This window comes from Pseudomonas sp. FP2335, assembly GCF_030687535.1.
In the GTDB taxonomy this organism is placed as follows: Bacteria; Pseudomonadota; Gammaproteobacteria; order Pseudomonadales; family Pseudomonadaceae; genus Aquipseudomonas.
Genome location: NZ_CP117437.1, coordinates 3,807,762 through 3,865,432, shown reverse-complemented (window position 1 = coordinate 3,865,432; position 57,671 = coordinate 3,807,762). Strand labels below are relative to the sequence as shown.

The 57,671-nt window shown below is 60.7% G+C and carries 45 protein-coding genes and 4 tRNA genes (1 of these 49 only partly in view); 29 read left to right on the top strand and 20 right to left on the bottom strand.

What is annotated here, in order from left to right; all coding sequences use genetic code 11:
• Positions 1–104: 104 nt before the first annotated feature.
• The 10 genes from PSH81_RS17195 (at position 105) to PSH81_RS17150 (ending at position 15,044) form a co-directional block, all read left to right on the top strand.
• A complete protein-coding gene (locus PSH81_RS17195; RefSeq protein ID WP_226457756.1) occupies positions 105–1,625 on the top strand; it encodes an aldehyde dehydrogenase family protein in 1,521 nt (506 codons plus the stop codon).
• A 241-nt stretch (positions 1,626–1,866) separates the two neighbouring features.
• Positions 1,867–1,938, top strand: coding sequence for a pyrroloquinoline quinone precursor peptide PqqA (gene pqqA, locus PSH81_RS17190; protein ID WP_020289857.1), 72 nt, complete (start codon positions 1,867–1,869; stop codon positions 1,936–1,938).
• 140 nt (positions 1,939–2,078) lie between these two features.
• Positions 2,079–6,374, top strand: a complete 4,296-nt coding sequence (locus tag PSH81_RS17185) for an RHS repeat-associated core domain-containing protein (protein ID WP_305391155.1) — start codon at positions 2,079–2,081, stop codon at positions 6,372–6,374.
• Positions 6,374–7,030 (top strand): hypothetical protein, encoded by a 657-nt coding sequence (locus tag PSH81_RS17180; RefSeq protein ID WP_305391154.1) that lies wholly within the window; start codon positions 6,374–6,376, stop codon positions 7,028–7,030. Before PSH81_RS17185 ends, PSH81_RS17180 begins: the two co-directional genes overlap by 1 nt.
• Before the next feature lie 357 nt (positions 7,031–7,387).
• Positions 7,388–7,795 carry a hypothetical protein gene (locus PSH81_RS17175; protein ID WP_305391153.1) on the top strand — a complete coding sequence of 136 codons (408 nt, stop codon included), beginning with the start codon at positions 7,388–7,390 and terminating at the stop codon, positions 7,793–7,795.
• A gap of 129 nt (positions 7,796–7,924) precedes the next feature.
• Positions 7,925–9,088: an alcohol dehydrogenase-like regulatory protein ErcA gene (gene ercA, locus PSH81_RS17170; RefSeq protein ID WP_124528356.1), complete on the top strand. Its 1,164-nt coding sequence runs from the start codon at positions 7,925–7,927 to the stop codon at positions 9,086–9,088.
• Positions 9,072–10,442: a hybrid sensor histidine kinase/response regulator gene (locus tag PSH81_RS17165; RefSeq protein ID WP_305391152.1), complete on the top strand. Its 1,371-nt coding sequence runs from the start codon at positions 9,072–9,074 to the stop codon at positions 10,440–10,442. The genes ercA and PSH81_RS17165 overlap by 17 nt, the downstream gene beginning before the upstream one ends.
• A gap of 104 nt (positions 10,443–10,546) precedes the next feature.
• Positions 10,547–12,025 carry a DASS family sodium-coupled anion symporter gene (locus PSH81_RS17160; RefSeq protein WP_226457760.1) on the top strand — a complete coding sequence of 493 codons (1,479 nt, stop codon included), beginning with the start codon at positions 10,547–10,549 and terminating at the stop codon, positions 12,023–12,025.
• A gap of 233 nt (positions 12,026–12,258) precedes the next feature.
• Entirely contained in the window at positions 12,259–13,902 is a 1,644-nt protein-coding gene (locus tag PSH81_RS17155; protein ID WP_305391151.1) for an MFS transporter, read from the top strand.
• Positions 13,899–15,044: an HlyD family secretion protein gene (locus tag PSH81_RS17150; protein ID WP_192296671.1), complete on the top strand. Its 1,146-nt coding sequence runs from the start codon at positions 13,899–13,901 to the stop codon at positions 15,042–15,044. The genes PSH81_RS17155 and PSH81_RS17150 overlap by 4 nt, the downstream gene beginning before the upstream one ends.
• A 73-nt stretch (positions 15,045–15,117) precedes the next feature.
• On the opposite strand, the gene PSH81_RS17145 is transcribed toward PSH81_RS17150, so the two are convergent.
• From PSH81_RS17145 to copC, 6 genes are all read right to left on the bottom strand, one after another.
• Positions 15,118–16,011, bottom strand: coding sequence for an aldose 1-epimerase (locus tag PSH81_RS17145; protein ID WP_305391150.1), 894 nt, complete (start codon positions 16,009–16,011; stop codon positions 15,118–15,120).
• A gap of 13 nt (positions 16,012–16,024) precedes the next feature.
• On the bottom strand, positions 16,025–16,900 hold the full coding sequence (locus PSH81_RS17140) for an SMP-30/gluconolactonase/LRE family protein (protein ID WP_305391149.1): 876 nt from the start codon (positions 16,898–16,900) through the stop codon (positions 16,025–16,027).
• 3 nt (positions 16,901–16,903) lie between these two features.
• Positions 16,904–17,722, bottom strand: a complete 819-nt coding sequence (locus PSH81_RS17135; protein WP_305391148.1) for an NAD(P)-dependent oxidoreductase — start codon at positions 17,720–17,722, stop codon at positions 16,904–16,906.
• 248 nt (positions 17,723–17,970) lie between these two features.
• The gene (locus tag PSH81_RS17130) at positions 17,971–19,233 is read right to left on the bottom strand and encodes an OprD family porin (RefSeq protein ID WP_226457764.1); all 1,263 of its coding nucleotides are present in this window, start codon (positions 19,231–19,233) and stop codon (positions 17,971–17,973) included.
• A gap of 283 nt (positions 19,234–19,516) precedes the next feature.
• Positions 19,517–20,374, bottom strand: a complete 858-nt coding sequence (gene copD, locus PSH81_RS17125) for a copper homeostasis membrane protein CopD (RefSeq protein ID WP_305391147.1) — start codon at positions 20,372–20,374, stop codon at positions 19,517–19,519.
• A 3-nt stretch (positions 20,375–20,377) separates the two neighbouring features.
• Complete coding sequence (copC, locus tag PSH81_RS17120; protein WP_192296665.1) at positions 20,378–20,743, bottom strand: copper homeostasis periplasmic binding protein CopC; 366 nt, start codon at positions 20,741–20,743, stop codon at positions 20,378–20,380.
• A 116-nt stretch (positions 20,744–20,859) separates the two neighbouring features.
• On the opposite strand from copC, the gene PSH81_RS17115 reads away from it, so the two are divergent.
• Positions 20,860–21,480 carry a TetR/AcrR family transcriptional regulator gene (locus tag PSH81_RS17115; RefSeq protein ID WP_226457766.1) on the top strand — a complete coding sequence of 207 codons (621 nt, stop codon included), beginning with the start codon at positions 20,860–20,862 and terminating at the stop codon, positions 21,478–21,480.
• A 122-nt stretch (positions 21,481–21,602) separates the two neighbouring features.
• Here the strand turns inward: PSH81_RS17115 and preA are convergent, their stop codons facing one another.
• The 3 genes from preA to hydA form a co-directional block, all read right to left on the bottom strand.
• Positions 21,603–22,877 (bottom strand): NAD-dependent dihydropyrimidine dehydrogenase subunit PreA, encoded by a 1,275-nt coding sequence (gene preA / locus PSH81_RS17110; RefSeq protein ID WP_305391146.1) that lies wholly within the window; start codon positions 22,875–22,877, stop codon positions 21,603–21,605.
• Positions 22,877–24,244, bottom strand: a complete 1,368-nt coding sequence (locus PSH81_RS17105; protein ID WP_305391145.1) for an NAD(P)-dependent oxidoreductase — start codon at positions 24,242–24,244, stop codon at positions 22,877–22,879. Before PSH81_RS17105 ends, preA begins: the two co-directional genes overlap by 1 nt.
• A 168-nt stretch (positions 24,245–24,412) precedes the next feature.
• Positions 24,413–25,852, bottom strand: coding sequence for a dihydropyrimidinase (gene hydA, locus PSH81_RS17100; protein ID WP_305391144.1), 1,440 nt, complete (start codon positions 25,850–25,852; stop codon positions 24,413–24,415).
• 590 nt (positions 25,853–26,442) lie between these two features.
• On the opposite strand from hydA, the gene PSH81_RS17095 reads away from it, so the two are divergent.
• Positions 26,443–27,924, top strand: coding sequence for an NCS1 family nucleobase:cation symporter-1 (locus PSH81_RS17095; RefSeq protein WP_192296661.1), 1,482 nt, complete (start codon positions 26,443–26,445; stop codon positions 27,922–27,924).
• A 60-nt stretch (positions 27,925–27,984) separates the two neighbouring features.
• Positions 27,985–29,268, top strand: a complete 1,284-nt coding sequence (locus PSH81_RS17090) for a Zn-dependent hydrolase (RefSeq protein ID WP_192296660.1) — start codon at positions 27,985–27,987, stop codon at positions 29,266–29,268.
• A 129-nt stretch (positions 29,269–29,397) separates the two neighbouring features.
• Here PSH81_RS17090 and PSH81_RS17085 read toward each other — a convergent pair whose 3' ends face one another.
• Genes PSH81_RS17085 through PSH81_RS17075 form a run of 3 tightly spaced genes read right to left on the bottom strand, consistent with a single transcriptional unit; the run spans position 29,398 to position 35,180 of the window.
• Entirely contained in the window at positions 29,398–30,816 is a 1,419-nt protein-coding gene (locus PSH81_RS17085; RefSeq protein ID WP_305391143.1) for an efflux transporter outer membrane subunit, read from the bottom strand.
• On the bottom strand, positions 30,800–31,969 hold the full coding sequence (locus PSH81_RS17080; RefSeq protein ID WP_226456451.1) for an efflux RND transporter periplasmic adaptor subunit: 1,170 nt from the start codon (positions 31,967–31,969) through the stop codon (positions 30,800–30,802). The genes PSH81_RS17085 and PSH81_RS17080 overlap by 17 nt, the downstream gene beginning before the upstream one ends.
• Complete coding sequence (locus PSH81_RS17075) at positions 31,959–35,180, bottom strand: efflux RND transporter permease subunit (RefSeq protein ID WP_305391142.1); 3,222 nt, start codon at positions 35,178–35,180, stop codon at positions 31,959–31,961. Before PSH81_RS17075 ends, PSH81_RS17080 begins: the two co-directional genes overlap by 11 nt.
• A 196-nt stretch (positions 35,181–35,376) precedes the next feature.
• On the opposite strand from PSH81_RS17075, the gene PSH81_RS17070 reads away from it, so the two are divergent.
• A complete protein-coding gene (locus tag PSH81_RS17070; RefSeq protein WP_226456449.1) occupies positions 35,377–35,787 on the top strand; it encodes a hypothetical protein in 411 nt (136 codons plus the stop codon).
• On the opposite strand, the gene PSH81_RS17065 is transcribed toward PSH81_RS17070, so the two are convergent.
• Positions 35,784–35,933: a hypothetical protein gene (locus PSH81_RS17065; RefSeq protein ID WP_192296655.1), complete on the bottom strand. Its 150-nt coding sequence runs from the start codon at positions 35,931–35,933 to the stop codon at positions 35,784–35,786. The two genes, PSH81_RS17070 and PSH81_RS17065, sit on opposite strands and share 4 nt — an antisense overlap.
• Positions 35,934–36,144: 211 nt before the next feature.
• Between PSH81_RS17065 and PSH81_RS17060 the strand changes: the two genes are divergently transcribed.
• Positions 36,145–36,807 (top strand): cysteine peptidase family C39 domain-containing protein, encoded by a 663-nt coding sequence (locus PSH81_RS17060; RefSeq protein WP_226456448.1) that lies wholly within the window; start codon positions 36,145–36,147, stop codon positions 36,805–36,807.
• Positions 36,808–36,961: 154 nt separating this feature from the next.
• Here the strand turns inward: PSH81_RS17060 and pbpG are convergent, their stop codons facing one another.
• Positions 36,962–37,885 (bottom strand): D-alanyl-D-alanine endopeptidase, encoded by a 924-nt coding sequence (pbpG, locus tag PSH81_RS17055; RefSeq protein WP_226456447.1) that lies wholly within the window; start codon positions 37,883–37,885, stop codon positions 36,962–36,964.
• Between the two features lie 208 nt (positions 37,886–38,093).
• A complete protein-coding gene (gene folD / locus PSH81_RS17050; protein ID WP_192296652.1) occupies positions 38,094–38,948 on the bottom strand; it encodes a bifunctional methylenetetrahydrofolate dehydrogenase/methenyltetrahydrofolate cyclohydrolase FolD in 855 nt (284 codons plus the stop codon).
• A gap of 279 nt (positions 38,949–39,227) precedes the next feature.
• On the opposite strand from folD, the gene PSH81_RS17045 reads away from it, so the two are divergent.
• The 10 genes from PSH81_RS17045 (at position 39,228) to PSH81_RS17000 (ending at position 48,639) form a co-directional block, all read left to right on the top strand.
• A tRNA-Arg gene (locus tag PSH81_RS17045) sits at positions 39,228–39,304 on the top strand.
• 32 nt (positions 39,305–39,336) lie between these two features.
• Positions 39,337–39,412: transfer RNA gene (locus PSH81_RS17040), tRNA-His, on the top strand.
• Between the two features lie 56 nt (positions 39,413–39,468).
• A tRNA-Leu gene (locus PSH81_RS17035) sits at positions 39,469–39,553 on the top strand.
• A 79-nt stretch (positions 39,554–39,632) separates the two neighbouring features.
• Positions 39,633–39,708, top strand: a tRNA-His gene (locus PSH81_RS17030).
• A gap of 399 nt (positions 39,709–40,107) precedes the next feature.
• Positions 40,108–41,418: a trigger factor gene (gene tig, locus PSH81_RS17025; protein ID WP_226456446.1), complete on the top strand. Its 1,311-nt coding sequence runs from the start codon at positions 40,108–40,110 to the stop codon at positions 41,416–41,418.
• A gap of 91 nt (positions 41,419–41,509) precedes the next feature.
• Positions 41,510–42,145 (top strand): ATP-dependent Clp endopeptidase proteolytic subunit ClpP, encoded by a 636-nt coding sequence (gene clpP / locus PSH81_RS17020; protein ID WP_071487154.1) that lies wholly within the window; start codon positions 41,510–41,512, stop codon positions 42,143–42,145.
• A 111-nt stretch (positions 42,146–42,256) separates the two neighbouring features.
• Positions 42,257–43,540, top strand: a complete 1,284-nt coding sequence (clpX, locus tag PSH81_RS17015) for an ATP-dependent Clp protease ATP-binding subunit ClpX (RefSeq protein ID WP_003238279.1) — start codon at positions 42,257–42,259, stop codon at positions 43,538–43,540.
• A gap of 175 nt (positions 43,541–43,715) precedes the next feature.
• Positions 43,716–46,112 (top strand): endopeptidase La, encoded by a 2,397-nt coding sequence (lon, locus tag PSH81_RS17010; RefSeq protein WP_192296650.1) that lies wholly within the window; start codon positions 43,716–43,718, stop codon positions 46,110–46,112.
• Positions 46,113–46,263: 151 nt separating this feature from the next.
• On the top strand, positions 46,264–46,536 hold the full coding sequence (locus PSH81_RS17005; protein ID WP_003174819.1) for an HU family DNA-binding protein: 273 nt from the start codon (positions 46,264–46,266) through the stop codon (positions 46,534–46,536).
• Positions 46,537–46,764: 228 nt separating this feature from the next.
• Positions 46,765–48,639 carry a SurA N-terminal domain-containing protein gene (locus PSH81_RS17000; protein ID WP_226456444.1) on the top strand — a complete coding sequence of 625 codons (1,875 nt, stop codon included), beginning with the start codon at positions 46,765–46,767 and terminating at the stop codon, positions 48,637–48,639.
• 48 nt (positions 48,640–48,687) lie between these two features.
• Here the strand turns inward: PSH81_RS17000 and PSH81_RS16995 are convergent, their stop codons facing one another.
• Positions 48,688–49,845, bottom strand: coding sequence for an MFS transporter (locus PSH81_RS16995; RefSeq protein WP_305391141.1), 1,158 nt, complete (start codon positions 49,843–49,845; stop codon positions 48,688–48,690).
• A gap of 115 nt (positions 49,846–49,960) precedes the next feature.
• On the opposite strand from PSH81_RS16995, the gene PSH81_RS16990 reads away from it, so the two are divergent.
• Positions 49,961–50,860, top strand: a complete 900-nt coding sequence (locus PSH81_RS16990; protein WP_305391140.1) for a LysR family transcriptional regulator — start codon at positions 49,961–49,963, stop codon at positions 50,858–50,860.
• 89 nt (positions 50,861–50,949) lie between these two features.
• The gene (locus PSH81_RS16985) at positions 50,950–51,729 is read left to right on the top strand and encodes a DUF2242 domain-containing protein (RefSeq protein WP_192296646.1); all 780 of its coding nucleotides are present in this window, start codon (positions 50,950–50,952) and stop codon (positions 51,727–51,729) included.
• A 1-nt stretch (position 51,730) separates the two neighbouring features.
• Here PSH81_RS16985 and aceE read toward each other — a convergent pair whose 3' ends face one another.
• On the bottom strand, positions 51,731–54,391 hold the full coding sequence (aceE, locus tag PSH81_RS16980; protein WP_305391139.1) for a pyruvate dehydrogenase (acetyl-transferring), homodimeric type: 2,661 nt from the start codon (positions 54,389–54,391) through the stop codon (positions 51,731–51,733).
• Between the two features lie 145 nt (positions 54,392–54,536).
• Here aceE and PSH81_RS16975 point away from each other — a divergent pair, with 145 nt between their 5' ends.
• Positions 54,537–54,989, top strand: coding sequence for a MarR family winged helix-turn-helix transcriptional regulator (locus PSH81_RS16975; protein ID WP_226456440.1), 453 nt, complete (start codon positions 54,537–54,539; stop codon positions 54,987–54,989).
• An 18-nt stretch (positions 54,990–55,007) separates the two neighbouring features.
• Here the strand turns inward: PSH81_RS16975 and PSH81_RS16970 are convergent, their stop codons facing one another.
• On the bottom strand, positions 55,008–56,012 hold the full coding sequence (locus PSH81_RS16970) for a pyruvate dehydrogenase (protein WP_305391138.1): 1,005 nt from the start codon (positions 56,010–56,012) through the stop codon (positions 55,008–55,010).
• A gap of 129 nt (positions 56,013–56,141) precedes the next feature.
• On the opposite strand from PSH81_RS16970, the gene PSH81_RS16965 reads away from it, so the two are divergent.
• The gene (locus tag PSH81_RS16965) at positions 56,142–56,321 is read left to right on the top strand and encodes a hypothetical protein (protein WP_305391137.1); all 180 of its coding nucleotides are present in this window, start codon (positions 56,142–56,144) and stop codon (positions 56,319–56,321) included.
• Positions 56,322–56,329: 8 nt separating this feature from the next.
• Here PSH81_RS16965 and PSH81_RS16960 read toward each other — a convergent pair whose 3' ends face one another.
• Positions 56,330–57,364, bottom strand: a complete 1,035-nt coding sequence (locus PSH81_RS16960) for an AraC family transcriptional regulator (protein ID WP_192296642.1) — start codon at positions 57,362–57,364, stop codon at positions 56,330–56,332.
• On the bottom strand, positions 57,361–57,671 hold the end of the coding sequence (locus PSH81_RS16955; protein ID WP_305391136.1) for a carbon-nitrogen hydrolase family protein. It continues 820 nt past the right edge of the window; only the last 311 of its 1,131 coding nucleotides appear in the window; its start codon lies off the right edge, out of view; the stop codon is at positions 57,361–57,363. Before PSH81_RS16955 ends, PSH81_RS16960 begins: the two co-directional genes overlap by 4 nt.

Sequence of the window (57,671 nt, the reverse complement as noted above, 5' to 3'; positions counted from 1 at the left end):
CATAGCCCCCCTGCCAACGGCGCATTCGCCCGGTAGCGGGGGCTCTTTACTATCGGCTCATCGCCTGTTGACCAACAGGCCCGGACCCCGACAGAGGCCTCATCATGATCTACGCACAACCCGGCACCCCAGGCGCTATCGTCAGCTTCAAGGCGCGCTACGGCAACTACATCGGCGGTGAATTTGTCGCGCCGATCGATGGCAACTACTTCACCAATACGTCGCCGGTGACCGGCGAAGTCATCGCCGAATTCCCACGCTCCAGCGCCGCCGACATCGACAAGGCCCTCGACGCCGCCCACGCCGCCGCCGACGCCTGGGGCAAGACCTCGGCCCAGGACCGCGCGCTGGTGTTGCTGAAAATCGCCGACCGTATCGAGCAGCACCTTGAAGTACTGGCCGTGGCCGAGACCTGGGACAACGGCAAGGCCGTGCGCGAAACCCTCAACGCCGACGTGCCCCTGGCTGCCGACCACTTCCGTTACTTCGCCGGCTGCATCCGCGCCCAGGAAGGCGGCGCCGCCGAGATCAACGAACACACCGCGGCCTATCACTTCCACGAGCCATTGGGCGTGGTCGGGCAGATCATTCCGTGGAACTTCCCGCTGCTGATGGCGGCCTGGAAACTCGCCCCGGCCCTGGCCGCTGGTAACTGCATCGTGCTCAAGCCGGCCGAGCAGACGCCGCTGTCGATCATGGTGTTTGCCGAGTTGATCAATGACCTGCTGCCACCGGGCGTGCTGAATATCGTCCAGGGCTTTGGCCGCGAAGCCGGCGAAGCGCTGGCCACCAGCAAGCGCATCGCCAAGATCGCCTTTACCGGCTCGACGCCCATCGGCGCGCACATCATGCATGCGGCCGCCGAGAACATCATCCCGTCGACCGTGGAACTGGGCGGCAAGTCGCCGAACATCTTCTTCGAAGACATCATGAACGCCGAGCCACAGTTCATCGAAAAGGCCGCCGAAGGCCTGGTGCTGGCGTTCTTCAACCAGGGCGAAGTGTGCACCTGCCCGTCGCGGGCGCTGGTGCAGGAGTCGATCTACGACGCGTTCATGGCCGAGGTGATGAAAAAGATCGTCAAGATCAAGCGCGGCAACCCGCTGGACACCGAGACCATGGTCGGCGCCCAGGCGTCCGAGCAGCAATACGACAAGATCCTCTCGTACCTGAAAATCGCCCAGGAAGAAGGCGCGGTGCTGCTCACCGGCGGCGCGGCCGAGCGTCTGGAGGGCGACCTGTCCAGCGGCTATTACATCCAGCCGACCCTGCTCAAGGGCCACAACAAGATGCGTGTGTTCCAGGAAGAAATCTTCGGCCCGGTGGTGGGCATCACCACCTTCAAGGACGAAGCCGAAGCCCTGGCGATCGCCAACGACAGCGAATTCGGCCTCGGTGCCGGCCTGTGGACCCGCGACATCAACCGTGCCTACCGCATGGGCCGCGCGATCAAGGCCGGCCGCGTGTGGACCAACTGCTACCACCTGTACCCGGCGCATGCGGCGTTTGGCGGGTACAAGAAGTCGGGTGTGGGGCGTGAGAACCACAAGATGATGCTGGATCACTACCAGCAGACCAAGAATCTGCTGGTGAGCTACGACATCAATCCGTTGGGGTTCTTCTAACCCTCCAGGCTTGAAATGCAGTCCCCTGTGGGAGCTGGCTTGCCTGCGATGGCGGTGTATCAGTTACAAGTTTGTAGCTGACCCACCGCTATCGCAGGCAAGCCAGCTCCCACATTTGGATCCCTGTCTGCCTGAGACCATTGCAGTGCGCGAACTCCTTCGAAAGTAGCATTCGCCTCCCACACCCCCCATGCATTAATGACCCGACCGGAATCTTCCGGCACAACAAGAGGAACGTCCCATGTGGAAAAAACCCGCGTTTACCGACCTGCGTATCGGCTTTGAAGTGACCATGTACTTCGCCAGCCGTTGATCTACCGCCGGCCAGCCTCGTGCTGGCCGGTGCTCAAGCGGTCTTTGGGACCCATCCTACGACCCCCTCGGAAAGTCTCACCTGAGAAATAACGGTACTGCGTGATTTGATCCTGCCTTTTCGGACAGGGACTGTTGCGCATGACGGATACGCTGTGGGCTGCCCGCGAAGGCGACGCGCTGTTGCACAGCTCGATGTTGGCGGATGTGTTGGGCGGCGTGCTGGAAGTTGCGGCGACGGTGGCCGTGACGGCACTGGCCACGGCGGCCGTCGTGGCTGCAACCGGCATCAGCGTGGCGACAGGTGGCCTAGGCTGCGTTGTGCTGGGGGCCGCGGTCGGTGTGGTGGTCGGGCTCGGCATGGGTGCAAGCGGCGCCGATAAAGGCCTTTCGCGATTATGTGAGTCTTTCGCCAACGCACTCTTCCCACCCGTCATCGATGTATTCATCAGCAACGGTTCGCCGGATGTGTTTATCAACGGCAAGCCTGCAGCGCGGGCGGCCGGAAAAATCGCCGCCGCCGTGCCAGAAGCGGGCAGTGAACCGACTTATCTGGATATCGCCGAAGGTTTTTTCTCTCAGCTCTGGCGTCCTACGGTCGCTGCGCCGGTGGCGGGCGCTGTGCCTTGTCCTGCCGATACCGTCGACTGCACTAAACACCCGCCCATGCCGGAGCAGTACCTCGCCGAAGGTTCCAGCAAGGTATTCATCAACGGCCAGCCCGCCGTGCGCAGTGGGGACAGAAGCACCTGCGAAGCCACGGTGGGCAAGGTGCAGATTTCGTCCAACGTGGTCATCGGCGGCGCGCCGGTGGTGGTGCGTGAGATTCGCAGCGGCAAGGCGCCGGGTGTAGGGCTGGCGGTAACGGCGTTGTTGGCATCGCGCGGTGGTGGGGCGAAGTTCTTCAGCACGTTGCCTTGCATGACGGTAGGTGGGTTGGTGTCGTGGGGCACAGGGCAGGTGAGCAACGCGCTTGCGTCAGCAGTGCGCGGCTCGCCCAACCCGGTGCACTGCGCCACGGGGGCGAAGATGCTCGACGGTGACGACGACCTGGATTTTGCATTGCCTGGCCTGTTGCCAATCGAGTGGCAGCGCTATTACAGCAGCCGGGATGAGCGCCGTAACGGTCTGTTCGGTGCGAATTGGAGTGTGGCCTATGAGGTTTTCGTCGAAATGGGCCCGCATCCCAAAGGCGGCGAACGGCTGATCTACACCGACGAGCAGGCTCGGCAGATCGACATGGGCGTGATCCCGCTAGGTGCTGCGGTGTTCAGCGCCGGCGAAGGCTTGAGCGTACGCCGCCATGCCAGCGGCCACCTGCTGATTGAGCGTGTCGACGGGCTGTATCGGCTGTTCGAACCCACACCGGACAACCCTGCGCATTTGCGCTTGGGCCAGTGGGGAGATCGCAATGACAACCGCGTTTTCCTCGACTATGACGATCAGGGCCGCCTGAGCCAGTTGCGCGATACCTTTGGCGTTGTGCGAATCGAGCTGAGCTACAGCCAGCAATGGCCCCGCCGTGTCGAACAGATCGAGCGCCTGTACCCCGATCACCGTCGTGAAACGCTCTCCAGCTATACCTACGATACGCACGGCGATCTTGCAGCCGTGCGCGATGCCGATGGGCATGTTCAGCGCCGCTTCGCCTATGACAGCGGCCAGCGCATGGTCGAACACCAACTGCCCACCGGCCTGCGCTGCTTTTACCAATGGGCCTGTGTGGACGACCGTGAATGGCGAGTGGTACGGCACTGGACCGATGAGGGCGACGATTATCAGTTTGACTACGACCTGCTAGTCGGGCTTACGCGGATTACCGATGGCTTGCAACGGGTCAGCACCCGCAAGTGGAACCCGCAGTACCAGATCACCGAATACACCGACAACCTGGGGCACACCTGGCAGTTCGATTGGAATGACGAGCGCCAGTTGTTGGGGGCTACCGATCCTCTGGGTGGCCAGTGGCGATTCGGCTACGACGAATCCGGCAATCTGTGCAGCACACAAGATCCGCTGGGCCGTATTGAATCGACGGTGTGGCTGGAACACTGGTCGCTGCCATTGGTTGAAACCGATGCAGCCGGCCACAGCTGGCAGTATCGATACGATCAACGCGGCAATTGCGTCAGTGAAACCGACCCGCTGGGGCACGTTGTGCGCTATCACCATGATGGAGTTGGGCAGGTCATCGAAATCACCGACGCCACGGGCAAGCGCAAAATCCAGCGCTGGAATGAAACCGGGCAGTTGATCGAGCAGGTCGATTGTTCGGGCTATGCCACAAGGTTCGAGTACGACCGTCGAGGTCATTTACAAACCTTTATCGATGCAGTTGGTGAGCGGCAGCGCTATCAACACGACAGCCACGGCCGATTGCTGCAAATCGAACGGCCCTACGGTTACATTGAACATTACCTGCGCAACACCAGTGGTCAGTTGAGCGCCTACACCGATGCGGCGGGCCACACTACCCGCTACCAATATGACCGGCGCGGGCAGCTGGTGCGGCGCATTGATGCCCATGGCCGCCAGATCGAATATCGGCACGATGCCTACGGTCGATTGCAAACCCTGACCAACGAAAACGGCGAGCACTATCGCTTCGCCTGGGACCAGGGCGATCGACTCACGCAACAGCAAGACCTCGATGGCAGTGCGCGGCGTTATGCCTATGACGCGCTGGGTAACGTGGTCTCCGTCGAATACGTCCCGCTGGATGATGCATCTCCTACCGTGCATCGCCTGCAACGCGACGCTGTTGGGCGTATGCGGATCAAGGAGACTGACGAGGGCCGAACCGAATACACCTACGACGCGTTGGACCAACTCACCGACGTCACCACCACCGACCGGCAAGGCAATGCTCAAGCACTGGGTTTTGCCTATGACGCGCTTGGCCAACTGACGTGCGAGCAGAGTGCTACCGGCAAGCTGCAACACCACTATGATGAACTCGGCAACTTGAGCCAGACGCAACTGCCCGATGGCCGCTGGCTCAACCGCCTTTACTACGGCAGCGGCCACCTGCACCAGATCAACCTGGACGGCCAGGTCATCAGCGACTTCGAACGCGACCGCCTGCACCGCGAAGTCCTGCGTACCCAAGGCCAGATCACCACCCGCAGCGAATACGACCGTTGCGGTCGGTTGCGTTCGCGAACGCGCCGCCCTACAGGCCAGCCCCGACAGTTGCCACCAGCCCAACAAAAGACTTTCGAATACGACCCGGCTGACAATCTGATCGGTCGTTTGGAAGGCGGTCAACGCCAACTGCTGCACTACGACGCAACCGGCCGGATTATCGCTAGTCAGGACAGCACTCAAGGCCAGCTGGAAACCTTCGGCTACGATGCTGCCGCCAACCTGTTGGACGGGGCACAGTCTAGTGCCGGCTTAGTGAGGCACAACAAGCTACTGACCTACCAGGACAAACGCTACCGCTACGACGGCTTCGGTCGAATGATCGAAAAACGCAGTACTCTGCGTGGCCTGCAACGTTTCACCTACGACGCCGAGCACCGGCTGATCGAAGTGCACAACGCCAGCGGCAATATGGTGCACATGACCTACGACCCACTGGGTCGGCGCATCGCCAAAACCGAGCGGGACAGCAGCGGTCGTCTGCTGGGCGAAACCCGCTTCACCTGGGATGGCCTGCGCCTGTTGCAGGAGCATAAACACCGCCAGACCAGCCTTTACGTCTACGTAGACGAAGGCTACGAGCCGTTGGCGCGAGTCGATGGCATCGGTCCGCAACAGAAGATCCGCTACTACCACAACAACCTCAACGGCTTGCCGGAGCAGTTGACTGAAACCGACGGGCCTAAGGTCTGGAGCGCGATCTATCGGGTGTGGGGCAGCACGCTGGAAGAGGTACGTGAGCCTGACTACATTGAAGAACAGAACCTGCGGTTGCAGGGGCAGTATCTGGATCGGGAGACGGGGCTGCACTTCAATACATTCAGGTTTTATGACCCGGATGTGGGGCGGTTTACGACGCCGGATCCGGTTGGGTTGGCGGGTGGCCTGAATCTCTATCAGTACTCACCAAACCCTTTTGGGTGGATCGATCCCTGGGGTTGGACGTGTTCTTCAGCACAGCGTCAGCAGAACAAAACCAACGGTAAGGCAGCTGAATATCTGGTACATCAAAAACTACTGAATAACCCCAATGTGACCGTTCTTGGTACACAGGTTTATGTCAAAACGCCAGGTGCCGGGCGAGGACGCTACGTTGATATTTTGATAAGAAACAACAAGTCAGGAAAAGTTGTTTCGGTTGAAGTTAAATCCGGCGGTGCAGTAAGGTCGAACGCACAGCTTGCAAAAGATAAAGTGATCTCTGATGGGGAAGGTATATTTGGACGGTCTGGAAAAAGTACAAAAGGTGTCACTGTAAGTGAGGCTAGGGTTCCACTTTGGAGGTTGTTGTAATGACTGATACCGTAAAGGATGTGTTGAAAATACTCACTTCGTTTTTAGCAGGGCCGTTTGCTGAATGTGGGTATGTGCTAAAAAAAGGACGATGTTTTGAAAGGCTAAGCGAAAGTGGTCGGACCTTTCGCTATACGATGAATTTGTCCAAGAATAAGGGGTGGTTTTCTCTTCATCTGACGCTCCAGCTTTCCGATCCGGCTTTGATGGTGGGCGTCAACACTGTTCTTGATAAAGCGCTTAGAGACGAAAGGTTTACATATCCAGAAAGCTGGTCGCGATCCATTATCGAGCAGACTATAAAAATACGCACATCTAACCACGTTGTCGTCGAACTGACCGATTGGCGGGCACTGAAAAGCCCTGGAGAAACGCTTGAGCGCTTCAATGACCGATTTTCAATATGGCTTTATTCATTCGAAAAGCTCGAGGAAAGAGCTGACTGGAAAGAGCAGTTGCTGAGTAGTATTGGGCTAGCGCAGGGATGGTTTGATGAGGTTGATTCAGGTGAATGGATCCGCTCCTCTACTGATTATCCTGCTCTCTATTTGCTGAGTGTTGGAGGGCTAATCCAAGACCTTGAGGAAAAATATAAAGCTGTCTTGAAAATTGCCGAAGATCCGCAAGAAGTGGAGCTGTTTTATCTTAACTTATAGTCAGAGAAAATCTGGTGCAGGCTCAAATCGCCTGTCTGCGAGTTTCATTTTGGTTATGACTTTTACATGTGCCTGATATGAGACATTAAAGCGGACCGGGGGAGCCATACACAATGCACTGGTCAAAACGGGCATCATCACTCAACAGCAGGCCAGAACAGCGAGGCGTTCGGCCGCCTCATTCGCGAAACGAAAAGGTTATTTCTAAAGGACCAAGGGCTATGGGCATCACTCATGGCAGCGCCTACGAAGGGCAACATGCGGATATGGGAAAGTCTAAAAATCGGAAAATATTTCAAGCGTCGAGGAAAGTTGCCACCAGGCAATAAATGCAGGCACTGATATAAGGATTTCATCATGCGAGTCGATACCACATCGGACTCCCCGAGCTGGACAAACGTCTTTGAGATCACTGATGAGCTAAATGGCCTCAGTGAAACTCTCGAAAAGAAATACCCCAACCTTGATTTGGAATTGGCGGTCTGCGTGAGATGCGTACCCAAGAAGCTTGAGCGCAAGAATATTTGCCGCTACTACGGCAAAGACAAAATGCTCGGTCTGGATATCGCCTTGGACGAAGAAGATTTCGTTCCACTGAAAAAAGACAAAACTGCTCAACGAAAATTAATCGGTGCCGCTTTTGTCAGTTTTTTTGCAGAGAGCGTCAAAAAGTACGAGAAAAAAATTCCCGATTTTCAACCGTTTTCAACGCAACTGATTGCAGATGTGCAGCAATGGTGCGCCGAAAATGAATGGACTACCTGAAGTCAGCGATTGGGCAGGAATCCCGCAGTATTTGCCCCATTGGAAATGACCCATTGGTCTGATTGCAATCGCCCCCGGATCGGTTAGTGTGGAGCCCATCCTTCCAAAATAATAAAAACAGGCTTTCCAATGAGCCCAAACCTCAGCCTCCTGCGTAAATTCGTCTCGCCTGAAATCATTTTTGGCGCCGGCTGCCGGCACAACGTCGGCAATTACGCGAAGACCTTCGGCGCGCGCAAGGTGCTGGTGGTCAGCGACCCCGGGGTGATCGCCGCCGGTTGGGTCGCCGACGTCGAAGCCAGCCTGCAAGCCATCGGTATCGATTACTGCCTGTACTCCGCCGTGTCCCCCAACCCCCGCGTTGAAGAAGTGATGACCGGCGCCGAGGTCTACCGTGAAAACCACTGTGACGTGATCGTCGCCATTGGCGGCGGCAGCCCGATGGACTGCGGCAAGGCCATCGGTATCGTGGTCGCCCACGGGCGCAGCATTCTCGAGTTCGAAGGCGTGGACACCATCCGCGTGCCCAGCCCGCCGCTGATCCTGATCCCCACCACCGCCGGCACCTCGGCGGATGTCTCGCAGTTCGTGATCATTTCCAACCAGCAGGAACGCATGAAGTTCTCCATCGTCAGCAAGGCGGTGGTGCCGGATGTGTCGCTGATCGACCCGGAAACCACCGCCAGCATGGACCCGTTCCTGTCCGCCTGCACTGGCATCGACGCGCTGGTGCATGCCATCGAGGCGTTCGTCTCCACCGGCCATGGCCCGCTGACCGATCCCCATGCCCTGGAAGCCATGCGCCTGATCAACGGCAACCTGGTGCAGATGATCGCCAACCCCACCGACATTGCCCTGCGCGAGAAGATCATGCTCGGTAGCATGCAGGCCGGACTGGCGTTCTCCAACGCGATCCTTGGCGCGGTGCATGCCATGTCCCACAGCCTCGGCGGCTTCCTCGACCTGCCCCACGGGCTGTGCAACGCGGTGTTGGTGGAGCATGTGGTGGCGTTCAACTACAGCTCGGCGCCGGAGCGTTTCCAGGTGATTGCCGAGACGTTCGGCATCGACTGCCGGGGCCTCAACCACCGGCAGATCTGCGGGCGGTTGGTGGAGCATCTGATCGCGTTGAAGCACGCGATCGGTTTCCACGAAACCCTCGGCCTGCACGGGGTGCGTGTGGCGGATATTCCGTTTTTGTCCGAGCATGCAATGGATGACCCGTGCATCCTCACCAACCCGCGCGCGTCGAGCCAGCGTGATGTTGAGGTCGTTTATGGCGAAGCACTCTGACGACCCGCAACGCGCGCTGTCTGCGCTGCTGGGGCTGGGCGATCAGTCGGCGCGCAAGAGTCACTACCCGGAGCTGACCGCACGCCTGGATGAGCTGGAGGCCGAGCGCAAGCGCTATATCCGCCTCAACGACGAGTTGGAGCAGCGCGTCGCCGCACGCACCGATGAATTGCTGGAAGCCAACCACAATCTGCAGCAGCAGATCGCCCAGCGCGAACAGATCGAACAGGATCTGCGCGACGCCCGCGACGCCGCCCAGGCCGCCAACCGCAGCAAGGACAAGTACCTCGCCGCCGCCAGCCATGACCTGCTGCAACCACTGAACGCCGCACGGCTTTTGATCGCCACCTTGCGTGAGCGCCAGTTGCCCGATGTCGAGCGGGTACTGGTGGAACGCACGCACCAGGCGCTGGAAGGCGCCGAGGATCTGCTCACCGACCTGCTCGACATCTCGCGACTCGACCAGGCGGCGGTCAAGCCGGATGTGGCCCTGTATCGCCTGGATGAAGTGTTCGCGCCGCTGGTCTCGGAATTCCAGTCGGTGGCCCAGGCGGCCGGGCTGAATTTGCGCGTGCACACCGGGCATTACGCGGTGCGCACCGACCTGCGCTTGTTGACGCGGATTCTGCGTAACTTTCTCAGCAACGCCTGCCGCTACACCGACGACGGCTGCATCCTCCTCGGCGCACGACGCCGGGGCGATTGCCTGCGCCTGGAGGTGTGGGACACCGGGCGCGGGATTGCGGCGGATCGGCTGGAGGCGATTTTCCTTGAGTTCAACCAGCTGGATGTCGGCCGTGCAGCGGATCGCAAGGGGGTGGGGTTGGGCTTGGCGATTGTCGAGCGGATCGCCGAGATCCTTGGCTACCCGATTGCCGTGCGCTCCTGGCCGGGGCGCGGCTCGATGTTCAGCATCGAAGTGCCGCTGAGTGCCGAGATGCCCCTGGCGATCAGCCAACTGCCGGTACAACCGACCACCGGCAATCCGCTGCCGGGGCGGCGCTTGCTGGTGATCGACAACGAAACCAGCATCCTCGAAAGCATGAGCGCGCTGCTCGAACAGTGGGGCTGCGAAGTGCTCACCGCCACCGACCAGGTCGGTGCGATGGCGGTGTTGCAGGGCAGGGCGCCGGAGTTGATCCTCGCCGACTATCACCTCGACCACGGCGTGGTCGGCTGCGAGGTGGTCAAGCAGTTGCGCGAGCATTTCGCCTGCAAGATCCCCGCGGTGATCATCACCGCCGACCGCACCGACCAATGCCGTCGCGCCTTGCGTCGGCTGGATGCGCCGTTGCTGAACAAACCGGTCAAGCCCGGCAAGTTGCGGGCGGTGTTGAGCCAACTGCTCAGTTGAAGCGTAAACCCAAGCCCTTGTGGGAGCGATTGATACCCGTCAACACCGGGTGCGGCAATTTGGGCCATGCTTGCGGCCTGATTTAAAGGCTGACGGAGCCCGCCATGAACGCCCCCGCGACAATCGCTGCACCCTTCAAATTGCCCTTGGGCCTGGTCATCGCCGTACTGGTGATGGCCGGGGTGCTGCTGTTGCCGCTGCCGGCGGACTTGCCGGTGGCCGGGCATCGCATGCTGGCGATCCTCGCGTTTGCCGTGGTGGTGTGGATCACCGAGGCGGTGTCCTACGAGGCCAGCGCGATCATGATCACGTCGCTGATGGCGTTCCTGTTGGGCACTGCGCCGTCGCTGCAAGACCCTGCGCATCTGATCGGCACCAGCCCGGCCATCAGCATGGCGTTGACCGGGTTCTCCAACCCGGCGCTGGCGCTGGTGGCGGGCGCGCTGTTTATCGCGGCGGCCATGACCCACACCGGCCTGGACCGGCGCATTGCGTTGGTGACGCTGAGCCGGGTCGGCACCAGCACCCGGCGCATCCTGCTGGGGGCGATTGCCGTGACCATCCTGCTCAGCCTGGTGGTGCCCAGCGCCACGGCGCGCAGTGCCTGTGTGGTGCCGATCATGATGGGCGTGATCGCTGCATTCGGCGTGGACAAGCGCTCGAACATCGCCGCCGCGATCATGATCGTGGTGGCCCAGGGCACCAGTATCTGGAACGTCGGCATCCAGACTGCTGCGGCGCAGAACCTGCTCACCGTCGGTTTCATGGACAAGATGCTTGGCCAGCGCGTGTCGTGGATCGACTGGCTGATCGCCGGGGCGCCGTGGGCGTTGATCATGTCGGCGGTGCTGTTGTTCCTGGTGCTCAAGCTGCTGCCGCCGGAGACCGATAGCATTCCCGGTGGCAAGGAGGCGGTGGCCCAGTCACTGGTGGACATCGGCCCGATGACCGGGCCGCAGAAACGCCTGCTGAGCGTGTCGGTGTTGTTGCTGCTGGCCTGGGCCACCGAAGGGCGCCTGCACAACTTCGACACCACCTCGACCACTTACGCCGGGCTGGTGTTCCTGCTGCTGCCGGGGCTTGGGGTGATGACCTGGAAGGATGTGCAGTCGCGCATTCCGTGGGGCACGGTGATTGTGTTTGGTGTGGGCATCAGCCTGGGCACCGCGCTGCTGACCACCCAGGCCGGGCAATGGCTGGGCTCCCAGGTGGTGGCGCATACCGGCCTGGATCAAGTCGGGCCGCTGGGGGTGTTTGCGATCCTGGGCGCGTTTTTGATCCTGATTCATTTGGGCTTCGCCAGTGCCACGGCGCTGACCTCGGCGTTGCTGCCGATTTTGATTGCGGTGTTGCAGACCTTGCCTGGGGAATTCAGTCGGTTGGGCATGACCATGTTGCTGGGGTTTGTAATGAGCTACGGGTTTATCCTGCCGATCAATGCGCCGCAGAATATGGTGTGTTTGGGCACCGGGACGTTTACGGCGCGGCAGTTTGCCAAGGTGGGGATTCTGGTGACGCTGATCGGCTATGGCTTGATGCTGGTGTTCGCTGCCACTTACTGGAGCTGGCTGGGCTGGATCTGACTCAGAACAGGCCGCAGATCCAATGTGGGAGCGGGCTTGCTCGCGAATGCGCAGTGTCAGTCAGCAAATGTAGTGACTGATCCACCGCATTCGCGAGCAAGCCCGCTCCCACACAAGCCTGCTCCCACATTTTTTCCGGCGCACACTTCAGTCATCATTTGTACCTTCTCGATGGCAAGATGAACTTCGCTCAGGTTTACTGTCTCTGAGTACCGGTTTACCTGAGTCGTCGAATGGACAAATACACCCCCCGCACCTGGCAGCCCCACGAGCGGCCGAGCCTGCCCGGTTCGCCGTCCACCCCGTTGCACCCGACGCCCAAGCGCTGGCTGTTCGCACTGGTCGGCGTGCTGGTGGCAATCACCGGCGGCTTGGGCAACGCGCTGGTCATCGCCAACCTGCAATACCTGCAAGGCGCCCTCGGTGCGACCACTGCGGAAATGGCCTGGCTGCCCGCCGCCTATGTGATGACCAACGTGTGCATGAACCTGTTGCTGGTGAAGTTCCGCCAGCAGTTCGGCCTGCGTGCGTTTACCGAGGTGTTCCTGGTGCTGTACGCGCTGGTGACCTTCGGGCACTTGTTCGTCAACGACCTCAGTTCGGCGATTGCGGTGCGGGCGGCCCACGGCATGGTCGGCGCGGCACTGAGTTCGTTGGGCTTGTATTACATGATCCAGGCCTTCCCGGCCAAGTGGCGTTTGAAATCCCTGGTGCTGGGCCTGGGCACGGCACAACTGGCGTTGCCGCTGGCGCGGTTGTTCTCCGAGGACTTGCTGCAAATTGCCGAATGGCGCGGCTTGTACCTGTTCGAACTGGGCCTGGCGCTGATCTGCCTGGGCTGTGTGTTCCTGCTCAAGTTGCCGCCTGGTGATCGTTTCAAGACCTTCGAAAAACTCGACTTCCTGACCTTCGCCCTCTTGGCCAGCGGCGTGGCCCTGCTGTGTGCGGTGCTGTCCCTGGGCCGGATCGACTGGTGGCTGGAAGCGCCGTGGATCGGCGTCGCCTCGGCGTGTTCCCTGGTATTGATCATGGCTGGCCTGGCCATCGAGCATAACCGCGCCAACCCGATGCTGATGACCCGCTGGCTGGGCAGCGGGGTGATGATCCGGCTGGCGTTGGCGGTGATCCTGATCCGTATGGTGCTGTCCGAGCAGTCCACCGGCGCCGTGGGGTTCATGCAGGTGCTGAACATGAGCTACCAGCAAATGCACACGTTGTACCTGGTGATGCTGGCCGGGGCGATTGCCGGGCTTGCGGTCAGCGCGTTGACGATCAACCCGGCGCATCTGCTGATGCCTCTGGTGATTTCCCTGGCGTTGATGGCCACAGGTTCGGTGATGGACAGTTTCTCCAGCACCCTGACCCGCCCGCAGAACCTGTACATCAGCCAGTTCCTACTAGGCTTCGGCGGCACGTTCTTCCTTGGGCCGACCATGGTGCTGGGCACCAAGAACGTGCTGGCCAACCCGCGCAATCTGGTGAGTTTTTCAGTGATGTTCGGCATTTGCCAGAACCTCGGCGGCCTTATCGGCGCGGCGCTGCTGGGTACGTTCCAGATCGTGCGCGAGAAGTTTCATTCGAGCATGATCGTCGAACACCTGACCCTGCTGGACCCGCGTGTGGCCGCGCGGGTGGCGAGCGGTGGCTCGGCCTACGGTGGTGTGATCGCCGACCCCGAGTTGCGCAACCTCATGGGCATCCGCAGTCTCGCGACGGCGGCCACCCGTGAGGCGAATGTGATGGCTTACAACGATGTGTTCATGCTGATCGCGATCATCGCGATGCTGACCATGATCTGGATCTTTATCCGCAGTCTGTGGCTGATGAGTACCACTCGAGCAGCCACTCCCGTTCAACCCAGCGGCGCACCTACATGACCGAACCTTCAACCACGACCACCACCGCCATCGCCGCCACCCCCGAAGGCAGCACGCCGCCGGGCGCGGTGCCCACCGAACTGCGCCCGCTGCGGGTGCGGATCATCTCGTCCCTGGGCTTTGCCGCGATTGCCATTGTCGGCGTGCTGATCGTGCTTTACGCCTGGCAACTGCCGCCGTTCAGCAGTGCAGTGGAAACCACCGAAAACGCCCTGGTGCGCGGGCAGGTCACGATCATCGGGCCGCAGCTCAGCGGCTACGTGTTTGAAGTCCCGGTGCAGGACTTCCAATACGTAAAGACCGGCGACCTGCTGGTGCGCCTGGATGATCGCATCTACAAACAGCGCCTCGACCAGGCGCTGGCACAGTTGGCGGTGCAGAAGGCGTCGCTGGCCAACGTGGTGCAGCAGCGCAACAGCGCCGAAGCCACCATCAAGCTGCGCCAGGCGGCGTTGGCGGACAGTGAGGCGCAGGCGCGCAAGAGCACCGCGGATTTGCGCCGCAATGAAGAGCTGATCAGCGATGGTTCGGTGTCCCGGCGCGAGCTGGACGTGACCCGTGCCGCGAACGCGCAGACCCTCGCGGCGGTGGCCCAGGCCCAGGCGAGCCTGGAAATCGCGCGGCAGGATTTACAGACGGTGATCGTCAATCGCGGTTCCCTGGAAGCGGCGGTGGCGAGTGCGGATGCGGCGGTGGAACTGGCGCGGATCGACCTGTCGAACACGCGCATCACCGCACCACGTGACGGCCAGCTGGGGCAGATTGGCGTGCGCCTGGGGGCCTACGTCAACTCCGGCGCGCAACTGATGGCACTGGTGCCGCCGCAGTTGTGGGTGATCGCAAACATGAAGGAAACCCAGATGGACAACGTGCAGGTGGGGCAACCTGTGACGTTCACCGTGGATGCACTGAACCACCGCAAGTTTCATGGCACGGTGCAGCATATTTCACCGGCCACCGGGTCGGAGTTCAGCCTGTTGCAGGCAGACAATGCCACCGGCAACTTCGTGAAAATTGCCCAGCGGGTGCCGGTGCGGATTACGGTGGATGCGGATCAGGCCGAGAGCGAACGGCTGAGGCCGGGGTTGTCCGTGGTGGTCAGTATCGACACCGCAGGGCGCCTCAAAAACAGCCCACCGTGACACTGACACAACAGCGATCAAAACTGTGGAAGCGGGCTTGCTCGCGAAAGCGGTGTGCCAGGCGCTGAATGAGTTACTGCGCCACCGTATTCGCGAGCAAGCCCGCTCCCACAGTTGGAAGGTATTTCAGCTTGAATGACAGATGTGCCGACTGGTTTTGTTCCAGCAACTTTAACCCCGGCTTGCCGGGCAGATGATGGGCATTCACCGGGTGGCTTACCGGCTCGATGCAAAAGAACTCCAACCCCGGCGGGCAGTAGAGCAGGAAGTAATCGGCGCCGCTGGCCTGGCATTCCAGGGCGTAACCCAGGTCCGGTTGCTCGATGCGGCACTGCCCATCCCAGTGACAGAAGCCGTTGTCGACCAGGCCGTCGGGCAGGCCTTTCAACTGTTGGAAATCCCAATCCACTGGCACCGGCGCCAGGCCCGTGGGCAGTTTCGCCGCATCACTGAGCCACACCTGCGAAGCCTTGGCCTGCAACCGCGTGCCGGGTGTGCGGGGCAAATACGGATGCAGTCCCAACCCATGCCACGCGGCTTTCTCGGCCAGGTGCGTGACCGTTAACGCGATGTTCAACTCACCGTCCCGCAAGCCAAAGCGTTGCTCGGCGCGATAGGCGAACGGTGTGTCGCACAACACCTGCATCACCACTTCATCCGCCGACTGGCTGACCACCTGCCACGCCTGCTGCCACGCCGAACCGTGGATCGGCAACGGGTCGGTGCGGCTGTTGGGTTGCAGGGCCAGCCAGCCGTCGGGGTTGTTGAAGCCGCCTGCCGCGATGCGGTTGGACCAGGGCGCGAGTGGGTAGCAGCCCAGTTTGCCCGGCAGGCCGCTGTTCACGGCGTGCTCATCGCTGTGGCGCAACAATGGCTGGCCGGTGGCGATGACCTGCCAGTTGACGATGCTGCCGCCGATGGCGGGGGCCAGGGTGAGGTGGGTGAGGGCGTCTTTGAGTTCGATCATCAGGGCTGTCCCGTCAGAGGGTGAAAGTCGGCTCGGGCAAACCCTGCACGCCAGGATTGAGGGCAAACACGCCACCCGACAGCGACTGTTCGCTCGGATCATCGCGGATCGAGGTGACGAACAGTGTGTCCAACCGGCTGCCGCCAAAGGCGCACATGGTGGGCTTTTTCACCGGGACGCTGAGGGAGCGGTCGAGGCGTCCGTCGGGGGTGAAACGGTGGATCAGCCCGGCGTCGTTGGCGCAGATCCAGTAGCAACCGTCGGCGTCCACTGCGGCGCCGTCGGGGCGGCCGGGGTGCTGGTGCATGTCCACGAATAGGCGGCGGTTGGATGGCGTGCCGCTGTCGATGTCGTAGTCGAATACCCAGATCTGTTGCACCAACGGGTGAGAGTCCGAGGCGTACATCGTGCGCCCATCGGGGCTGAAGGCCAGGCCGTTGAGGGTGATGAAACCGTCCAGTTCGGCATGGGGCGCCTGGCCAGCGGTGTACCGATACAGAATGCCTGCGGCCGCATTCAAGCCCATGTCCAGCACCATGCTGCCGGCCCAGAAGCGGCCCTGGCGATCACAGCGGCCATCGTTCAGGCGCATGTCCGCGCGGGGGTGTTCGACGCGGGCCAAGGGCGTGCTGTCGAGGCTGCCGTCGTTGTGCGCGGTGAGCTGGAAAAAGCCGCTTTCCATGCCGGCGACCCAGTTGCCCGCCGTCGTGCGGGCAATGCAGGCGAGCATCTGCGGGGCTTTCCAGGCGGCGATGTGGCCGCTGGCGGCGCTCCAGCGTTGCAGGCCGCCGTGGGGGATGTCCACCCAGTACAGTGCGTTTTCTGCGGGCACCCACACCGGGCATTCGCCTACGACGTTGCGGGCGTTGACAATCAGTTCTGCACTCATGGGTCAGTCCCCGAACGGCCCGGCCGCGCAGAAGGCGCCGCCCTGGTAGACCTTGGCCGGATCATCGGCGGCCACTGGTGGCAGGGCTTCGACCTGGGCGCGGAACACTTCGGAGTTATCCTTGGGCGCGTAGCCCAGGTGTGCGGCGTAGCGGTTGTCCCACCAGGTGTCGAGGTTATCCGACATGCCGTAGACCACGGTGTGGCCGACGTCTGGCGTGTACAGCGCGCGTTCGAGCAGTTGGGTCAGGTCATCGAAGCTTAGCCAGGTGTGCATCATGCGGCGGTTCTGCGGTTGCGGGAACGACGAGCCGATGCGGATGCTCACGGTCTGGATGCCGTAGCGATCGAAGTAGAAACTGGCCATGTCCTCGCCGTAGGACTTGGACAGGCCGTAGTAGCTGTCCGGGCGACGGGGCGAATGGGCGTCGAGGATTTCACCTTGTTTGTGAAAGCCGATCACGTGGTTGGAACTGGCGAAGATCACACGTTTGACCCCATGCCGACGTGCAGCTTCGTAGATATGGAAAATCCCGCTGATGTTGGCGCCGAGGACCTCTTCAAAGGAACGCTCCACCGATACACCGCCAAAGTGCAGGATGGCGTCGACGCCTTCCACCAACCGGTGCACGGCTTGTTTGTCGGCGAGGTCGCAGGGTTGGACTTCTTCGGCGTCGTCAGCGGCCGGGGCCATCTCGGCGATGTCCGACAGGCGCAGTACGCGGGCATAAGGGCGCAGGCGTTCACGCAGGACTTTGCCCAGGCCACCGGCGGCACCAGTGAGCAGCAGGCGGTTGAAGGGAGCGGGAGTGGTCGTGGTCATGGGCGTTCCATTGTTGTTGTAGGTTGTCGTATGACTAGGCCAAAGTATCGTTACAGATTCCCCGGCTTGTCAACGCTCCTTGCGGCGAATGCAATTCAAGTGTGGGAGCGAGCTTGTGTGGGAGCGGGCTTGCTCGCGAAAGCGGTGTGTCAGTTACAGGTGTGCTGACTGATCCACCGCTTTCGCGAGCAAGCCCGCTCCCACAGGGGGATTTGCGTTGGCTGCACAGGCGGGTTCGACGTGAATGTTTACAGCAGTGAAATCGGGTAGCTGATGAAGAGTCGGTTCTCGTCGAACTCATTGTTGCTGAAGTCGCGACGCATGGTCGAGTTTCGCCATTTCACGTTCAGGTTCTTCAGCGCGCCACTTTGCACGGTGTAGGCCAGTTCCGACTCGCGGCCCCATTCCTTGCCGTCGGTGATCGTTCCGGTGTGCACGTTACTGCCACTGATGTAGCGATTCATCAGCGTCAGCCCCGGCACGCCAAGCACCACGAAGTTGAAGTCGTGCCGCACCTGCCAGGACTTTTCCTTGGCGTTGTCGTAGCTGGCGTTGTAGCTGTCGTTGGCCAGGGTGCCGCCGCTGGTGCCGTTGATCTTCATCCAGGCGCTGTCGCCGGTGAGTTTCTGCAGGCCCACATAGAAGGTGTTGCCGCCGTAGCGTGCCGAGAGCAGGGCGAAAGCGGTCTTGTTGTCGAGGTCGCCAGCCAGGGCGCTGCCGTCTTCCTTGCCGGTGAAGAAACCGAGGTTGGCGCCCAAGGTCCAGTCGCCTACGGGCTGGCTGTGCGTGAGGTTGAGGTACTGTTGCTGGTAGATGTCGCTGAGTTCGGCGTACCACAGGCCGACCTGGGTGCGCTTTTCGTTGAAGCTGTATTCGGCGCCGCCGAAGTTGAAACGATCGGAGGTGAACGCGGCTTTGCCGTTCATGAACATGTCTTCCATGCTCGCGTCGTTGCGTGGGCTGTTGCCACGGAACTGGCCGCCGTAGAGGGTCAGGCCGGCGATTTCATTGGAGGTGAGCTGGCCGCCACGAAAGGTCTGGGGCAGGGAGCGGCCGTCGTCGGAGCGCAGGATCGGCAGCACCGGCATCCATTCGCCGACCTTCAGTTCGGTCTTCGACAAGCGGGTTTTCAGCGCCACGCCCAGGCGTCCGAAGTTGTCTGCCGGGCGGCCGTCGCTGTGGATCGGCAACAATTGGGTGCCACCCGTGCCTTTGCCGCCGTCGAGCTTCTGCGAGTACAGGCCCAGCACGTCAATGCCAAAGCCCACGGTACCTTGGGTGAAGCCGGACTTGGCGTCGAGAATGAAGTTCTGCGTCCACTCTTGCGCCTTGGCCTGGGGGTTGCTCGGGTTGGTGAAGTTGCGGTTGAAGTAGGCGTTGCGCAGGTTGAGCGTGGCCTTGGCGTCATCGAGAAAGCCGTCGGCGTGGGCGCCGAGGGGCAGGGTGACGATCAGGCTGCCGAGGCTGACAAGGCCCAGGCGTACGCAGGAATTGCGGGCGAATTGACTCACAGTGGAGCTCCCTTGCTTTGTTGTTTTTATTATTTGTCGTACGTCGTCGTACAACATTGAGCTGAGTATTTGCGTGGTTTGTGGGGGTTGTCAATCAGAAGTTATACGATGACCTGGCTCGCCACCGTTTATAGAATGGGCACGGTTCAAGTGTGGGAGCGGGCTTGCTCGCGAAAGCGGTGTGTCAGTTACAGGTGTATTGGCTGATCCACCGTATTCGCGAGCAAGCCCGCTCCCACACAAGCCCGCTTCCACATTTTGATTGATGTTCGACTTGAGGGGGCTACTGGGTCATGACCATCGGCGGCAGGGTGCCGAGGAGGGACACGGCGGCGACCGCTGAAATGCCCAGCAGCCACTCCAGCAGCACACTGGCCTTCAGGCTGCCTTGGCGTTCGTCACAGCGTTCGATTCGTAATCGATTCAACAGCGCCAGGGCGAGCATGCCCAGCACCAGCATCACCTTGATCAGCAGAATCAACGCGAAACCGCTGAACAGCGGCGTTGGCCATAGCTGACCAGTCAGCACGCGAACGTTGATCAACCCGGTCACCAACAATCCCGCAACCAAGCCATAGCCCACGCCGCTGAACCGCCGCAAGATCGGCTCCAGCGCATAGCCCTGGGTTTGGCGCAGGATCAACACCAGCACCCACAAACCGCCGAGCCAGGCGCCGACGCAGGCCAGGTGCACCACCTGATTGAGGATCAGCAGGCGCCCGCTGAGCCCATCGAGCATGGCGCCATGGCCCACGGGGGCGAGGGTGGCCAGCAGCAACGCGATCAGCGGCAGGCGCAGCGTCGGCCAGGGTTTGATCAATGCGGTCAACAGCAACAGGTTGAGCAGCAGATGCCACACCCACACCTGGCCAAAAAACGTCTTGCCCAGCACCAACTCGACGGTGGTCGGTTGCCATGCGGCGTCCCAACTGCCAGCCATGCTGGCGGTGATCAGCAGCAGCCAGGTGATCCCAGACAACAGCGCGACCCAGGCCAGTGCCCGGGTGCCGCGCAGCAGTTGCCGGTCCAGCACCGGTTGCACTTCGTTGCCGAGCAGCCAGGGCTTGAGCACGCAGGCCCCGAACATCAACAGCACCGCAATGAAATGCACGAAACGGCACAGCACCAACAGCGTCGCCATGGCTTATTGGCCGACCTTGAAGCTGTATTCACCGTTGCTCTTGTGGGTGTCGACCGATACCGCGTTCCACACCACCTTGTAGTTGCCGGCAGCCAGCGGCGCGGCAGGGGTGACCACCAGGGTTTTTTTGTCCTTGTCCGGGGTTGCCAGGCCCTTGATGGCGACTTCGGTGCCGTCTTTGCTCAGGGAGACCTTGGTGAAGGTGGCTTCGACGCCTTCGCTGAAGGTCAGGCGCAGGTCGGCGGGCGCGGCGACGGTGCTGTCGGCGGCGGGCGTGGCGCTTTTCAGGTGGGCGTGGGCAAAGGCCGCCGAAGCGCCCAGCAGGGAAGCGAGCAGGGTGAGGGTGGTCAGGGTCTTTTTGATCAACATTGTTCAATACCAATCAATGGGGAGAAGCGGGCAGTGTACGAAGTTTCGGTATGGCCTGTCGCCGCGATCTAGAGCCGGTGGTAGTCTCTAACCCATGTTGTTGTCGGGGAGCCCTCATGGGCAATCACAAGATTGGCATTCGTCGGGTCAACGTCGAGAAAATCCTGCTGGCGGCAGAGAAGATCTTCGCCGAAAAGGGCTATGGCAGCACCGCCATGGCCGACATCGCTGAAGAAGTGCAACTGCCGCGTTCCAACCTGCACTACTACTTCACCACCAAGAGCGAGCTGTACAGCGCGGTGCTGTTCGACCTGCTGGAAGTGTGGAAGCAGGACGCCCTGAGCTTCGAGACCTTCGATGACCCGCGCGTGGTGCTCAGCAGCTACATCCGCGCCAAGATGCAACGCTCGCGCACGCGGCCGTATGGCTCGAAAGTCTGGGCCAACGAAATCATCCACGGTGCGCCCACACTGGGTGAGGCGTTGGATGCCAGCCTGTACGACTGGGCCAAGATGAAAGAGGCGAAGATTCGCCAGTGGGTGGAGGACAAGCGCATCCTGCCGGTGGAACCGTCGAGCCTGCTGTACATGATCTGGGCGTCGACCCAGCACTACGCGGACTTTGATCACCAGGTGAAGATTCTGAATGATCACCAGCCGTTGTCGGATATGCAGTTCGAGCGGGCGATCCAGACGGTGACCGGGGTGATTTTGCGCGGGATTGGGTTGGAGCCCTGATTTTTGTGGTGGGGCTGAGGGCCTCTTCGCGAGCAAGCCCGCTCCCACAGTGGACCGCATTTTATCTGGAGGAATGCGGTTGAATGTGGGAGCGGGCTTGCTCGCGAAGGCGGCTTAAAGGACTACACAGCCTCCCGATAAGGATTACGCGGGTCCTGCGTCCAATTCAAATACGGCTTGCCAGTGTCTATCGCCACCATCTCGATGCAGTCCGCTACCGGGCAGGTGATCTGGCACAGGTTGCAGCCCACGCACTCGTCATCGATGACCTCGTATAGGTGCGTGCCATCCGCCTGTTTCAAACTCGCAATCGCCTGGTGCGAGGTGTCCTCGCAGGCAATATGGCAACGTCCGCAACCTATGCATGCCGCCTGATCGATCTTGGCGATGACCTGGTAGTTGATGTCGAGGTACTTCCAGTCCGTGGTGTTGCCCACCGCCCGCCCGGAGAATTCCTGCAAGCTCTTGTAGCCCTGGCTGTCCATCCACCGCGACAGCCCGTCCTTCATCTCTTCCACAATCCGGAACCCATGCAGCATCGCCGCCGTGCACACCTGCACCGCGCCGCAGCCAAGGGCCACGAACTCCGCCGCATCGCGCCAGTTGCCGATGCCGCCAATGCCGCAGATCGGCAGGCCCTGGGTCTGCGGGTCGCGGGCAATTTCGGCGACCATGTTCAGCGCGATCGGCTTGACCGCCGAGCCGCAATAACCGCCGTGGGTGCTTTGGCTGCCGACCACGGGCAGGGCGACCATGCGCTCCAGGTCCACGCTGGTGATGGAGTTGATGGTGTTGATCAGCGACACCGCATCCGCGCCGCCGCGATAGGCCGCCCGCGCCGCCACGCGGATGTCGGTGATATTCGGTGTGAGCTTGACGATCACCGGCAGCGAGCAATACGTCTTGCACCAGCGCGTCACCTGCTCGACGTACTCCGGCACTTGGCCGACCGCTGCGCCCATGCCGCGCTCGGGCATGCCGTGGGGGCAGCCGAAGTTCAGCTCGATACCGTCGCAGCCGGTGGCTTCCACCAGGGGCAGGATGTTTTTCCAGGATTGCTCCACACACGGCACCATCAGCGAGACGATCAGCGCGCGGTCGGGCCAGTCTTTTTTCACCTGGGTGATTTCCCGCAGGTTGACCTCCAGGGAGCGGTCGGTGATCAGCTCGATATTGTTGATGCCCAGCACTTCGCGGTTGGCGCCGTAGTGCGCCGAGTAACGTGACGACACGTTGACCGCCGCCGGGTCTTCACCCAGGGTTTTCCAGACCACGCCGCCCCAGCCGGCTTCGAAGGCGCGGACTACGTTGTAGGCCTTGTCGGTGGGTGGCGCAGAGGCCAGCCAGAATGGATTGGGGGCTTTGATACCGGCGAACACAATCGAGAGATCGGCCATTACGCAGCCTCCATATTCAGCATTAGTTGGGCGTGCATGGCAATGGCTGCCAGCTTGCCGTGTTGCACCGCCTGCACGGTGAGGTCCTGGCCGAGGCTGACGCAATCGCCGCCGGCATACACCCCGGGAATGCTGGTGCGCAGCTGCTCGTCGACAAAGATCCGCTCGCCGACGCGTTGCAGTTGCTGGGCCAGTGGATCGTGCAGCGCCGCGTTGTCGAAGCCTTGGCCGATAGCTTTGAAGATCGCATCGGCGGCCAGTTCGAAGGTTTCGCCGGTGGGGTGCAGGCGGCCGTTTTCCAGGCGTGTGCGCAGGAAACGCATGCCGCGTACGTGGCCTTGGTCATCCAGCAGGACTTCTTCGGGTTGGGCCCAGGTCAGCAGGCGCACCTGGTTGGCTTTGGCGATGTCCTGCTCATGCTGGGTGGCGCCCATGTCCGCCAGGCCACGGCGGTACACCAGGTTTACATCGCGGGCGCCGAGGCGGGCCATCTGCACGGCCATGTCGATGGCGGTGTTGCCGGCGCCGAGCACGATGCAACGGTCGGCCAGGGGCAGTTGGGTGAGGTCATCGGCCTGGCGCAGTTCGCGGATGTAGTCGGTGGCGGCGAGCAGCCCGGGGGCATCTTCATGGGGCAGGCCCAGTTGTTTGCTGGCAGCCAGGCCGAGGCCGAGGAACACTGCGTCGAACTGCTGGTGCAGGTCGCTCAGCGTGAGGTTGTCGCCCAGGCGCTGGCCGTGGCGGATCTCGATGCCGCCGATCTGCAGGAGGAAATCCAGTTCCTTCTGGGCGAAGTCATCCACCAGTTTGTACTTGGCGATCCCGTATTCATTCAGGCCGCCGGCTTTTTCCCGGGCTTCGAAGATCACCACGTCATGGCCGTGCTGGGCGCTGCGATGGGCACAGGCCAGACCGGCGGGCCCGGCGCCGACCACGGCGATGCGCTTGCCGGTGGACGCCGCGCGGTGGAACGGGTGTTCGCTGAAGTGCGCGTTGTCCACGGCGTAGCGTTGCAGCAGGCCGATCAGCACGGGGGCGCATTCCTCGGCGTTGTTGCGCACGCAGGCTTGCTGGCACAGGATTTCGGTGGGGCAAACCCGCGCGCAGCTGCCGCCGAGGATGTTGGCCGAGAGGATTTTCTGCGCGGCGCCTTGCACGTTGTCGGTGTGGATGTTGCGGATGAACGACGGGATGTCGATCTCACTGGGGCATGCGTTCACGCACGGCGCGTCGTAGCAGTACAGGCAGCGCGAGGCTTCCAGTTGGGCCTGGCGGGCGTTGAGGGGCGGTGCCAGGTCGGTGAAGTGGCCGGCGAGGGTGGGTCCATCTTCGGTGGGATGGGGGAGGTGGGTCAGGGTCTGGATCACGGTGGTGGCCTCACGGTTATTGAGGTGCTGCCTCTGATGGGCATTGGTTTTTGTGTTGCTTGTGCTGGCCTCTTCGCGAGCAAGCCCGCTCCCACATTGGATTGGGTTCACATATTTTTATTTGTGAATACAGTCAGTGTGGGAGCGGGCTTGCTCGCGAAGGCGGTGTCAGCGTTTCACAGCCATGGGCCTGGAATGCGCAGCCCGCTTGCTCAACTGCTCAAACACCGCCGGATACGCCGGCCGCTCCACATACCGCCCGGCACCGCGCTCGGCGCGCAGGTCGCCATCGGCCCAGACCAGCTTGCCCTGGCTGATGGTATGGCTCGGCACGCCGCGCACGGTCTTGCCTTCGAAGATGTTGAAGTCGACTTGTTGATGGTGGGTCTTGGCGGAAATCGTCCGCGTACCCTCGGGGTCCCACAGCACCAGGTCGGCATCCGCGCCCACCCGGATCGCGCCTTTGCGCGGGTAGAGGTTGAAGATCTTCGCGGTGTTGGTGGAGGTCAGCGCAACGAAGTCCTGCATCGACAGGCGCCCACTGTTGACGCCTTCGTCCCACAGCACCGCCATGCGGTCTTCGATACCGGCAGTGCCGTTGGGGATCTTGCTGAAGTCGTCACGCCCGGCGGCTTTTTGCTCGGCGCAGAAGCAGCAGTGGTCGGTGGCGGTGGTGTGCAGGTTGCCCGATTGCAGCCCCTGCCAGAGCGCCTCCTGATGCCCACGTGGGCGGAACGGCGGGCTCATTACGTAGCCCGCGGCGGTTTGCCAGTCGGGGTGGCGGTAGACGCTGTCGTCCAGCAGTAGGTGGCCGGCGAGGACTTCGCCATACACCGGCTGGCCTTTGCCACGGGCGTAGGTGATTTCATCCAGCGCTTCTTTGGTGGAGACATGCACCAGATACAGCGGTGTGCCGATGGTTTCGGCGATGCGGATCGCGCGGCTGGCCGCTTCGCCTTCGACCTGGGAGGGGCGCGACAGTGGATGCGCTTCCGGCCCGGTAATGCCCTGGGCCATCAGCTTGCGTTGCAGGTGATACACCAGCTCGCCGTTTTCGGCGTGCACGGTGGGCACCGCGCCCAGTTCCAGGCAGCGCTCGAAGCTGGCTACCAGGGTATCGTCCGCCGCCATGATCGCGTTCTTGTAGGCCATGAAGTGCTTGAAGCTGTTGATGCCGTGGTGGTTGACCAGTTCGGCCATCTCTTCGCGGACCTGCTCGCTCCACCAGGTGATCGCCACGTGGAAGCCGTAGTCGGCGGCGGATTTTTCCGCCCAGCCGCGCCATTGGTGAAAGGCTTCGAGCAAGGACTGCTGCGGGTTGGGAATTACAAAGTCGATGATCGAGGTGGTGCCCCCCGCCAGGCCTGCCGCCGTGCCACTGAAAAAATCTTCGCTGGCCACGGTGCCCATGAAGGGCAGTTGCATATGGGTGTGGGGGTCGATGCCGCCGGGCATCAGGTATTGGCCGCTGCCGTCGAGTATTTCAGTGCCGGCGGGTATATCCAGGTTTGTACCAATAGCCCGGATTAGACCGCCTGCGCATAAAACATCGGCGCGGTAACTTTCATCATGGGTAATAACGGTGGCGCCACGGATCAACAGCGACATGTCGAGTTCCTCACAGGCTTGACCGGCTTGTGCCAGTTCTAAGTGTTGTAATGCTGCTGGCCGATGAGTGGTTTATTCCTGTCATCGGTGACAGGAATAGAAACTAGCCCGAGTTTTTCGATTGAGCAAGCAGAATTTACATAAGCTTATATCGTGTTTAAGTGCATGATTTTTAAAGACAAAAAACAATAATCACCAAAATGAGGCGTGTGTTCACCGTTTTGACGCACTTGACAGGTTCATAAATTGAGCAACATTTCTTATTGCAAATCAGACGCTTGAGATATGCCGCTTGACGGCGCTAGGAAATAAAAATAATTGTGTTGCACCAGATTGAGTCCTGACAGTTCGGGCAACTTCCAGATTATTTAGCCTGAGTAACCTGGCAAGTACCCTGGGTTCAATGGGAAAGCTGATAAACATCAGTTGGTTATATAAGCGGTGCGGGTAGCGGGGCAGTGGTCGGCACGGTTATTGAGTGCAGTGGCGGCTGGCCGGGCCCGTGATGTCATGTTGTTTACGAGGTACTCCGGCCATCCGGCGCAACACGCTGGGTGAGCAACAATAATTCGAAAAACCGTGGAGCGGCCATGCAACAGAACAGATCGCAAGTCATTGAACGCAACGGCCTGTACGAACTCGACGCCGGCCCCGACGTCCTCGACAGCCCGCGCTATAACCACGACATGGCACCGACCAAGGTGCATGAACGAACCTGGAACAAATGGCACATCACCGCGCTGTGGGTCGGCATGTCGATCTGCGTGCCCACCTATACGCTGGGTGGCGTGCTGACGGCGTATTTCGGCTTGTCGGTGGGCGAGGCGCTGATGGCGATTTTGCTGGCCAACATCGTGGTGCTGATCCCGCTGACCCTCAATGCCTTTCCTGGCACCAAGTACGGGATTCCATTCCCGGTGTTGCTGCGTTCGTCGTTCGGCATTCTTGGCTCCAACGTGCCGTGCCTGATCCGCGCGCTGGTGGCGTGCGGCTGGTTTGGTATCCAGACGATGTTTGGCGGGCTCGCGATCCACCTGTTCCTGGGCTCGGTTTTCGAGGGCTGGAAGTCCCTCGGGGGTACCGGCGAAGTGATCGGCTTCATGATTTTCTGGACGTTGAACCTCTGGGTGGTGCTGCGCGGCGCCGAGTCGATCAAGCGCCTGGAGACCCTCTCGGCACCGCTGTTGGTGGCGGTCGGGATTGGTTTGCTGGTGTGGGCGATGCCCAATGTGTCCATCAGCGAGTTGATGGCGATCCCGCCGAAACGCCCGGAAGGCGCGAGCCTCACCGGTTACTTCATGGCCGGCCTGACCGCAATGGTGGGCTTCTGGGCCACCTTGTCGCTGAATATTCCCGACTTCAGCCGCTACGCGAAAAGCCAGAAAGACCAGATCCTCGGGCAAATCTTCGGCCTGCCGCTGACCATGTTCCTGTTCGCCGCCCTCGGCGTGATCATGACCGCGGCGTCGGTGAAACTGGTCGGCGTGAGTGTGTCCGACCCGGTGACGTTGATCGGGCATATCCAGAGCCCGGTGTGGGTGGCGATTGCAATGTTGCTGATCATCATCGCGACCCTGTCCACCAATACGGCGGCGAACATTGTCTCGCCGACCAATGACTTCCAGAACATCGCGCCCAAGCTGATCAACCGCACCACGGCGGTGATTCTCACCGGGTTGGTGGGGCTGGTGTTGATGGGGCATGAACTGCTGAAAAAGCTCGGGCTGATCGTTTCCGATGTGAGCCTGGAGACCGTCTACTCCAACTGGTTGCTCGGCTATTCGAGCCTGCTGGGACCGATCGCCGGGATCATGGTGGTGGACTACTTCATCACCCGCAAACAACAACTCGACCTTGCCGGTTTGTACCGCGATGACGTGTACCCGGCGTGGAACTGGAGCGGGTTTATCGCGTTTGGCGTGCCTGTGGTGCTGACGTTGCTGTCGTTGGGCAGCGATGCGTTCAGCTGGTTCTACAGCTACGGCTGGTTTACCGGCTCGGCGTTGGGTGGGTTGTTGTATTACGGCTTGAATGCCAAGCGCGGGGCCAGTCCGGTTGCCGTCAAGACTTGACCTCTTTTCACTGTTGCAAAGGGTTCAATCCATAAGAAATGTAGCCTGAGGAGATCCCCAATGAACGCTGCCCTCGACGTTCTGCAATCGCCCCATCAGCACATCAACCGTGACCGCCTGTGGCAGTCGCTGATGGACCTGGCCAGGCTCGGCGCCACGCCCAAGGGCGGCGTGTGTCGCCTGGCCCTTACCGACCTCGACCGTCAGGCCCGCGACCTGTTCGTGCAATGGTGCGAAGACGCCGGTTGCACGGTGACGGTCGACGGCATCGGCAACATCTTCGCCCGTCGTCCTGGTCGCAACCCCAACCTGCCCCCGGTGATGACCGGCAGCCACATCGATACCCAGCCCACGGGTGGCAAGTTCGACGGATGCTTCGGCGTGCTCGCCGGTGTGGAAGTCCTGCGCACCCTCAATGACCTCAAGGTGGAAACCGAAGCGCCGTTGGAAGTGGTGGTCTGGACCAATGAAGAAGGCTCGCGCTTTCCTCCGTGCATGATGGGCTCGGGAGTGTTTGCGCAGAAGTTTACCTTGGCCGATACCCTGGCCAAGCAGGATGCCGATGGCGTCTCGGTCGGCGATGCGTTGAATGCCATTGGTTACGCGGGTACACGACCGGAGAGCGGGCACAAGGTTGGCGCCTATTTCGAGGCACATATCGAGCAGGGGCCGATTCTTGAGGACGAGAAAAAGACCATCGGCGTGGTGCTCGGCGCGTTGGGGCAGAAGTGGTTCGACCTGAAGTTGCGCGGCGTTGAAGCCCATGCAGGGCCGACGCCGATGCACCTGCGCAAGGATGCCCTGGTCGGTGCGGCGGCCGTGGTGGCCGCGGTGAATGCCGCGGCGTTGGGGCATCAGCCTCATGCGTGTGGGACAGTGGGTTGCCTGCAGGCTTACCCCGGTTCACGCAACGTGATTCCTGGCGAAGTACGCATGACCCTGGACTTCCGTCATCTGGAACCGGCGCGGTTGGATTCGATGATCGCCCAGGTACGCCAGGTGATCGACGACACCTGTGCCAAGCATGGCCTGACGTTCGAGATGGTGCCGACGGCGGACTTCCCGCCGCTGTATTTCGATAAGGGCTGCGTGGACGCGGTGCGGGATGCGGCGAACGGGTTGGGCCTGTCGAACATGGATATTGTCAGCGGGGCAGGGCACGACGCGATCTTCGTCGCCGAGCTGGGCCCGGCGGGGATGATTTTTGTGCCGTGTGAAGGGGGTATCAGCCATAACGAAATCGAGAATGCTGCCCCGGATGATCTGGCGGCGGGCTGTGCGGTGTTGCTGCGCGCAATGGTTGCCGCTTCTGCTGCTATCGCCAACGGCAAACTCGCCGCCTGATTGTAGTGAGCGGGCAAGCCCCGCGCTGGGGGGCGAAGCCGCCCCAAACGGTCCGCCGCGGTGTATCAGAAAGACCGAGGCGTCTGGATTTGGGGCGGCTTCGCCCCCCAGCGCGGGCAAGCCCGCTCACTACAAGGTGTTGTGCCAGCCGCCGCCGAGGGCGGTGAGCAGGCCGACACTTGCTTGCAACTGCCGCGTTTGCACCGCCTGTAATGTCCGCTGTGCCTGCAACGCGGCGGTTTGGGCGGTCACCACATCCAGGTAACTCACGGCGCCCGCCTGGTAGCTGTTCATCGCCAGCGCTTGGGTATGCTGCGCCGCATCTGCCGCCGCTTGTTCATCCTGGGCTTGCTGCTGCAAATCCCGCAGTTGCGCCAGGTTGTCTTCGACTTCGCGCACGGCTCTCAACACGTGGCTGCGGTACTGCGCCGAGGCTTCTTCGAATTCGGCCTTGGCTTGGCGTTCATTGGCGCTCAAACGACCGCCGTCGAAGATCGGCAAGTTGACCAGCGGCCCCAGCGCCCAATAGCGATTGCCTGCCGAAAGCAGGTTGCCGACGCCTTGGGTCTGCCCGCCGATCAAGCCGGTCAAGCTGAAATCCGGGTACCACGCCGCCTTGGCCACGCCGATATTGGCATTGGCGGCGAACACTCGTCGTTCTGCTGCGGCAATGTCCGGGCGACGTTGCAGCAGGTGGCTGGGCAACTGCGTTGGGATCTGCGGCAGCGCGATCAACTGTGGGCTCGGCGGTAGCGTGAAATCGCTGGCCGCCACACCGACCAATTCGCCTATCGCATGCTCAGTGAGGTTGCGCTGGCCGTGGATGTCATCCAATTGCGCCTTGGCTTCGGCCAGTTGGTTTTGTGCGCGGGTCAGGTCCAGTTCCGAGGCGATCTGGCCTTCATAGCGGCTGCGGGTCAGTTGCAATGCCTGGCTGAAGTCCTCCAGCGAGCTGTTGAGAATGCGTGCCTGTGCATCCAGCCCGTTGAGCTGCACATACAAGCTCGCCAACTGATGCTGCAGGCTCAAGCGGGCCACTGCCAGGTCGTCGCCAGAGGCCTGTGCCTGGGCATCGCCGGCGGCGACCTGGTTGCGGACTCTGCCCCACAGGTCCAGGTCGTAGCTCAACGAAAACCCGGCGGTATTGCTGTTGTACACCGATGGCTGGGTGCTGCCCCGCAGCGGTCGCGAGTCGGATTGCCGTTGGCGCAGTGGCTGCGCACTGGCGCTGATTTGCGGGAACAGCCCGGCATGCAATTGGCTGGCGTATGCCTGGGACGCATCGAAGTGGGCCAGTGCCGCCGCGAGGTCCGGGTTGGCCTTGAGCAGTTGCTGTTGCAGGTCGTTCAGGCGCGCATCGTTGTAGAGCTTCCACCATGCCGGCGCCAAAGTGTCGGCCGGTTGCGCGCTGTGCCATGGGCCATCGCGGGTCTGTTCGCGATAGCCCGCCGGCAGGTTGACCGAGGGCACTTGATAGGTCGGTGCCATGGAGCAGCCCTGCAAGGCCAGCAGCATCAAGGCGGCGAGGGGGTTAAGCCTTGGGCGCATGGGCACCTCCGCTGGCGTCCGCCAGTTGCACCGGATCGCCTTCGCGCAGGGCATCGGGCGGATTGTCGACCACTCGGTCGGCGGGTTTGAGGCCCTGGTCGATCACCAGGCGTTCGCCGAGGTCGAGGCCGATGTGGATGGTTTGCAGGTGCACGTGGTTGTGCGCATCCAGCACCGCGACCTGAGTGCCTTGGGCGCGGAAGATCAGCGCACTGGCCGGGATGCTCACGCCGTGGGTGTCGGCCGGAATCGGCAGCGTCGCCTCGGCGTAGTCACCGGGCAGCAGTTCGCCGTTGGGGTTGTCGGCGACGAACTGTGCGAGCAGGGTGCCGGAGCGGCGGTCGATGGCGGTGGAGTCGCCGATCAGCCGCGCCTTGAAGTGTTGGCCAGGATGCTCGGGCACCGTCAGTTCGGCTTCAAGGCCCGGGTGGATCACCGCGGCATAGTTCTGCGGCACCGGCACATACAGGCGCAGTTGGTGAGTGTCGGCGATGTTGAACAACTCCGGATCGCTGTCGGTATCGGCCTTGATCAACTGGCCGATGTCGGTGTTGCGTGCGGTGATGGTGCCGGCGAACGGTGCGCGGATGGTCTTGTAGCTGGCCAGGGCCGACAGGCGCGCGCAGTCGGCGGCGGCGGCGTCGGCGTTGGCCTTCGCGGCGGCGGCGTTGGAGGTTTTTTCATCGGCCTCCTGGCGTGACACCGAGTGGCTGGCCAGCAGGTTTTGCCAGCGGGTCGCGGTGGTTTGCGCCAGGCGTGCGTTGGCTTGTTCCTGCACCAGTCGTGCATGGGCTTGGGCCAGTTGCTGGTCGAGGTCAGGGCTGTCGATTTCGGCGAGAACCTGCCCGGCCTTGACCTGGGTGCCGATGTCGGCTTTCCAGTCCTTCAAATAGCCGCTGACCCGCGCGTGGATCGGTGCCTTGCTCCACGCTTCCAGGTGCGCCGGCAACCGCAGGGTATCGCCGGCGGCGTTCTGTTGCGGCTGGAACACCAGCACCTGGGGAATGGCAGCGGTTTCCGTCCAGGCGGTCACTGCTTGTTCATGCAACGTGCGGGCGTGCAGGCCGTTGGCGACCAGCAGGGCGGCCAGGGTCAGGCCGCCGACACCCATGAGCATCAGACGCTTGCGCGAGGGTTTGTGATCAGGCGACATGTGGGGTTTCTCCAGCAACTGCGCGAGTAGGGTGACGACCGTGGACCAGGCTGAAGACCACGGGGACAAACAACAGGGTGGCGATGGTTGCGAAGATCAACCCACCGATCACCGCCCGGCCAAGGGGGGCGTTTTGTTCTTCGGAAAGGGCCAGTGGCAACATGCCGATGATCATCGCCAGGGCGGTCATGCACACCGGGCGAAAACGCGTGTAACCGGCCTCCATCGCGGCTTTGAGCGCATCGCCATGTTCGGCCAGGCGTTCGCGGCAGAAGCTCACCACCAGGATCGAGTTGGCGGTGGCCACGCCCATGCACAGGATCGCGCCGGTGAGCGCCGGCACCGACAACGAGGTGCCGCTGAGGAACAGCATCCATACGATCCCCGCGAGTGCGGCCGGCAATGCCGTGATGATCACGAACGGGTCGGCCCACGACTGGAAGTTGACCACGATCAGCAGGTAGATCAGCACCACCGCACCGAGCAGGCCCAGGCTTAAACCGCTGAAGGCTTCATGCAATGCGTCGATCTGCCCATGCAGGCTGATGGTCGCGCCTTTGGGGCGCATCGACGCGGTGTCATCCAGCACTTTTTGCACGTCGCGCGCTACGCCGCCGAGGTCGCGGCCTTGTACGTTGGCGTAGAGGTCCAGGGTCGGCTCGATGTTGTAGTGGGTCACCACCGCCGGGCTTTGCACGCGGGAGATGTCCGCCACGCCGCCGAGGATCTGCGATTGGCCGTCGGCGCCGGTGACCGGCAAGGCTTCCAGGGATGGCAGGCTGTCGAGGCGGTATTGCGGGGTCGCTGCGACGATCGAGTACGACACACCGTTGGCTGGGTTGAGCCAGAAGGTCGGCGCGGTCTGCGAGCTGCCGGCGAGGGAGGCGACCATGCTGTTGGTCACGTCACGCTCGGTGATGCCCAGGCCATTGGCGCGCAGGCGGTCGACATTGACTTGCAACGACGGGTAGCCGGTGGACTGCTGGATACGCAGGTCGGCGATGCCGGGTACGTGTTGAAGACGGCGTTCAAGTTCCACCGCATAGGCACGGTTTTCTGCATCGTTGCGCCCGGAGATTTTCACGTCCAGCGGGGCCGGGGCGCCGAAGTTGAGGATCTGGCTGCTGATGTCGGCCGGCAGGAACGCGAAGTGGCTGCCAGGGAAACTTTGCGGCAGGGCTTCGCGCAGTTTTTTCACGTAGTCGGCGGTGGGCGCGTGGTGTGGTTTCAGGCTGACCTGGATGTCGCCATCCTGTGGACCGATGGTGCCGCTGCTGCTGTAGGCCATGTCGATGCCGCTGAGCGGGATACCGATGTTGTCGACGATGGTGTCGAGTTCATCGCTTGGGATCACTTCGCGAATCCGCGCTTCGATGCGGTCGAAGGCGGCGGCGCTTTCTTCGATGCGCGTGCCCAGCGGCAGGCGCACGTGCAGGGCGAGGGCGCCGGCGTCGGTGACCGGGAAGAAGTCCTGGCCCAGGCTGGGCAGCAGCAGGAACGAGGCGAGCACGCAGGCCAGGAAGCCGACGATAAAGCGCTTGCGATTGCCCAGCGCCAACAGCAGCAGGCTGTGATAGGTGTCGCGGATATTCGAGAAATGGCGCTCAAAACCCTGCTGGAAATTCAGCACCGCTTGCAGCGCGGCATGGCGCGGTTTGGCGTGTTGCTCACCCTCGTGGTGGTTGATGAACTCGTCTTCCGGGTGATGACCCGCGCCCGGTTCCGGCGTGTGCGGCTTGAGCAAAAACATCGCGAGTGTCGGCACCAGGGTGCGCGAGAGGATGAACGAGCTGGCCATGGCAAAGATCACCGCCAGGGCCATCGGCCGGAACAGGTAACCGGCGATGCCTTGCAGCATAAACATCGGCACGAACACGATGCAGATGCACAGCAGCGAGACGAACGCGGGGCCGACGATCTGCGCGGCGCCGTCGAGGATCGCGGTCTTCACCGCCTTGCCTTGTTCCAGGTGCCAGTTGATGTTTTCGATGGTCACGGTGGCGTCGTCCACCAGAATCCCCACCGCCAATGCCAGCCCGCCGAGGGTCATCACGTTGAGGGTTTGCCCGCTGACGGCCAGTAGCGCGATGGCTGACAACACGGCCAGGGGAATCGACGCGGCGATAATCAGGGTCGAGCGCCAGCTGCCGAGGAATAGCAGGATCATCGCGCTGGTCAGCAGGGCGGCGATGATGCCTTCCTGGGCCACGCTGCCCACCGATTGCTTGACGAACACCGAGGCGTCGCCCAGCAGCGAGGTTTTCAGCGAGGGTGGCAGGGTTTCGTCGATGCGCGGCAGCATCTGGCGGATGCCGTCGATGATCGACAGGGTCGAGATGCTGCCGTTTTTCAGGGCCGGCATCAGCACGGCGCGGTGGCCGTCGACACGTACGATGTTGGTTTGCGGCGGCGAGCCGTCACGCACGTGGGCGACTTGGCCGATAGTGATCAGCGCGCCGTCGACGGTCTTGATCGGCAAGTCGTTGAGTTCATCGATCGCCTTGGGGCTGTTATTGAGCAGGATCGTGTATTCGTTGGGGCCGAGTTTGGCGGTGCCCACCGGGATGATCTGGTTTTGCAGGGCCAGGGCGGTGCCCACGTCCTGGGCCGACAGGCCTTTGGCGGCCAGTGCCTGCGGGTCGAGGTCGAGGGTGATCTGGCGTTGCTTGCCGCCCATGGGCGTGGGCATGGCCAGGCCGGGCAGGGCGCTGAGGGGCAGGCGGATATTGTTCTGCACCAGGTCGCGGATCTTCGCTTCCGACAGGCTCGGGCTGGAGAATGCCAGTTGCAGGATCGGCACGGTGGAGGCGCTGTAGTTGAGGATCAACGGCGGCGTGATGCCGGGTGGCATCTGCTTGAGCACGGTTTGTGACACGGCGGTCACTTGGGCGTTGGCGGTGCGGATGTCCACGCCGGGTTGGAAGAAGATCTTGACGATGCCCATGCCGGGCAGTGATTGCGATTCGATGTGTTCGATGTCGTTGACAGTGGTGCTCAGGGAGCGTTCGTAGGTGTAGATCACCCGACCGGCCATGGCATCCGGCGACAAGCCGTTGTACTGCCAGACCACGGCGACCACGGGGATGCCGATGTCGGGGAACACATCCGTGGGGGTGCGCAGGGCCGCCATCGGCCCGATGATGCAGATGAATATGGCCAACACGATAAACGTGTACGGCTTTTGCAGTGCGGTCTTTACCAGCCCGAGCATGCGTGAACCTCCGAAAGGAGCAGGATTGCAAACCCCGGCAGTCTTGCCCGACCCACCTAACACGCGCCTTTCAGCCAGGTGAAGGAACATTTAGGAAGGGGCTGAAGATCGTTTCATGCGTATTCATTTGTTCAACACAGGTCGGCTCCGCAAGCTTGTAACCCATCGGACACATCGTCTTTTTTGGAGCCCTGCCATGTCACTTAAACCTCTGTTGTTGATTCCAACCCTCGGTGCCGTGCTGTTGTTGTCGGCGTGCGCCGGCCCGATCCCCAAGGCGGACCCGAGCGAAGCATGGATAGGATTGAAGGAAGAAGCGCCGAATGACCTGATGGCCGAACGCGTGGATGGCAAGCGCGTGGACGATGGGCGCTTTTTTGAAGTGACACCGGGCGACCATCGCCTGGACGTGACGTTGTACGAGGAAGAACCGGGCGACGACAATCAGCAGGACTGCCAGGGGCGGGTCGAGTACAAGAATTTCAAGGCCGGTGAGCACTACACCCTGGTGGAGTCGAGCCTGGGCACTACCGTGCGCGCGTCGCTGAAGGATGGCCACGGCAAGGAAGTTGCCGCGACCCAGGATTTCAGCTGCATGCCTGGTTAGGCGTGGTGCACCGCGGCCTTGTGGGGCTTGGCGGGTTTGGCGTGGGGGTGGTGTCGACGGGCAATACGCAGCACCCCCCACAACATGGCGGCGGCAACGGCCAGCCAACCACAGATCAACAGGATTATCGTCGTTGCAAGGCTCATCAGGGCCTCCTTTCGCCCCGCTCGGGGCACACACAGTCTTCTCAATGGACAGTCTAGCTACCTGGCGGTTGCCTGCTATTGACCAATGGTCGTGTCCGTCCAACTTGTTTGCTCTATGCCGCACGCTTTACTGACGCCTGAGGCTATACCCGCGTGGCAGAGCGTCCTATGATCAGGGCCCTTACCGGCAGTTGATCAAGAGAGTAAAAAATTGCGGTTACGGTCGAACGTAAAAACATCCTTGTTGCTGGCCTTTGCCCTGGGGCTCGCGGCCTGTTCCGGGCACCCGTCGAAACTGCCGGGCCTGCCGGAGCGGGTCGAGCTCAATGGCGTGCCGACTTTCCGCAGCGAGGCTTATCAGAGTGGCCCTGCTGCTCTGGCCAGCATGCTGTCGCAACAAGGCATTGTGATGACACCGGGTCTGCTGGATAAGCCGCTGCGCTTGCCGGGCGGCGAGGCGGACCTGGAGCGCAACATGCAGGTGCTGGCGCGTGAGTACGGGTTGATGGTGTATCCGCTGGATACCCAGCTGACGGCGTTGCTGGCACAGGTTGCAGCCGGTTACCCGGTGATGGCGCGGATTGGCGGCAGCCTGTGGTCTGACGCACGGTACGTGGTCGTGGTGGGGTTCAATCAGCAGAAAAGCACGGTGCTGCTGCGCGCCGGGATGGACCGGCGCCTGTTGATGAGCTTCAGCGAGTTTGAATCGAAGTGGAAGAGCGCCGGGAGTTGGGCGATCCTCACCCAGCGGCCAAGCCAGTTGCCTGCCAAGGTGGACGCGCAGCGCTGGCGTGAGGCGGCGAACGCCACGGCCCAGGCCGGGCAGGAGCGGGCGGCGGCGCAGGCGCTCAAGGTGTTGGCAGAAACACAGTAAAGCAGGACGTCGCAAACCTCATTTGGGAACAGGCTTGTGTGGGATGTGGGAGCGGGCTTGCTCGCGAATGCGGTGGGTCGGCTGAGGTATCTGTCGCTGATACACCGCATTCGCGAGCAAGCCCGCTCCCACACAGGCCCGCTCCCACATTCTTTTAGCGGCGTACTTCTGCCGCGTTCGGGCGGTTTTTCAGATTCTTGTCGGCCTTGTAGCGCAACGCTACATCCGGCACCGAGCCGCTCTTGCCGGTCTCGACCCAGTTGCGAATGCGGCTGGCATCGGCAAAGTGCGTGAATTTGCCGAAGGCATCCAGAATCACCAGCGATACCGGACGATTCCCCATGCTGGTCACCAGCACCAGGCAGTGGCCGGCCTGGTTGGTGAAGCCGGTCTTGGTCAGCTTGATGTCCCAATTGGCGCGGTTGATCAGGTGGTCTGTGTTGGAGAAACCCAGGGTGTAGTTGGGTTTGCGGAACGACACCGTCTTTTCCTTGGTGGTGCTCAGTTGGCTGAGCATCGGGTAGTGGCGCGCGGCGGCCAGCAATTTGCTCAGGTCGCGGGCAGTCGATACGTTGTGGATCGACAGGCCGGTGGGCTCGACGTAGTGGGTGCTGGTCATGCCCAGCGCCTTGGCCTTGGCATTCATTGCGGCGATAAACGCCGGGTAGCCGCCCGGGTAGTGGTGGGCCAGGCTGGCGGCGGCGCGGTTTTCCGAGGACATCAGCGCGATCAACAGCATTTCTTTGCGCGGCATTTCGCTGCCGATCTTCACGCGGGAGAACACGCCTTTCATTTCTGGCGTGTCCTTGATGTTGATGTCGATGTATTCGTCCATGTTCTGCTTGGCTTCGAGCACAATCAGGCCGGTCATCAGCTTGCTCACCGAGGCAATCGGCACCACCACGTCGGGGTTGCTGGAGTAGATGACTTTGTTGGTCTGCAGATCCACGAGCATGGCACTGCCGGAAGCGATCTGCAGTTTGGAGGTGTCGCGCGGGGCCTGGATGGTCTCGGCGGCGTGCGCGAAGGTGCCTGTAAATACAAAAAATAGGCTGGCGATGGAGAGACGAATTTTCACGCGGATGAACTCGCTAAGAAGTAAGGAAATACCGTTGGAAAACGGGTGCTTTGAAAAATTACGTTACATTCTAGAAGTATGGATCAGAAACTGTCGAATGTTCTTCGAGAACCAGACGAAAGTGCTTAAAAACTAAGAAAAAAAGGTTTTTATGCCGGGCAATAAAAAGCCCTGCGATAAGGCAGGGCTTTTTCAGTGCTGCTGGTTATTAGCTGTGCAGGGTTTCTGCCGCATACAGCGTGTTTTCCAGCAGGCAGGCGCGGGTCATCGGGCCGACGCCGCCTGGCACTGGAGTGATCCAGCCGGCGCGGGGCAGGGCGGTGTCGTAGACCACGTCGCCGACCAGCTTGCCGTCTTCCTGGCGGTTGATGCCCACGTCGATGACGATGGCGCCTTGCTTGATCCACTCACCCTTGACCAGGCCTGGCTTGCCGGCGGCAACCACCACCAGGTCGGCGCGGCCGACGTGGCCGGCAAGGTCCTTGGTGAAGCGGTGGGTGACGGTCACGGTGCAGCCGGCCAGCAGCAGTTCCATGGCCATTGGGCGACCTACGATATTGGAGGCGCCCACGACTACGGCGTCCAGACCGTACAGGTCGACACCGGTGCTTTCCAGCAGGGTCATGATGCCTTTGGGGGTGCAAGGGCGCAGCAGCGGGATGCGCTGGGCCAGGCGGCCGACGTTATAGGGGTGGAAGCCGTCGACGTCCTTGTCCGGGCGGATACGCTCCAGCAGCTTGGACGCGTCCAGGTGCTCGGGCAGCGGCAATTGCAGCAGGATGCCGTCCATTGCCGGGTCGTCATTAAGGCTGTCGATCAGGTCGGTCAGGGCCTGTTGGGTGGTGTCGGAAGGCAAGTCGTAGGCCTTGGAAATAAAGCCGACCTCTTCACAGTCTTTACGCTTGTGCGAGACATAAACCTGAGAGGCAGGATCGCTGCCGACCAGGATCACCGCGAGGCCAGGCGTGCGCAGGCCTTGCTGGCTACGCTCGGTGACGCGTTTGGCGATCTGCTGGCGCAGGCTGGCGGCGATTGATTTGCCGTCGATAAGTTGTGCAGTCATTACGCGTGATTAACCATCGAGAGGGGGAAGAAATGTGTGCGCATTCTCGCATGCCACAGCGTGAGGGCAAAGGCGCTTGGTCTGCAAATTGCCCTAACCCCTTAAATAAAATGAATTTTTTTCAAAAAAGATTTGACGGCTTTCCGGGGCGTCTATACTATTCGTCGCACTTGTCGGGCACAGCCTAGCACTGGTTAAGAAGGTCGAGCAGAATAGAGTGTTGTTCTGCAAGGCTGGAAGCACTTAGTTTGTAATCCTCCAAGAGTACAGATTAATAAGGCGCCCGTAGCTCAGCTGGATAGAGCATCCGCCTTCTAAGCGGATGGTCGCAGGTTCGAGTCCTGCCGGGTGCGCCATTAGGCAGCTTTGGCACAAGTAGTGTTAGATGGTGGGCGTAGCTCAGTTGGTAGAGCACGGGATTGTGACTCCCGTTGTCGAGGGTTCGATCCCCTTCGTCCACCCCATATTTTGAAAAGGCGCCAGATTAATCGTCTGGCGCCTTTGCTTTAAGAGCTCCAGCGCGGATGTGGTGGAATTGGTAGACACACTGGATTTAGGTTCCAGCGCCGCGAGGCGTAAGAGTTCGAGTCTCTTCATCCGCACCAATTTCAAGGCGTCGCCCTGCCGCAAGGTGAGGTGAGGTTCAACAAAGAAGATGTTTGAGTTCTTTGTTAATGCAATATGGTGGGCGTAGCTCAGTTGGTAGAGCACGGGATTGTGACTCCCGTTGTCGAGGGTTCGATCCCCTTCGTCCACCCCATATTCGAAAGGCGCCAGATTTAACAGTCTGGCGCCTTTTTTGGTTTTGGCAGTTCTGGTTTTCGCGGCCGCAGGTGCTGGGCCGCAACGGCAGGGCGTTTCATCGTATTTATGTGTCTCGATGATACCGCGCTGTCTGCTTGCCCTGTTTGCGGGGTGGGCCGTCAGGGAGGTGGATGACGACCTCTTCTATATATAGAAGGGGCGACGCAGAGCCCTGGCGTGATGGGGTGTATTTGTCACCGGGGCGGGGTGCATCAGTGCCTTCGTACCGATAAATTGCCGGCTGTTTTCGGGCGTATTTGCAGTAGGGTGACTTCTTGAGTTTGACCCTCTAGAATGCATGCCCTTGATTGGGGTCGGAAATGGCCGGCTAACGTCTGTGCAACGAGGAATATCCATGCAAGTTTCTGTTGAAAATACTACTGCTATCGAGCGCCGCCTGAGCATTACCGTGCCGGCAGAGCGTATTGAGACTGCGGTCAACAAGCGTCTGCAGCAGACTGCCCAGAAGGCCAAGATCGCTGGTTTCCGTCCAGGCAAAGTGCCAATGAGCGAAATCAAGCGTCGTTTTGGTGCTGATGCGCGCCAGGACGCTGTGGGTGACGTGATCCAGGCTTCCTTCTACGAAGCCGTAGAAGCGCAGAACCTGAAGCCTGCTGGCTCGCCGTCGATCGAGCCTAAGTCCCTGGAAGCTGGCAAGGACCTGGAATACGTTGCCGTATTCGAAGTGTTCCCGGAATTCGAAGTTGCCGGCTTCGAAGGTATCGCCGTAGAGCGCCTGAGCGCTGACGTGGCCGATGCCGACCTGGACAACATGCTGGAAATCCTGCGCAAGCAGAACACCCGTTTTGAAGTGACCGATCGCGCCGCTCAGAACGAAGACCAACTGAACATCGATTTCGTTGGCAAGGTTGACGGCGAAGTATTCGCTGGCGGCTCCGCCAAGGGTACTCAGCTGGTGCTGGGTTCCAACCGCATGATCCCTGGTTTCGAAGACGGTCTGGTTGGCGCTAAAGCCGGCGAAGAGCGTGTTCTGAACCTGACTTTCCCTGCTGACTACCAGAACCTGGACCTGGCTGGTAAAGCCGCCGAGTTCACCGTGACCGTCAACAGCGTTTCCGAGCCTAAGCTGCCAGAGCTGAACGAAGAGTTCTTCGCTCAATTCGGCATCAAGGAAGCGACCCTGGAAGGTTTCCGCACCGAAGTTCGCAAGAACATGGAGCGCGAGCTGCGCCAGGCTATCAAGTCCAAGGTGAAGAACCAGGTCATGGACGGTCTGCTGGCCGCCAACCCGATCGAAGTGCCTAAGGCCCTGCTGTCCAACGAAGTGGATCGCCTGCGCGTTCAAGCGGTTCAGCAGTTCGGTGGCAACATCAAGCCTGATCAACTGCCGGCCGAGCTGTTCGAAGAGCAAGCCAAGCGTCGCGTTGTGCTGGGTCTGGTCGTGGCCAAAGTGGTTGAGCAGTTCGAGCTCAAGCCTGACGAAGATCGCGTTCGCGAAATGATCCAGGAAATGGCTTCGGCCTACCAGGAGCCTGAGCAGGTCGTGGCTTGGTACTACAAGAACGACCAGCAGCTGAACGAAGTACGTTCGGTTGTGCTGGAAGAACAAGTTGTGGATACTGTTCTGCAGAAGGCTAAGGTGACCGATAAAGCGGTCTCTTACGAAGAAGCAGTCAAACCGGCGGAAGCAGCACAAGCCGACTGATTGTCCAACTCGTTGGAAATACAACCATAAGCCAGCCTCGCGCTGGCTTATGCGTTTTCAAGACATGACTATTTGGGAGTAACTGCAGAGCATGTTCCGTAATTCCTATATTCAGCAGAACTCTGATATCCAGGCCGCTGGCGGCCTGGTCCCGATGGTTGTAGAGCAGTCCGCTCGTGGCGAACGCGCCTACGACATCTACTCGCGCCTGCTCAAGGAGCGAGTGATCTTTCTGGTTGGCCCCGTAGAGGACTACATGGCCAACCTGATCTGTGCGCAGCTGCTGTTCCTTGAAGCCGAAAACCCGGACAAGGACATCCATCTCTACATCAACTCCCCAGGCGGTTCGGTGACGGCGGGTATGTCGATCTACGACACCATGCAGTTCATCAAGCCGAACGTGTCGACCACCTGCATTGGCCAGGCCTGCAGCATGGGCGCATTCCTGCTGACCGCGGGTGCCGAGGGCAAGCGCTTCTGCCTGCCGAACTCGCGCGTGATGATTCACCAACCACTGGGCGGTTTCCAAGGCCAGGCGTCGGACATCGAGATCCATGCCAAGGAAATCCTGTTTATCCGTGAGCGTCTCAACACGCTGATGGCCAAGCACAGCGGACGTACCCTGGAAGAAATCGAGCGCGACACCAACCGTGACAACTTCATGAGTGCCGAAGCCGCGCAAGCCTATGGCCTGATCGACAAAGTGATTGACCGTCGCCCAGCTTAATTAAGCCGCTCAAAATAGGGCTGGTCGGCATGCCCGACCACTTGCGGGCTTGAAAAAGCCCGCATAAGCCTTCATCTTGTGTTGCAAGCCTATCGGATTTGGATCGAACGAATGACTGACACCCGCAACGGCGAGGACAACGGCAAGCTGCTCTATTGCTCCTTCTGTGGCAAAAGCCAGCATGAAGTGCGCAAGTTGATTGCCGGCCCCTCGGTGTTTATCTGCGACGAGTGCGTCGACCTGTGCAATGACATCATCCGCGAGGAGGTGCAGGAAGCCCAGGCCGAGAGCAGTGCGCATAAATTGCCTTCGCCTAAAGAAATCAGTGGCATCCTTGACCAGTATGTCATCGGTCAAGAGCGTGCAAAGAAGGTTCTGGCCGTAGCGGTGTATAACCACTACAAACGCTTGAACCAGCGTGACAAGAAAGGTGACGAGGTCGAACTCGGCAAGAGCAACATCTTGCTGATCGGTCCTACAGGCTCGGGTAAAACCCTGCTGGCAGAAACCCTCGCTCGCCTGCTGAACGTTCCGTTCACCATCGCCGACGCCACCACCCTCACCGAGGCTGGCTACGTGGGTGAAGACGTCGAGAACATCATTCAGAAACTGCTGCAGAAGTGCGACTACGACGTAGAGAAGGCCCAGATGGGTATTGTCTACATCGACGAAATCGACAAGATCTCGCGCAAGTCCGACAACCCGTCGATCACCCGGGACGTTTCCGGTGAAGGCGTGCAGCAAGCCCTGTTGAAACTGATCGAAGGCACAGTTGCTTCTGTACCGCCACAAGGCGGCCGCAAGCACCCGCAGCAGGAATTCCTACAGGTTGATACGCGTAACATCCTGTTTATCTGTGGCGGTGCGTTCTCTGGTCTGGAAAAAGTAATTCAACAACGTTCCACCCGTGGTGGTATTGGTTTCAGTGCGGAAGTACGCAGCAAGGAAGAAGGCAAGAAGGTTGGCGAGTCCCTGCGTGAAGTCGAGCCTGACGATCTGGTCAAGTTCGGTCTGATCCCGGAATTCGTTGGTCGTCTGCCGGTCCTGGCGACGTTGGACGAGCTGGATGAGGCTGCTCTGATTCAGATCCTCACCGAGCCGAAAAACGCCCTGACCAAGCAATACGCCAAGCTGTTCGAGATGGAAGGTGTGGACCTCGAGTTCCGTACCGACGCGCTCAAATCGGTGGCCAAGCGGGCGCTGGAGCGCAAGACCGGTGCACGTGGTCTGCGTTCTATCCTGGAAGGCGTGTTGCTCGACACCATGTACGAAATCCCCTCGCAGTCCGAGGTGAGTAAAGTGGTGATCGACGAAAGCGTTATAGAAGGTAAGTCCAAGCCACTGTATATCTACGAAAACAGTGAGCCGACTGCCAAGGCTGCGCCCGACGCGTAAGCGTTTTGCAGTTGCTTTACAAACAAGGGGCCTCTAGGGGCCCCTTTGTTTTTGCACTCACTTTTAATTGCGGGATTTTTCCTGCGTTTTCCTGCTGGCATTAAGCTTGTTTTTTTTGCATGCAGCCCCCATCTTGGTTTCAAGTTTATTTTTCATCTGTCATAGAGGCGAAATCATGAAGACCACCATTGAATTGCCTCTCCTGCCGTTGCGTGATGTCGTCGTCTATCCGCACATGGTTATCCCGCTGTTCGTGGGGCGCGAGAAGTCAATCGAGGCGCTCGAAGCCGCGATGACGGGCGACAAGCAAATCCTGCTGTTGGCCCAGAAGAATCCCGCTGATGATGATCCGGGCGAAGATGCCCTGTATCGCGTCGGCACCATTGCCACTGTCCTGCAATTGCTCAAGCTGCCTGATGGCACCGTCAAGGTGCTGGTCGAAGGCGAGCAGCGCGGTGCGGTCGAGCGCTTCATGGAGGTGGACGGCCACCTGCGCGCTGAAGTGGCGCTGATCGACGAAGTCGAAGCGCCGGAGCGCGAATCCGAAGTCTTTGTACGCAGCCTGCTCTCGCAGTTCGAGCAGTATGTGCAGTTGGGCAAGAAGGTCCCGGCTGAAGTCCTGTCGTCCCTCAACAGCATTGATGAGCCAAGCCGCCTGGTCGATACCATGGCCGCGCACATGGCGCTGAAGATCGAGCAGAAGCAGGACATCCTCGAAATCATCGACCTGTCGACCCGTGTTGAACACGTGTTGGCGCTGCTGGATGCCGAAATCGACCTGCTGCAGGTCGAGAAGCGCATCCGTGGTCGTGTGAAGAAACAAATGGAGCGTAGCCAGCGCGAGTACTACCTGAATGAGCAGATGAAGGCCATTCAGAAAGAGCTCGGCGACAGCGAGGAAGGCCACAACGAAATCGAGGAGCTGAAAAAGCGCATCGATGCCGCCGGCCTGCCTAAAGACGCCCTGACCAAGGCCACTGCCGAGTTGAACAAGCTCAAGCAGATGTCGCCGATGTCGGCCGAAGCCACCGTGGTTCGTTCCTACATCGACTGGCTGGTGCAGGTGCCGTGGAAGGCCCAGACCAAAGTGCGCCTGGACCTGGCCCGTGCCGAAGACATCCTTGATGCCGACCACTACGGTCTTGAGGAAGTCAAAGAACGCATCCTCGAATACCTCGCGGTGCAAAAGCGCGTGAAGAAAATTCGTGGTCCGGTGTTGTGCCTGGTCGGTCCACCGGGTGTGGGTAAAACCTCCCTGGCCGAATCGATTGCCAATGCGACCAACCGCAAATTCGTGCGCATGGCCCTCGGTGGCGTGCGGGATGAGGCGGAAATCCGTGGTCATCGCCGTACTTACATCGGTTCGATGCCAGGAAGATTGATTCAAAAGATGACAAAGGTGGGTGTGCGCAACCCGCTGTTCCTGCTCGATGAAATCGACAAAATGGGCAGCGACATGCGTGGCGATCCGGCATCGGCCTTGCTCGAAGTGCTCGACCCTGAGCAGAACCATAATTTCAACGACCATTACCTGGAGGTCGACTACGATCTGTCCGACGTAATGTTCCTGTGCACCTCCAACTCCATGAACATCCCGCCAGCCTTGCTGGACCGGATGGAGGTGATTCGTCTGCCGGGTTACACCGAAGACGAGAAGATCAACATCGCCGTCAAATACCTCGCGCCCAAGCAGATTTCTGCCAACGGCCTGAAGAAGGGCGAGATCGAATTCGAGGTCGGGACCATCCGCGACATCGTGCGTTATTACACCCGCGAGGCCGGTGTACGGGGCCTGGAGCGCCAGATCGCGAAGATCTGCCGCAAGGCGGTCAAGGAACATGCACTGGAAAAACGCTTCTCGGTGAAGGTCACGGCTGACTCCCTGGAACACTTCCTCGGCGTGCGTAAATTCAGCTACGGCCTGGCCGAGCAGCAGGATCAAGTCGGTCAGGTCACCGGCCTGGCGTGGACCCAGGTGGGTGGCGAATTGCTGACCATCGAAGCCGCGGTGATCCCTGGCAAAGGCCAGCTGATCAAGACCGGTTCGCTGGGTGACGTGATGGTCGAATCCATCACCGCCGCACAGACCGTGGTGCGCAGCCGCGCCAAGAGCCTGGGGATTCCCCTGGACTTCCACGAGAAGCACGATACGCACATCCACATGCCGGAAGGGGCGACCCCGAAGGATGGTCCTAGCGCAGGTGTAGGCATGTGCACGGCCCTGGTGTCGGCGTTGACTGGTATTCCTGTGCGAGCTGACGTGGCCATGACCGGCGAAATTACCTTGCGCGGTCAGGTACTGGCCATTGGTGGCTTGAAAGAGAAATTGCTTGCGGCACATCGTGGCGGGATCAAGACCGTGATCATTCCTGAAGAGAATGTTCGCGACTTGAAGGAAATTCCTGACAACATCAAGCAGGATCTGCAGATTAAACCGGTTAAATGGATTGACGAGGTCCTGCAAATTGCGCTGCAATACGCGCCGGAGCCCTTGCCGGATGTGGCTCCGGAGATAGTCGCAAAGGATGAAAAGCGCGAGTCTGATTCCAAGGAAAGAATTAGCACGCATTAATGCGAATAAGCCTGGGGGCTTCCTTGACAGCTTTTTAGAGCCCTTGTTATAAAGCGGCTCTTATAAGTGTCTGTAGGCCATTCAGCACTGATTTTTGCTGTTTACCAAAAAACTTAGAATCATACTCAATAGATATATAAGGGGACTTAGAGTGAACAAGTCGGAACTGATTGATGCTATCGCTGCATCCGCTGATATCCCGAAAGCTGCTGCTGGCCGTGCGCTGGATGCAGTAATCGAATCCGTCACTGGCGCTCTGAAGGCCGGCGACTCCGTAGTACTGGTAGGCTTCGGTACTTTCTCTGTGACCGACCGCCCAGCTCGCACTGGCCGTAACCCACAGACTGGCAAAGCACTGCAAATCGCTGCTGCCAAGAAACCAGGTTTCAAAGCCGGTAAAGCCCTGAAAGAAGCCGTTAACTAAGCTTCGATCCAGCCTTTACCTACCCGGGTCGAACGCAGGTTCGACCTGGCAGCGGAGCGGCAGCAGACCCATGTATCCATCGGGTCGCCAAGCCGGGGGCAGATACCAACCCCGTCCGCTCCGCCAGTTGCGAGAAGGCGCATCCTTGGATGCGCCTTTCTTATATCCGTACTCTACCCACGCTCCACGGTTGCCAATTTTTGAAGTTCAACCGTTTCTGGGGGACGCATGCTGCAAAATATCAGGGACAATTCACAAGGCTGGATTGCCAAGACCATTATCGGGATCATCGTCGCGTTGATGGCGTTCACCGGTATCGAGGCCATTTTCCAGGCATCGGGTAACAACAAGCAGGACGTGGCCAAGGTCAACGGTGAAGAGATTACTCAAACCGAATTGAGCCAGGCCGTCGACATGCAACGCCGTCAGCTGATGCAACAGCTGGGCAAGGATTTCGATGCTTCACTGCTGGACGAAAAACTGCTGCGCGAAGCGGCCCTCAAGGGTCTGATCGATCGCAAGCTGTTGCTGCAAGGCGCTGCCGACTCCAAGTTCGGCTTCTCCGAGGCGGCACTGGATCAAACGATCCTGCTGACCCCCGAGTTCCAGGTGGATGGCAAGTTCAGCCCCGAGCGCTTTGATCAGGTGATCCGTCAGCTGGGCTACAGCCGTATGCAATTCCGTCAGATGCTGACCCAGGAAATGCTCATCGGCCAGGTTCGCGCAGGTATCGCCGGCAGCGGTTTCGTCACCGATGCCGAAGTGCTGGCATTCGCCCGTCTGGAAAAACAGACCCGCGATTTCGCCACCGTCAATATCAAGGCCAACCCGGCCGCGGTGAAGCTCACCGACGACGAGGTCAAGGCTTACTACGACCAGCACGCCAAAGAGTTCATGACGCCGGACCAAGTGGTCATCGACTATCTGGAGCTGAAGAAGGCATCGTTCTTTGATCAAGTCAGCGTCAAGGACGAAGATCTGCAGGCTGCCTATCAGAAAGAAACCGCCAACCTCGCTGAACAGCGTCGTGCCGCGCACATCCTGATTGAAGTCAACGACAAGGTCACCGACGCGCAAGCCAAGGCGAAGATCGAAGACATCCAGGCACGCCTGGCCAAGGGCGAGAAGTTCGAAGCCCTGGCCAAGGAGTTCTCCCAGGACCCAGGTTCGGCCAACAACGGCGGCGACCTCGGTTTTGCCGGTCCTGGCGTCTACGATCCAGACTTCGAAACTGCCTTGTACGCGTTGAACAAGGATCAGGTGTCGGCGCCGGTTCGTTCGACCTTCGGTTGGCACCTGATCAAGCTGTTGGGCGTTGAAGCACCTCAAGTGCCATCGTTTGCCAGCCTGAAAGACAAGCTGACCCGCGACCTCAAGACCCAGCAGGTTGAGCAGCGTTTTGTCGAAGCGACCAAGCAATTGGAAGATGCGGCATTCGAAGCCTCCGACCTGGCCCAGCCAGCGTCCGACCTGAAGCTGACCGTGCACACCTCCGCGCCGTTTGGTCGTGAAGGTGGCGAAGGCATTGCGGCCAACCGTGCCGTGATCACCGCAGCGTTCAGCCCGGAAGTGCTGGATGAGGGTGCCAACAGCAGCGCCATCGAACTGGACCCGGAAACCATCATCGTACTGCGTGCCAAAGAGCATCTGAAGCCAACGCAACTGCCGCTGGAAAGCGTTGCAGCGGCGATTCGCGCCCAGATGACCAAGGAACGTGCCAGTGCGGCGGCCAAGGTCCACGCTGACGAGTTGATCGCCAGCCTGCGTGATGGCAAGACCCCGCTGAATCAAGCCATCGACGGCCAGGCGTGGAAAGTGACTGAAGCGGCCACCCGCAATCAGGAATCTATCGACCCAGCCGTGCTGCAAGCCCTGTTCCGCATGCCAAAGCCTGCGGCCAAGGACAAGCCGACCTTTACCACCGTGACCCTGGCTGACGGCAGCCTGGTGATCGTGCGCTTGAACGGCGTCAACGAGGCTGTTGCCCCGACGGACGAAGAAAAGGCGCAAATCCGCCGCTTCCTCGCTTCCCGCAGTGGTCAGCAGGACTTTGCTGCGTACCGCAAGCAGTTGGAAACCCAGGCTGACATCAAGAAATTCTGATGCCCGCTTGAATAAAAAGCCCTCGGCCTGAAAAGACCGGGGGCTTTTTCATGGGCGTTTGCAAAGGGCCAGGAGCATCAACACCACCACCGCCCATGGAAATGCAATCACGCCCCAGCCTTGCAACAACACGCCACCGACCAATCCTCCACCTGCGATGCCCAGGTTCCAAACGGTGACCAGCATCGATTGTGCGGCATCCGCCGAGTCGCCGGCTGCCTTGGCCAATGCCGTTTGCAGCAGGGCTGGCAGGCCACCGAACGCCAGGCCCCACAAGGCCACGCAGAGGTAGATCACGCTCGGCGAAGTGATCCAGAACGCCAGCGCCAGGGCGATCAGCCCGAACAACGCGCAACTGATCAGCACCAGCTTGCGCAACCAGCGATCGATCAACACGCCCGTCAGCCAGATGCTCAACAGCGCGGCCAAGCCGAACACCAGCAGCACACGGTCAATCTCGCCCGCAAGTCCGGCGGGCACCAACAACGGGGCGACGTAGGTATAGAGAATGTTGTGGGCCAGCACGTAGGTAAACGTTATCCATAACACCGGACGAATCCCGGGCAGGGTCAGTACCTGACGCAACCCCAGGCGTTTGCCTGCGGTTTGCCCGGCAAAGTCCGGCAAGGTCCAGCGGGCCCAGATCAGCAGCACGAGCGTCAGCCCGGTCATGATCGCAAAGCTCAGGCGCCAGCCTACGACGGTGCCGAGCAAAGTCCCCGCGGGGACCCCCAGCGACAACGCCAGCGGTGCCCCCAGCATCGCCAAGGCAATCGCCCGGCCTTGCAGATGTGGCGCGACCATCCGGCTTGCGTAACCCGCCAGCAACGCCCAGAGCAACCCGGCGAAAACTCCGGCGAAAAAGCGCGCCACCAGGGTCAGCCCGTAATGGCTGGAGAATGCGGTGATGCTGTTGACCACGGCAAAGCCGCCAATGGCCACCAGCAGCAATGGCCGTCGGCGCCAGCCACGGGTCCACATCGTCAGCGGGATGGCCGCGAGCAAGGAACCCAAGGCGTAAAGCGTGACCAATTGGCCGACGAGCGCGGGTGACACACCCAGGCCTTCGCCCATTTGTGGCAGCAGCCCGGCGGGCATGGCTTCGGTGAGGATGGTGATAAACCCGGCAAACGCCAGTGCCAATAAACCGCCCAGCGGCAACCCGTCATGCTGGGCTGTTGGGGTGGACTCGGTAAGTGATGTCATAACGCTGTATCCCTGCAAAAGGCCAGGACACAGGGTAGGGGGCTGCGGGGTGCGGAAAAACAGGCTAAGGTTCCGAACTTATCGGACATCAGTGTCCGCAATTGAGGGCCACATCATGGACAGTCTGGGCAGCCTTTCGGTATTCGTGCAGGTGGCGGAGGCCCGCAGTTTTACCGCTGCCGGTCGAGTGTTAGGTATTTCCTCCTCGGCTGTAGGCAAAAGCATCGCACGCATGGAGGAGCGTCTCGGTGTGCGCCTGTTCCACCGCAGTACGCGCAGTATCACTTTGACCGCCGAAGGGGCGCTGTTCCTTGAGCGTTCACGGCGCATCCTGGCTGAGGTCGAGGCCGCCGAGCGCGAGCTGACCGACGCCAGCGCCACGCCTCGGGGCAAACTACGCATCAGTGTGCCGCAGGTACGCGGTTTATTGATGCCGGTGCTCAGCGACTTCATGCGGGCCTATCCGCAGATCGAGCTGGATGTGGATTTTTCCGACCGCATGGTGGATGTGATCGAGGAAGGGTTCGACGCGGTGATTCGCACCGGCAAGCCGGAAGATTCGCGCCTGATGGCACGCCACCTGGGGCATTACCAACTGGTGCTGGTGGGTACGCCGGCGTATTTCCAGGAACACGGCACCCCACAACAGCCGCGGCACTTGAACGATCACGCGTGCCTGCGGCACAAGTTCTGTGCGACCGGCAAGCTGGAGCCCTGGCCCTTGCGCCTCGAAGCCGGCGCGGCAGAACCGATCCTGCGTACACCGCTGGTCAGCACCACCATCGAGTCCCTCAACCATGTGGTGCACGAGGGGTTGGGCATCGCCTGCCTGCCTGATTACATGGTCAACCAGGCCGTGCGGGAAGGGCGCTTGCAGCGGGTGCTGGATGACTACCTGGAACACCGTGGCAGTTTCTGGCTGCTGTGGCCATCAAGTCGCCACGCCTCGGCCAAATTGCGCGTATTTATTGATCATATGTGCGCAGGGCTTTTTCCTGCGGGGCCCACGACGTAAGGCTGTGACGTTTTACCGACAGGAATGCGCGCGCCAAGGCCTCGTTCTGTTGCACAATACCGCCCGAACTGTTTTGCTCAGGATTTTCAATGTCGACATCATTTCACTTGCGCAGCCTTGGGTTGGCGCTGGTGCTGGCGGGCGCCGCGGGCTGCTCGTCACCCAAGACCGCTATTTATGAACATGAGAATTTCGACGACTCCGGCACCTTTTCCCGATCCTATCCGGTCAGTGATGTGGCGGCGTGCGAAGCGGCGCGACGCGCCCTGCTCAGCCAGGGCTACATCATCACCAGCAGCGATCCGAAGTTGGTGGTGGGTAACAAGAGTTTCCAGCAGACCGGCGAGACTCATCTGCAGATCAGCTTCAACGTGGTGTGCGCCGATGATGGCAAAGGCACCAACCACTCGACGATGTTTGCCAACGCCTTGCAGGATCGCTACGCGCTGAAGAAGGTCAACAACTCCGCGAGCCTGGGAGTTGGCGTGCTGGGTTCGGTGTCGATGCCGATTGGCTCCACCGATGACTCAATGGTCAAAGTCGCAAGCGAGACCGTTTCGGCGCCGAAGTTCTACGAGCGTTACTTTGCGCTGGTGGATGTGTTCCTGCCCCAGGAAGTGAAAAAGGCCGAGCATATTCCCGAGCAGCCGAAAGCTGACTTGGGCGTGCCAGAGCCTAAAGTCGCTCCGGCTGCCGAGAAGGTCGAGGCGCCGAAGGAAGAGCCTGCCGTTTCAGAGCCGCTTGCGCCGCCTGTGGAACCCGCGCCGATTGCGCCGCAGCAAGAGCCTGCCGCCGCACCGGCGACCAGCAACCCGGCGCTACCGGCACCAACAGAAGCAATTGCGCCCCTGCCGACACCGGCGCCGTAAATCAGACCGTCACGGGGTTGGCCTTGTCGACGTTGATCCCGTAGCGTCTGATCGCTTCACTGACTTTATCGCGACCGATCACGCCGTCATCCGCCAGCGCCTTGAGCGCCGCCAGTGCGATGAAGTGGCGGTCCACCTCGAAGAACGCACGCAAGGTTTCCCGCGTATCCGATTGCCCAAAGCCATCGGTGCCCAAGGCAACAAAGCGGCGGCCGGGGACGAACGGGCGAATCTGATCGGCAAACAACTTCATGTAGTCCGTCGCCACCACCACCGGCCCGGTTTGACCGGCCAGGCATTGTTCGACATAGCTCACTCGGGGCTCGCTCTGCGGGTGCAACAGGTTCCAGCGTTCCACCTCATGCCCGTTACGGCGTAGTTCGGTGAGGCTGGTCGCGCTCCACACAGTGCTGTGCACGCAGAAATCCTTCTCCAGTAACTCGGCAGCCGCAATCACTTCCCGCAGGATCGAACCGCTGCCCATCAGTTGTACCTGCGCCTGCGCGTGTTGGGTGAGCGGGTAAATGCCCTTGAGAATGCCATCCTCCACACCGTCTGGCATCGCCGGGTGCGGGTAGTTTTCGTTGAGTAGGGTGATGTAGTAGTAAATGTCCTCCTGCTCGACATACATGCGCCGCATGCCCTCGCGAATAATTACCGCGAGCTCGTAGGCAAAGGTTGGGTCGTAGGACACGCAGCACGGAATCACCGACGACAGGATATGGCTGTGACCATCGTCATGCTGCAAGCCTTCGCCCATCAGCGTAGTACGTCCGGCGGTGGCGCCCAGCAGGAAACCCCGTGCCCGCGCATCGCCTGCTGCCCAGGCCAGGTCACCGATGCGCTGAAAACCGAACATCGAGTAGAAAATGTAGAACGGCACGGTCATCAAACCGTGGTTGCTGTAGGACGTACTCGCCGCAATCCATGCGGAAATCGCGCCGGACTCATTCAGACCTTCCTGCATGATCTGCCCGTCCTTGCTCTCCTTGTAGTAGCTCAATTGCCCGGCGTCCTGCGGCGTATAGAGCTGTCCGACGGCAGAGTGGATGCCTATCTGGCGAAACAGGCTTTCCATGCCGAAGGTGCGCGATTCATCCGGCACGATGGGCACTATCAGTTTGCCCAGGTGCGGGTCCTTGAGCAGCGTGCCGAGGATGCGCACGAAGGCCATGGTGGTGGAAATCGAGCGCTCGCCGGTGTCCTTGAGCTGGGCGCCGAAGGCCGATAGCTCAGGGATCTGCAGCGACTCCACGGCGCTGTGACGCGCAGGCACATAGCCGCCCAACGCCTGTCGGCGGGCGGCGAAGTAGCGCGCTTCTTCACTGTCGGCGGCAGGTTTGATGTAGGGAGTCTCGGCGAGTTGTTCGTCGGCCACTTCCAGGTCGAAGCGGTCGCGAAACGCCTTCACGGCATCAGCGCCCATTTTCTTCAGCTGGTGATTGATGTTCTGGCCTTCGCCGGCTTCGCCCATGCCGTAGCCCTTGACGGTTTTCGCCAGGATCACCGTGGGTTGGCCGGTGTGACGCATGGCGGCGGCGTAGGCGTTATAGACCTTGTCCGGATCATGCCCGCCTCGTGAGAGCTTCCAGATGTCGTCGTCGGACATATCTGCAACCAGTGCCAGCAGCTCCGGGTATTTGCCGAAGAAATGTTCACGCACGTAGGCGCCGTTCTGGGACTTGTAGTTTTGATAGTCGCCATCCACGCATTCCATCATGCGTTGGCGCAGCAGGCCGGTCTGGTCTTTCTCCAGCAGGGCATCCCAGCCGCCGCCCCAGATGACCTTGATCACGTTCCAGCCGGCGGCGCGGTACAGGCTTTCGAATTCCTGGATCACTTTGGCGTTGCCGCGTACCGGACCGTCCAGCCGTTGCAGGTTGCAGTTGACGACAAAGATCAGGTTGTCGAGTTTCTCGCGCCCGGCCAGGGAAATCGCCGCCAGGGATTCCGGTTGGTCCATCTCGCCGTCGCCCAGGAACGCCCAGACTTTACGGCCCTGGTGCTGCTTGAGGCCGCGTAATTCCAGGTAACGCATAAAGCGCGCCTGGTACGCCGCGGTGATCGGCCCGAGGCCCATGGACACCGTAGGAAATTGCCAGAAATCCGGCATCAGTCGTGGATGCGGATACGAGGAAATACCCTCGCCACCGGCCTCGCGACGGAAGTTGTCCAGTTGCGCCTCGCTGATGCGGCCTTCGAGATAGGCGCGGCCATAGATGCCGGGTGAGGAGTGGCCCTGGATGTACACCAGGTCGCCGTCAAAAGTGTCGGTTCGGCCACGGAAGAAGTGGTCGAAACCTACGTCATACAGCACGGCGGCTGACGCATAGGTAGCGATATGCCCACCGACACCGGAGTGTTTGCCCGCCCGCAACACCATGGCCATGGCGTTCCAGCGGATGTAGGCATTGGTGCGCCGCTCGATGGCCAGGTTGCCGGGGTAGGGCAATTGGCGGTCCACCGCAATGGTGTTGACGTAGGGGGTGGTCACCCGTCCGTAGAAATCACCATGGCGCGCAACGTCGAAATCCAGCAACTGATCGATCAGGTAGTGGGCGCGCGGGCGGCCTTCGGTGGACAACACCGATTCGATGGACTCCAGCCACTCGCGGGTTTCCTGTGGGTCGTCGTCGTGTCTGACTGCGTTGTTCGGGGACATGTGAGGCTCCAGGCTAGGCGGATTTCAGGTGGCGGGCTCTTTGTGGGAGTGTCGGCCATGTAGTTGCAATTGCAACTACATGGCCGAATCTAACGCGGGATGAGCTACTATTGCAACCTTCTTGAAATTCCCCGGATGGTGTTGCATGTCGTCGAAAGAGCCGGACGTATGGTTCCGTTTTGTCAGGGCCCACAGGACCGTCATCCGTGAAATCGAACGGCGCCTGGCCGCTGCCGGATTGCCGGCGTATGCCTGGTACGACGCCTTGTGGGGCCTGGAAAGCGGCCCCGAGGGCACCCGCCGCATGCATGAACTGGCGGATGTACTGGCCATCGAGCGCTACAACCTCACGCGGCTGGTGGACCGCCTGGAAAAAGACGGGCTGGTGGTGCGTTCGCGTTTTGACGGCGATGGCCGCGGGTCATTCGCCACCATCACGGAGGCGGGCAAAGTGCTGCGCAAGAAAATGTGGAAGATCTACGAAAGCACGGTGGATGAGTTGTTCCTGTCGCAAATTGAACCGGAGCAGCGCCAGGTGTTTGCCGATACCCTGGAGCGCACAGCCACGTTGGCAGTGCGCAGTCGCAGCAAGATCTGAAGAACCTTGCAGTCCACTTCATGACAGTCGATAGCGGGCCATCGCCGTTTCTACCTGCTGTGAATCGATACGCCCCTCATCGGCCAAAGCCCTGAGCGCCGCCACCACAATCCAATACCGACTCGGCGCCGAAGCCTGCACCGTTCCCGCCCCCAGCGGTACAAACCGGGCATCCACATAGCCCGCCAACTGATCAACGATCGGCTGCGGGTAACCTGTGACAGCGATCACCGGCGCGTCACTCCCCGACAGGCAACTGCGCAAGTGGCAACCGCGCCGGGGCGCTGTGGGGTGCAGGCGGTTCCAGCGTTCGGCGCCTGCCGCTTCACGGGCCAGGCGCGTGTAGCTGGGGCAACTCCATAGTTGTGCGCGGATAGTCCAATCTTGCTTGAGCAGCCGCGCGGCGTGGACGACCTCTTCAAGCGCCTGACCAGCGCCGAGCAAGCGCACATCACCCGTATGCCCTCGCTGTAGCGGATACATGCCCTTGAGCGCGTCCTCACGGTCTTGCTCGCTCAAGGTGCGCGCACCGTCTTGATCATGCAGCGCCAGGTAATAGAACCCAGGTTTGCCGTCGACATACAGTGCCTGCAACCCCGCCAGCACAATCGCCCGGGTTTCTGCGCCCGAAGCCGGATCGTATGGCATGCAATGCGGGTTGGTCGCGAGCCACAACGGCAAGGACGGTTGTGCGCCCTTGGGCCAGGCGGAAGGGTGGTTTTCGATGTCATTGCACAGAATGCCGCGCTGTGCCGTCTGCCCGGACAGCGCACACAATTGCGCCGACGACGCGGCGCTGTGCAGGTACAGCAGCGGTTTTTCCGCGGTATTGCGCGCGAACCAGGTGGGCCAGCTGCCTACCCGCCGCGAGCGGGACTGAGCGCGAATCACCCAGGCCTGCCTGCTCGATTCCAGGGTGTTGGCCATGGTCATCACCGTGTATAGCGGCGAATTGTGCGAGTGCGCGGCGCTATCGAGCGCCGCGATGCAAAGTTGTGCGGCGTGGGCAGTAGAGGCGGGCATGGGTGGGCTCCCTGAAGACGGATGGCCGTACCCTAATGGAGTTTCACATATAATTGCAATTGCAACTAAAAACCCAAGTGCTAAATCGACACAACGCTGCTACGTTTAATCCTGAGGTGCAGGAACGTCATGACGCTGACTTTTTTTCGTCATAACGGCACTTTAGGCTGGTCAGGCAGGTCATTTATCTGCAACCGCTTTCAATCAGACAAGGAGCCCACCATGGACGACTACCAGGAAGAACTGCTCGAGTACCACGCGATTGAGTTGGACCCGCTGGAACCCGCAGACGATGCCACCGAGCTGTAAGACCGACTTCAGGCGGAATGCCGCTGACTGCGGCGAAATTCCCCTGGGGTCTGGTTGTTCCATCGCCTGAACGCCCGTTGAAACGCCTGGGCCGAGGCAAAACCGAGCAAGTAGGCGATCTCGCCGAACGCCAACTCCGTATCGCGAATGTAGGTCATGGCCAAGTCGCGGCGGGTGTCGTTGAGAATCGCGCGGAACTGGGTACCTTCGTCGGCCAGTTTGCGGCGCAATGTCCAGGTCGGCAGCTTCAAGCGTGCCGCCACTTCTTCCAGGTCGGGTTCCCGGCCGCCATTGAGCATCGGCCCGAGCAACCGGGTAATGCGCTCGCGCAGGCTGCGGGTGCGGGTCAACTGCTCCAATTCCCGTTCACACAATTGCAACAACAAATGCCAGGTACTGGGGCAATGTTGTGGATTGCGCAGGGCCAGGGTGGATTGGTTCAGGCGCAGCTGATTGGACGCGGCACCAAACTGCACCGGGCTGTCGCCCAGCCGGTTGTATTGTTCGCTGTAGTCCGGTGCTTCAAATTCGATTTCAATGCGTTGTGCCTGCACCGGCTGTTGGGCCAGGCTCGATAGCTGGTGCAGCCAGCCGGCGATGATCGAATCCACCACAAAGCGGTTGTAGGCGTTGTAGGGGCTGATGGAATAGAAGCGCAGCCAGGCGCCCTCGGCGTCCTCATGAAAACTCGATTGCCCGCGATAGTTGGAGCCGTACAACGCTTCAAAACGCGTCAGCGTGCGTGCGGCTTCACGAACGTTGGGCGCCTGGGCGGCGGTGACCCCGGCCAGGCCCGCCTGGCTCAGCCGGCTGAGCTGGCCCATGCGCAGGCCCAGGCTCGGGTCGCCAGTGAGCTGGATGGCCGCGTGGCCCAGGCGCATGTAACGGGGGATCGATAACCGCGCACCGGCTTCGGCGAGACGCGCAGGGTCCAGGCCGTATTGCAGCAGTAGCGGTTGCGGGTCCAGTCCGTGGCTTTGAATGGCATCTGCCAAGGTGTGCACAAAGCCCACCGACAGATCCCCCAGGCGCACCGGTTTCACAGCCAGACATTCAACATGCGCGCGCCACGGGCTTCACCGTCGGCGCTGATCTGCCCGTTGTCGCTCAGGAAGCTGTGGCCGGCGGTGCCCAGGTCCCAGAATTGCCCGCGCAAAAACACGCTCATGCCGGCGGTTGCCTGGCTGATGGGTTGTTGGCTGATCAGGGTGAGGCGGCGCCAGGCCTCGCCTTCGCTGAGTTCTTCGGGCTTGAGGCTGATTTCCGGCGGTGTCGACACGCTTTTGAACCCGCGCCACGGTCGGTCCCAGGTATCGCGACCGAGCACAAAGGCCGGCACTGCGATCAGTT

Bases quoted from the DNA above. Each gene is read 5' to 3' on its own strand.
- PSH81_RS17115 (WP_226457766.1), top strand. From the start codon at position 20,860: ATGGGCAATCACAAGATTGGCATTCGTCGGGTCAACGTCGAGAAAATC.
- PSH81_RS17195 (WP_226457756.1), top strand. From the start codon at position 105: ATGATCTACGCACAACCCGGCACCCCAGGCGCTATCGTCAGCTTCAAG.
- folD (WP_192296652.1), bottom strand. From the start codon at position 38,948: ATGACTGCACAACTTATCGACGGCAAATCAATCGCCGCCAGCCTGCGC.
- PSH81_RS16995 (WP_305391141.1), bottom strand. From the start codon at position 49,845: ATGACATCACTTACCGAGTCCACCCCAACAGCCCAGCATGACGGGTTG.
- PSH81_RS17145 (WP_305391150.1), bottom strand. From the start codon at position 16,011: ATGATCGAACTCAAAGACGCCCTCACCCACCTCACCCTGGCCCCCGCC.
- PSH81_RS17185 (WP_305391155.1), top strand. From the start codon at position 2,079: ATGACGGATACGCTGTGGGCTGCCCGCGAAGGCGACGCGCTGTTGCAC.
- PSH81_RS16990 (WP_305391140.1), top strand. From the start codon at position 49,961: ATGGACAGTCTGGGCAGCCTTTCGGTATTCGTGCAGGTGGCGGAGGCC.
- PSH81_RS17090 (WP_192296660.1), top strand. From the start codon at position 27,985: ATGAACGCTGCCCTCGACGTTCTGCAATCGCCCCATCAGCACATCAAC.
- PSH81_RS16970 (WP_305391138.1), bottom strand. From the start codon at position 56,012: ATGCCCGCCTCTACTGCCCACGCCGCACAACTTTGCATCGCGGCGCTC.
- PSH81_RS17140 (WP_305391149.1), bottom strand. From the start codon at position 16,900: ATGAGTGCAGAACTGATTGTCAACGCCCGCAACGTCGTAGGCGAATGC.
- PSH81_RS17135 (WP_305391148.1), bottom strand. From the start codon at position 17,722: ATGACCACGACCACTCCCGCTCCCTTCAACCGCCTGCTGCTCACTGGT.
- aceE (WP_305391139.1), bottom strand. From the start codon at position 54,391: ATGTCCCCGAACAACGCAGTCAGACACGACGACGACCCACAGGAAACC.
- PSH81_RS17160 (WP_226457760.1), top strand. From the start codon at position 10,547: ATGAACGCCCCCGCGACAATCGCTGCACCCTTCAAATTGCCCTTGGGC.
- copC (WP_192296665.1), bottom strand. From the start codon at position 20,743: ATGTTGATCAAAAAGACCCTGACCACCCTCACCCTGCTCGCTTCCCTG.
- PSH81_RS17175 (WP_305391153.1), top strand. From the start codon at position 7,388: ATGCGAGTCGATACCACATCGGACTCCCCGAGCTGGACAAACGTCTTT.
- ercA (WP_124528356.1), top strand. From the start codon at position 7,925: ATGAGCCCAAACCTCAGCCTCCTGCGTAAATTCGTCTCGCCTGAAATC.
- clpP (WP_071487154.1), top strand. From the start codon at position 41,510: ATGTTCCGTAATTCCTATATTCAGCAGAACTCTGATATCCAGGCCGCT.
- PSH81_RS17155 (WP_305391151.1), top strand. From the start codon at position 12,259: ATGGACAAATACACCCCCCGCACCTGGCAGCCCCACGAGCGGCCGAGC.
- PSH81_RS17065 (WP_192296655.1), bottom strand. From the start codon at position 35,933: ATGAGCCTTGCAACGACGATAATCCTGTTGATCTGTGGTTGGCTGGCC.
- PSH81_RS17000 (WP_226456444.1), top strand. From the start codon at position 46,765: ATGCTGCAAAATATCAGGGACAATTCACAAGGCTGGATTGCCAAGACC.
- PSH81_RS17165 (WP_305391152.1), top strand. From the start codon at position 9,072: ATGGCGAAGCACTCTGACGACCCGCAACGCGCGCTGTCTGCGCTGCTG.
- clpX (WP_003238279.1), top strand. From the start codon at position 42,257: ATGACTGACACCCGCAACGGCGAGGACAACGGCAAGCTGCTCTATTGC.
- PSH81_RS17075 (WP_305391142.1), bottom strand. From the start codon at position 35,180: ATGCTCGGGCTGGTAAAGACCGCACTGCAAAAGCCGTACACGTTTATC.
- PSH81_RS17085 (WP_305391143.1), bottom strand. From the start codon at position 30,816: ATGCGCCCAAGGCTTAACCCCCTCGCCGCCTTGATGCTGCTGGCCTTG.
- PSH81_RS17180 (WP_305391154.1), top strand. From the start codon at position 6,374: ATGACTGATACCGTAAAGGATGTGTTGAAAATACTCACTTCGTTTTTA.
- PSH81_RS17150 (WP_192296671.1), top strand. From the start codon at position 13,899: ATGACCGAACCTTCAACCACGACCACCACCGCCATCGCCGCCACCCCC.
- PSH81_RS16985 (WP_192296646.1), top strand. From the start codon at position 50,950: ATGTCGACATCATTTCACTTGCGCAGCCTTGGGTTGGCGCTGGTGCTG.
- copD (WP_305391147.1), bottom strand. From the start codon at position 20,374: ATGGCGACGCTGTTGGTGCTGTGCCGTTTCGTGCATTTCATTGCGGTG.
- PSH81_RS16975 (WP_226456440.1), top strand. From the start codon at position 54,537: ATGTCGTCGAAAGAGCCGGACGTATGGTTCCGTTTTGTCAGGGCCCAC.
- lon (WP_192296650.1), top strand. From the start codon at position 43,716: ATGAAGACCACCATTGAATTGCCTCTCCTGCCGTTGCGTGATGTCGTC.
- tig (WP_226456446.1), top strand. From the start codon at position 40,108: ATGCAAGTTTCTGTTGAAAATACTACTGCTATCGAGCGCCGCCTGAGC.
- preA (WP_305391146.1), bottom strand. From the start codon at position 22,877: ATGGCCGATCTCTCGATTGTGTTCGCCGGTATCAAAGCCCCCAATCCA.
- PSH81_RS17095 (WP_192296661.1), top strand. From the start codon at position 26,443: ATGCAACAGAACAGATCGCAAGTCATTGAACGCAACGGCCTGTACGAA.
- hydA (WP_305391144.1), bottom strand. From the start codon at position 25,852: ATGTCGCTGTTGATCCGTGGCGCCACCGTTATTACCCATGATGAAAGT.
- PSH81_RS17080 (WP_226456451.1), bottom strand. From the start codon at position 31,969: ATGTCGCCTGATCACAAACCCTCGCGCAAGCGTCTGATGCTCATGGGT.
- PSH81_RS17070 (WP_226456449.1), top strand. From the start codon at position 35,377: ATGTCACTTAAACCTCTGTTGTTGATTCCAACCCTCGGTGCCGTGCTG.
- PSH81_RS16965 (WP_305391137.1), top strand. From the start codon at position 56,142: ATGACGCTGACTTTTTTTCGTCATAACGGCACTTTAGGCTGGTCAGGC.